This is a genomic window from Exiguobacterium sp. s48, assembly GCF_018617395.1.
Taxonomy (GTDB): Bacteria; Bacillota; Bacilli; order Exiguobacteriales; family Exiguobacteriaceae; genus Exiguobacterium.
In genome coordinates this window covers 1-43,864 of the sequence record NZ_JACSKC010000007.1, presented here as the reverse complement: position 1 = coordinate 43,864, position 43,864 = coordinate 1, and the positions used below count along the sequence as shown (strand labels likewise).

Genomic DNA, 43,864 nt, shown 5'->3' with positions numbered 1-43,864 from the left:
CGCCAGCGTTCGTCCTGAGCCAGGATCAAACTCTCCAAAGAATTTGATATAGCTCTTAAATTGACGAAGCTTGCGCTTCATTCAAAAATGATAAAACTTATTTTTGCCTCATCGTTCAGTTTTCAAAGTTCGTCTGTCGCTCTTTGCGACTCTTAAAATAATACAAGTCATCGACACAGTTGTCAACCACTTTTTTTATTTCTTTTCCGCTGCCATCAGCGGCAACGTTTATTACTTTACCCCACACCTCTCATTAACGCAAGGGTTTTTCTTAAAGTTTTTTCAAAAAAGTTTTCCCCCTAGATGATTTCTCCTATTCAATGGCTTACCTACGCGTTTCTTAACTAAATAATAAAAAAAGCCGAATCACACTCTCGTATGATTCGGCCTCTACAATCCATTATTGTTGATGACGCATTGTTGGGAAAAGAAGAACGTCGCGGATTGAAGGTGCGTTCGTCAATAGCATGACGAGACGGTCAATCCCGATTCCGAGTCCTCCTGTCGGCGGCATACCATATTCAAGCGCCTCAAGGAAATCGTTATCGAGTTCGTGCGCTTCATCGTTCCCTGCTTCTTTTTCAAGCAACTGCGCTTCAAAACGCTCACGTTGATCGATCGGGTCGTTTAACTCCGTGAAGGCATTCGCATGTTCACGACGAACGATGAACAATTCAAAGCGATCCGTGAAGCGTGGGTCTGTTTCGTTCTTCTTCGCCAATGGCGACACTTCAACAGGGTGTCCTGTGACAAATGTCGGTTGAAGCAATGTCTCTTCCACTTTCTGCTCGAAGAATTCATTCACGATATGACCAAACGTCATATGATCTTGCACTTCTACACCATGCTCTTTAGCGAGGGCGCGTGCTTCTTCATCGGACATTTGTTGCCAGAAGTCTACACCTGTCTCTTCTTTAACAAGGTCGACCATGTGTGCACGTTTCCAACCGATGCCAAGGTGGATCGTATCTTCACCATATTGTACATCTGTGGTGCCGAGCACTTCTTTCGCCACGTGCGCAACCAATTCTTCCGTCAAATCCATGATGTCATTGTAATCTGCATACGCCTCATACAATTCGATCATCGTGAATTCAGGGTTGTGACGTGTTGAAATCCCTTCGTTACGGAAGACACGTCCGATTTCATAAACGCGCTCGAGTCCACCAACGATCAAGCGTTTCAAGTGAAGTTCGATTGCAATACGCATGTATAGTTCCATATCCAATGCATTATGGTGCGTTAAGAACGGACGCGCTGCTGCTCCACCGGCAATCGTGTGTAACATCGGTGTTTCTACTTCTAAATATCCTTTTTGGTTTAAGAAGTTACGAATCTCCGAAATGATGCGGCTACGTAAAATAAATGTCTGACGCGAATCTTGGTTTGTGATCAAGTCAAGATAGCGTTGGCGATAGCGTTGCTCCACATCTTTCAATCCATGATATTTATCAGGAAGCGGGCGAAGGGCCTTCGTCAATAATTCAAACTCTTCTACGTGAATCGAGAGCTCACCGACGTTGGTTTTAAAGAGCTTCCCTTTCACACCGACGATGTCACCAAGGTCTGAAGATTTGAACAAGTCAAATGGCTCATCACCGACATCATTTTTGCGAACATAAATTTGAATTTGACCCGTCACATCTTGAATGTGGGCAAAGAATACTTTCCCTTTCCCACGTTTCGTCATGATACGACCTGCCAATGTCACTTCGACATCTTGTTCAGCCAAAGCCTCTTTTTCAATTGATTCATACTGCTCATGTAGTTCACCTGCGTGCGCAGAACGATCAAAGCGATGACCGAACGGGTCTAGACCACGTTCGCGCATGTCGGTCATCTTCTCAAAACGAACCTGCATTTGATCATTCATTTCCAACTCGTTGCTCACTATTCCATTCACTCCTCTATCCATATTGGTTTATCCCTAACAAAAAACTGTCGACCCGATGGTCAACAGCACAGCCGAAGCCGTTCATTCGTTGTGGTGCACTTTTTCGCCAAACAAGCTTACCATAAATTAGTTCATTTCTCTAGTTCACACTTCTGACAGTTGTCGCTCAAGTTGATCGACAAACCCATAAAGAACCGCCGCAAACGCTTCGCGTGATTCCGTTTCGTTGATTTGCTTACGAATTGGACCGCTCCCCTTCAACCCCTTCAAGTACCAGGCTGCATGTTGACGCATTTCGCGAACGGCCGTCAGTTCACCTTTGATTGCACTCAACCGATCGAGATGGAGCATACAAATATCGATTTTCTCCCGAGCCTCTGGTTCCGGCGGAAGTTCACCTGTTTCAAGGTACTGAACCGTTTGATAAAGCATCCACGGGTTCCCGAGTGCAGCGCGACCGATCATGACGGCATCCACACCGTATTGGTCGATGACACGCTTCGCATCTTGAGGAGTCGCGATATCACCATTCCCGATAATCGGTACGGTGGCTACTTTCTTCGCCTCGCCAATCCAATCCCAATTTGCAGTTCCTTCATATTGTTGTGCCCGTGTGCGTCCGTGAATGGCAACCGCTGCCGCTCCACCCGTCTGAGCCGCTTTGACGTTATCCAAAATAAAGATATGTTCATCATCCCAGCCGAGGCGCATTTTCACCGTGACCGGTTTTTCGACGACATTGGTGACGGCATTGACCATTTCGTACACTTTATCCGGGTCGAGTAACCACTTCGCCCCAGCATCACACTTCGTCACTTTTGGAACGGGACACCCCATGTTGATATCAATAATATCTGCATTCGTGTTTTGGTCGACGTACTGTGCCGCTTTGACGAGTGTATCTTTCGAACCGCCAAAGATTTGTAAACTGAGCGGTTTCTCCCGTTCATCGACATATAGCATACGCATCGTCCGAGCGTTCTCGAGCAAGATGCCTTTATCGCTCACCATCTCGGCACAAACGAGCCCTGCTCCGAACTCTTTTGCGATCAAGCGGAAAGCGGGGTTCGTCACGCCGGCCATCGGCGCGAGGACCGCACGGTTTTTAATCTCTATGTTTCCAATCTTAAAGCCTGTCAAGACAACACATCCTTCATTTCACCAAATTCGTAAGCAACGATAACTGAACGACATCTTCGCGGTCTATCCTCGGTAACTCGTCAAGCCAAGAAGTGACTGTTCGTCCTTTTACAATTAGTTCCGGTGCAATCTCCGCTAACGGGGCGAGCACAAATGCCCGTTCCTGCATACGCGGATGCGGAACCGTTAAGTGTTCTGATTGTATATCTTCCCCATTATAAAAGAGGATGTCAAGGTCGATGGTACGCGGACCATTCTTAAATAGACGTTCCCGTCCTAATCGTTGTTCGATTTGTTGGAGCGTTTGGAGCAGTTCCTCCGCGGATTGGCGACTCTTCACTTCAACGACCATGTTATAAAACGAAGGTTGCTCTGTATATCCGACAGGGGCCGTCTCATAAACCGACGACTGCTTCGTGACGTGGAGACCTACCCGCTCCATCTCATCGATCGCGGCAGACAATTGTCCAGCCCGATCTCCGATGTTTGCTCCTAATGCAACATAAATCATGACATCCGTCCCCTTGTCATTTCGATTGCCACCGAGTCATAGTGTCCCGGGATGGGTGGATCCGGTTTAATCACTTTAACCGTCACACGTTGAATCAAATCATGATGCGCCAACACGGCTGTCGTGATGCGTTCTCCAAGTGTTTCGAGTAAATTGACCGGTTCACCCGTCACAATGTCTTCCGTCAATTGATACAAGCCGGCATAGCTGACCCCGTTATTCAAATCATCCGAACGTCCCGCAGGCGCGAGGTCCAGTTCACACATTAAATCCACGTGAAACCGTTGCCCGAGACGATTCTCTTCTTCAAATACTCCGTGGTACCCATAAAAGCGCATCCCGTTCACAAAAATTTTATCCACGTCTACTTCCTCCGATCATCGCATCCATCATCTTTGCCGCACGGGCGTTCTCTTTGACATCGTGAACACGCACCCAGTCGCATCCTTTCATGATTCCGAGACACGTCGTCGCGATCGTCCCTTCGAGCCGCTCCTCTGTCGGTAAATCGAGCGTCTGCCCGATAAACGATTTGCGCGACGTACCGAGTAGCACAGGATACCCGAGACGTGTAATCACATCGAGATGGTCCATGAGCTCAAGGTTTTGCGTCACGTCTTTCGCAAACCCAATGCCCGGGTCTAACCAAATGTGCTCATCTTTTACGCCTGCCGCATGCGCGATGTCGATCGATTCTTGCAAGTCGCGGACGACGTCTTCAACGAAATGATGATAATCCCGGTCTTCCCGGTTGTGCATGAGAATGATGGGAACCCCATATTCGAAAGCAACCCGTGCCATCGAGCGGTCTCCCCATTTCGAACCCCACACGTCATTGATGATCGTTGCACCGGCCTCTAATGCCGCTTTCGCAACCGTCGGCTTATACGTATCAATCGAAATCGGAACATCGACTTCTTTTCTCAGTCGTTGAATAATCGGGACGACCCGCTCAATCTCTTCTTCAGCAGAAACAAGGATTGCACCCGGACGCGTCGATTCCCCCCCGACATCAATCGCATCGGCGCCATCTTGAACGAGTTGTTTCGCATGTCGCACGGCCTCCTCGATTGCCGTATATCGTCCCCCATCCGAAAACGAGTCCGGGGTCACGTTTAAAATACCCATGATTTTCGTCATGTTTCCGCCTCCTAACCAATAGAGCGAATCAGTTTCGCCCACACTTCTTTAAATCGACTCCCGTCTTTTCCGGGATAATGATGATTCTGATAATGCGTCACCGGAGCGATTTGTTGGATTGAATTCGTCATCCATATCTCTTTCGCTACAGCTAATTCTGCAAATGTGATTGGTTGCTCGACCACAGGAAAATGTTTCATCACCCAGTTCCGCGTCACACCTGCGAGCGCTCCACTCGAAAGGGGCGTCGTGCATAACACATCATCCGAACCGACCCAAAAGATGTTCGACACGAGCCCTTCCACTACATATCCGTGTTCATCCGCAAACAGCCCTTCAGCACTCTGGTCTTGTAAGGTCCGTTTCCCAAGGATATTGTTCATGTAATGATGCGATTTTAATCGAAATGCTGCTTCTGGACGGCTTCTTGGGAACGGGATCGATTCGACCTGTTTCTCCTGTGGCTCGACTGCTTCCGGCAGTGGTTTGACGATCATCGTGACGTTCGGCGCCTCATAACGCCCGGCATGAAGACCAAGTGGCGCAACCCCTGCCGATACGTTCAAACGGATATAGAGGTTGGGTGCATCGTTTTGCCGGCACAGTTGCTGAATCGCCGCCTCGATGTCTGCTTTCGTATACGGAAAGTGAATCCACAACTCATCGAGACTCTTCATCAAACGCTCCCAATGGGCATCGAACAGAAAAGGGACGGAATTGTATGTGCGAAACGTCTCGAACAATCCCATTCCATACAAGAAACCATGATCCTCAACCGGGATCCATACTTTTTCTCGTTCGATTACCTCCCCGTTATGCCAATACCACATGACGATACTCCTCAATAAAGTTTTGAATCATGTCTTTTCCATGCTCGGTCAAAATCGCTTCAGGGTGATATTGCACCCCTTCAATCGGAAGTGTTCGATGACGGAGCGCCATGATTTCCCCAGTCTCCGTCTCTGCAGTGACTGCGAGACATTCCGGTAGAGACGAACGTTCCACGGCTAACGAATGATAGCGGGTCACAATGGTTTGTTGAGGAATACCTTTGAAAATCGACTTTCCGTCATGTTGAATCTTCGATGTTTTTCCATGCATGAGCCGCTCCGCATGAATAACTTCTCCGCCGAACGCTTGCGCAATCGCTTGATGACCGAGGCAAACCCCTAAAATCGGAATACGGCCTGCGAACGTTTGGATTGCTTCGATACTGATTCCCGCTTCGTTCGGTGTACAAGGACCTGGAGAAATGACAAGATAGCTCGGGGCAAGTGCCTCAATCTCTTGAATCGTGATTTCATCGTTTCGATACACGACCAGTTCTTCACCGAGTTCCCCAAAATACTGCACTAAGTTATATGTGAATGAGTCATAGTTGTCGATTAGTACAATCATGTCGTCTCCTCCGTTAGTTGTTTCGCTGCCCATAGCGCCTTCGCTTTGGACAGTGATTCTTCGTACTCAGAAACCGGGTCCGAGTCGATGACGATTCCTGCTCCGGCCTGAACGTATGCCATCCCTTCTTTCACGACCATCGTTCGAATGGTGATGTTAAAGACGAGGTCGTCGTCCCAACTTAACCATCCATATGACCCGGTGTATAATCCCCGGCGAACTGGTTCGAGTTCTTCGATAATTTCCATCGTCCGGATTTTCGGAGCTCCGGTGATCGTGCCACCTGGGAACATCGCTGCCAGTGCTTCGGCTCCTGATATGTCTTCGCGAATCGTGCCACGTACGTTCGAGACGATATGCTGTACGTGTGAATACTTCTCAATCACCATCAATTCATCGACGTGTACACTGCCATATGCCGCTACCTTGCCAAGGTCGTTCCGTTCGAGATCGACGAGCATGACGTGTTCCGCCCGCTCTTTCTCGTTTTCAAGAAGTGTATTGGCCAATTCCAAATCTTCCGCATCATCTTTCCCACGTGGACGGGTACCCGCAATCGGGCGCGTCGAGATGTCAGATCCGTGCTTTTCGATCAACAGTTCCGGTGAAGCGGAGACCATTGTCAAGGCATCATCCACAAAGTATCCCATGTACGGAGATGGATTCATTTGACGAAGCGTATCGTATACACGACGCGGATCGGCGAGAAGTGGTTCAGATTGACGAACGCTCAAGTTCACTTGGAACACGTCCCCTTCCACAATATATGACTGAATCCGCTTGACTGCCTCCACAAATTCGTCCTGAGACATGGAACGCGAACGCTCGACAGGCAATTGTTCAGTCGGCTTGAATGCAAAATGGGATTCGACGTTCCACATGGCTGCCAATCGATCCGCTTTACGTTCAGCATCACCCTCTGCCGTGACCATCAAGTAAAGGATCGAACTCTCCTCGTCGAACACAGCTACTTCGTCAAACAAAAGAAACGAGACGTCCGGCGTCGATAAATCATCCTCTGCCTGATCAGGGAGTCGTTCAATCGTTCGAGCCACGTCATAGCTGACATACCCAATCATGCCACCGAAGAAGGGGGGTGCCCCTTCCGGTCGTTCAGCCTCAAAACGTTGTCGAACTTCACTGACCAACTCGAGCGGTTTCCCATACATCGTTTCAGTTGTTTCCCCTACATGCAAAAGACCGACACCATCTTTTACATGGAAGCGACCGAACGGTTCGATGCCCGCAATCGTATATCGTCCCGCCCTTCCACTTTCTAGCCATGCATGGTACGGCTGGTCTGCCGTCAACGTCATATATGCCTCATACATCTTTTCTTTCGTCATCCGCTTCGTTCTGAACGCTGTCGATCTCACTGGTCATTCCTCCGTCTATTCATTCATGCCTTTTATTGTACACAAGAAAAGGCAGCAACCGAAAGAGAATGTCTCTCGATTACTGCCTGAATTGTTATACGCGACTTTCGTTTGATTCTTCATCGAATTGATAAAGCGGTGTGCTCAAGTAACGTTCCCCGTTTGACGGGATAATCGCCAATACATTTTTCCCTTTACCGAGGCGTTTCGCCGTATCAAGTGCCGCTGCAATGGCGGCCCCTGAAGAAATCCCACCGAGGACACCATTCGTGCGTGCCGCTTGGCGAGCGTACTCAAACGCTTGCTCTGTCGTGATTTGAAGAACACCTTCATAAATCTCTGTATCGAGGATTGATGGAACGAATCCAGCCCCAATTCCTTGAATCTTATGAGGTCCCGGCTTCCCGCCCGATAAGACAGGTGAATCGACCGGTTCAACGGCGAGAATTTTGACGTCTGGGTACTTCGCTTTCACGACTTTACCTGCACCGGTAATGGTACCGCCTGTCCCGACACCCGCAATGAGCGCGTCCACAGAAAGTCCTGATTCTTCAAACGCCTCCACAATCTCAGGTCCCGTCGTCATTTCGTGGACGTTCGGGTTGGCTGCGTTGTTGAATTGTTGCGGGAGGAAGTAGCCATGTTTCTCTGCTTCTTCCGTGGCGCGACGAATCGCACCACCCATCCCTTCAGGTCCTGGGGTTAAAATGAGTTCGGCTCCATATCCGCGAAGGAGGTTCCGGCGTTCCATGCTCATCGTCTCAGGCATGACGAGAATGGCCGTATATCCTTTTGCGGCACTAACCATGGCGAGACCGATACCTGTGTTCCCGCTTGTCGGCTCGATGATGGTATCACCCGGCTTCAAGATACCATTTTTTTCAGCCGCTTCGATCATAGCAAGGGCAATCCGATCTTTGACGCTTGATCCTGGATTCATATATTCGAGCTTCAGATACACGTTGGCATCCTCTGGTCCAGTCATCCCATTCAATTTCACAATTGGGGTCTTTCCAATCAAGTCTGTTACTGAGTTTACGATTCGCATTCCATTTCCTCCTTCATAATTCCGACTATTCCGATATTGTTATCATACCCTATCGAATTGAAAATATGCAATTTGGAACGTTGCTTACGATTGCGCCTGTCCTTTCATCGTCTCTAACTGTTCAGCTGAGAAATGATACTTTTCACCACAGAAATGGCAAACTGCCTCGGCTCCGCCATCTTCTTCAATCATCTGACGAATCTCTTCTTTTCCGAGACCGATAATGGCGCTTTCCATTCGTTCACGACTGCATGTGCAGTTGAACTGAATCGGGTTCGTGTCGAGGACATCGAGGCTGTCACCAAGGAGTAATTGAAGCATTTCTTCTGGTGTTTTTTCTTCCCCGATTAGGACAGATACGGGTGGGAACGTTTGAAGCGCTGTTTCGAGCGCTTGAACCGTCTCTTCAGATGCATTCGGAAGTAACTGGACGATGATTCCGCCTGCAGCAAGAATGGATTCGTCTTCCGGTAAGACGAGGACACCTGCTCCGACGACTGATGGCACTTGTTCAGATGTTGCGAAGTAGTACGTGAAGTCTTCACTGATTTCGCCCGTTTGAATCTCTGAAGATCCTCCGACATAGTCTTTCAATCCTAAGTCTTTGATGACGGAAATCGTTCCTTTCCCGACAGCTTCACCGACTTTCAACTTCGTCATCCCTTGTTCGTTGACGAATGTTCCGCCATCGACACGCGGGTACGATACGTATCCACGGACATCTCCTGCTGTATCTGCGTCCACGATGATTTTCCCGATTGGACCATCACCTTCTACTTTAAGCGTGACGCGCGCTGCACCTTTTTGCATCGCTCCAATCATCGAGCCGATTGTCATCGTCCGTCCGAGGGCAGCTGAAGCAACCGGTGTCGTCTGGTGACGAAGTTGAGTTTCATACACCGTTTTTGTCGTACGTGCAGCAAAGGCACGGACTTCTCCGTTAAAACCGAGGGCACGAACGAGATAGTCATCTTTCATCTGATCGAGTAATGCTTGTTGTTCTGTATGAATCATATGATTTAACTCCTTTAGTTTACTTTTGATTGCGCTCGTAAATGAGACGAAGGCCTTCGAGTGTCAGGAACGAATCCACATGGTCGATCGTCTCTGCATGTTCACTGATCAATCGTGCCAGTCCGCCCGTCGCAATGACGGTCGCTTCACCGACTTCGCGCTTCATTCGATTCACAATACCATCCACTTGGGCCACATACCCGTAATACGTTCCGGACTGCATCGCTTGAATCGTGTTCTTTCCAATGACTGTCGGTGGGGTCGCCAATTCAATCCGAGGTAGTTTAGCGGCACGCTGATAGAGCGCCTCCACTGAGATCATGATACCCGGTGAGATGATTCCGCCATGGTAACGACGTTTCTCATCGATGTAACAATACGTGGTTGCCGTTCCAAAATCAACAATTATGAGCGGACCGTCATATTTGGCGATCCCTGCTACCGCGTTGACAATTCGGTCGGCCCCGACTTCGCGAGGATTCTCGACGTGAATGTCCAACCCTGTCTTCACACCTGGTCCCACAACGATTGGACGTACATTGAAGTATCGTTGTGACATTTGTTCAAGTGGGAAAATAACAGGAGGTACGACAGAGGATAAGATGACACCTTCGACTTGATCGAACGAGACGTTCGAATGGTCGAATAGCGATTTCACAAGCATGCCGTATTCATCCGTTGTTTTTGTACGATCGGTTGAGATGCGCCAATGGTGTACGAGATGATCTCCATCGTACATCCCGAGAACAATATTTGTATTTCCAACATCAATCACTAAAATCATGATATAGTTCCTCACTTTGTTGTCAATTGCAGTTCGCTCGAATTATAACACGAAAAAAGACGAATGCCTCGTGAAGGGCATTCGTCTCATTCATTAACGTGATTCGTTATTCGGACGTTCTGTCGGTGTCGCTTCTGGCTTATCGCCTTCAGGTACGACATCCGGCTGGCTGTCCTGGACAACTTCAGGTTGATCGACGACTTGACCGTGTTGAACGGCTGCCTCATCTTTCTTCGCTGCGTCGTCCGCATCCACCGATCCATCCACGTCCTCTTCCGGCTCATGCGGGAGATATTCGCGTGTCTTGATCAAATGACGAATCTGTTTCGAGTCGAGCGTTTCGACATCAAGCAACGTCTTCGCAACGAGTTCGAGATCTTCGCGACGTTCTGTCAAAATCTGTTTCGCTTTCGCGTAACAGCGATTGATGATGTCTCGAATCTCCAAATCGATTTCTTGCGCGATCGCATCGGAGTAGTTCTGCTCTGTCTGGAAATCGCGACCAAGGAAGACTTGTCCGCCATGGTTTGAACCGAGTTGGAGCGGTCCGAGTTTATCACTCATCCCGTAATCCATGACCATCTTACGTGCGATACCAGTCGCACGTTGGAAGTCATTGCTCGCCCCGGTCGACACTTCACCAAAGATGACATCTTCAGCGACGCGCCCACCAAGAAGACCGACAATCTTGTCTTCGAGTTCTGGTTTTGTCATGAAGTAACGATCTTCTTTCGGAAGCATGACGACATATCCGCCCGCGTTTCCGCGTGGAACGATCGTCACTTTGTGTACTTCATCCGCATTCTCAAGCTCGAGACCGATGATTGTGTGACCTGCTTCGTGATATGCAACAATGTTGCGCTCTTTTTCCGAGATGATGCGGCTCTTCTTCGAAGGACCGGCGATGACACGGTCAATCGCTTCTTCCACATCAACCACTGAAACGGCTGTACGGTTCGAACGTGCCGCAACGAGCGCTGCTTCGTTCAAGAGGTTTTCTAAGTCTGCCCCAGAGAAACCAGGCGTACGTTGTGCGATCGACTTCAAGTCTACCGTCGAATCGAGTGGCTTGTTGCGTGCATGGACTTTCAATACTTCTTCGCGTCCCTTGACATCCGGACGATCGACCGTGATTTGACGGTCAAAACGACCTGGACGAAGGAGGGCTGGGTCAAGGATATCCGGACGGTTTGTCGCCGCAACCATGATGATCCCTTCGTTATCACTGAATCCATCCATCTCAACAAGGAGTTGGTTCAATGTTTGTTCACGCTCATCGTGTCCACCACCGAGACCGGCACCACGTTGGCGACCGACCGCATCAATTTCATCGATGAAGATGATACATGGTGCATTCTTTTTCGCGTTTTCGAATAAGTCACGAACACGTGATGCCCCGACCCCGACGAACATCTCAACGAAGTCCGAACCTGAGATCGAGAAGAACGGAACACCGGCTTCACCGGCTACCGCACGAGCCAAGAGTGTTTTACCTGTCCCTGGAGGACCAACGAGTAAGACCCCTTTTGGAATACGTGCGCCGAGTTTCGAGAATTTGCGAGGATCTTTCAAGAATTCAACGACTTCAATGAGTTCTTGCTTCTCTTCGTCCGCCCCAGCCACATCTTTGAATGTGACGCGACGTTTTTCTTGGTCGTATAGTTTCGCCTTCGATTTTCCGAAGTTCATCACACGACCACCACCGCCACCACCTTGCGCCTGGTTCAACAAGAAGAAGAACAAGATGAAGATGATAATGAACGGTAAAATCGCGAAGACGATGCTGAACCAACTACTGTTCGATTCAGCCTCCTCGATTTGAATATCCGTATTCGCACGAAGCTGCGTTAATACATCCGCATATTCCGCTTCGTTCGCTGGAATGTTTGTTTCATAACGCTGGTCTTCATCTCCTGTAAGATCGCCTGTAATCGAGATAGCCCCCGGGATTTCTTGTACGGTTGCCGTCTCAATCCGATCATCTTCCACATATTGTAGGAATTTCGAATACGAGAGCGTTTCACTCTGACTATTCGGATTCTGCAAATATTGAAGGAACAAGATCAAGGCTAGGAAAATCACACCAAAAACCAATGTGTTTTTCACTGCACGATTCATTCTCTGCCTCCTATTCCGAGAAACGATGTTCTCGCCCATTCAGTATATGCCTATACTTTGGGGATTTCCTTTATCTTACCACGTCACATTTTCAAAAGAAAAACGTTAGCCCCCGTAAACGCTCGGTTTGAGCACACCGACGTAAGGAAGGTTACGATATTTCTCTTCATAATCGAGACCGTAACCGACAACGAATTCGTGTGGAATCACGAAACCGCTATAGTCTGCTGATAAACCATTTTTACGACCTGTCGGCTTGTCGAGAAGCGTGACAATCTTCACAGACTTCGCTTTACGGTATTTAAGAAGATCGACGAGGTAACCAAGCGTCAATCCACTATCAATAATATCTTCTACAATCAAGATGTCGCGTCCTTCTACAGATGTATTTAAATCTTTCTCGATTTTTACTTCACCTGTTGAAGAAGTTCCTCCGTGATACGTCGACACGTCCATGAAGTCCATCTCTAAATGGATATCCATTTCTTTGACGAGGTCGGACATGAACGGCATCGCACCTTTTAATACACATACGAGAAGCGGAAACTCTTCTTTATAGTCTTCGCTCAGTGTTCCAGCGAGTTCTTTCACCTTTTCTTGAATCTCTTCACGTGAGATTAAAACTTTCTCCATATCGTTCATTAATGACATCTTGAAATCCTCCTCTTTCTGTTTCGACACAATCATCATTTTACCATTAATCGTAGGCAAATCGCATCCGACTTGTCTAGAAATTCTGAAACTCTTACTCCAACAATCGCGAGAATTTGTCCCGAGGCGTCTTCGAGTAGTGGAAGTGTCGGGCGAATCGTCCGCTCAATCTTTTCATCGATTAAAATGCGTGCTACTTTTTTCGATCCCACGTTCAAGCGCATTCGGTCTCCCGGTGCAATCGTGCGAACGGTCAGCGGATAAGAAATTTTATCTAGCGGTATACCTTCTTGCCCTTCTACGACAGATAACGAAACCGTATGCTCCCCAAATTGAATCACCGTCGGCAACGATTCGATTTCAATCGGGGGAAGTTGATTGATGTTAAGGTTCTGTTCAAGTTTAAGTACCCCATTCCGCTTCGTCATGAACCAATCTCCCGTCAAATGATAGATTCCGGTATCTTTTCGGCTCACGGTTAGCTTCTCGATTGCCTCACCGACCTCTACCCCATAACGACGGGATAGCAAGCGACCGACTGTATATCGATCAAGGGAAGATAGATGCGCAACATCCACGAGTTTCACATGAAACGCTTTCATTTCGAATACTACGTATTCATCGATCCAACGCTCACATAATGCATAGCGCGCATACCAATCGGCACGGGCCCGTTTCGCCGTTTCACTGACTTCATGCACCACGTTCGGCCACATCTCTTTCAACCGTGGCACAATTTCATGTCTGATTCGATTTCGTAAATACGTCCGCTCCTGATTGGTCACATCTTCTCGCCACTCAAGTCCAGTCATTCGCGCATAATGGATCAACTGTTCTTTCGTTTCCTTCAATAAAGGACGAATCAATACACCGTTACCGAACGGTCTGCTCTCCGGGATCCCTTTGACCTCCTGCACGTTTCGGTATAGTTGAATGAGCACCGTTTCCAACTCGTCATCCGCGTGGTGGGCCGTCGCCAACGTCTCGTATCCATATTCATTCATGATGTCTTCAAAGAATTGATACCTGGCTTCTCGATAACGAGCCTGTGATCCTCTCTTAAACTCGAGAGATGTTCCATGAAACGGAATCTGATAAGATGCCGCGACGTTCGAGACGAACGTGTACTCCTCATCCGATGCTTCACGTAGACCATGATGGACATGTGCTACCGCTACATCCCATCCCTGTTTGACGAGTCGATCTAACAACACAATGGAGTCAACCCCGCCGGACACGGCGACGAGTACTTTTCTCATGCATTCCCTCCTTGATATAACAAAAGAAGCCATCTCAATTGAGATGGCTTCTTTTCGCTTAGGTTAAGTGACCCGTACGGGATTCGAACCCGTGTTACCGCCGTGAAAGGGCGGTGTCTTAACCGCTTGACCAACGGGCCTAAATAAAATGGTAGCGGCGGAGGGAGTCGAACCCACGACCTCACGGGTATGAACCGTACGCTCTAGCCAGCTGAGCTACACCGCCATGTTATTGTTGTGTCCTAAGCACATTTTCTATAATAACCAGTCACCATCCGAGTGTCAATTCTTTTTTTATATTTTTTTAATAAAAAAATCGTGCATAGTGTCGTCTTCCTCACTATACACGATTTTATACTGTTTTTACATCATGCTTCTGATGCGACTTGGCGATATTTTTTCTTCCATGCGATTCGGAAGTACGCCCATAGTAATGCGAAACATCCAGCAGCCACAAACGCTAAATAGATGGTCGCTGTCTGCAAGTATTGTGCACCGTCCGCTGATAGAATTTCTTTATATCCGGCAACCGTATACGTCATTGGAAGTAACGCATTGAACGGTTGCAATGCTCTTGGAATCAATTCGAGCGGGAACGTTCCGGCAGAAGTCGTCAATTGTAAAATCAATAAGACGATCGCCACGAAACGTCCAGGGTTTCCGAGTGTTGTGACGAGTAGCTGCACGATAAAGAGGAACGTGATGCTCGTCAACCAGCTGAACCCTAGGAATTTCAATGGTTCACTCACTTCAAGGCCTAATAGTTGCACCATGGCCACATCGAGAATCAAAGCTTGTAAGAATCCGACGACGACGAGGACACCAGACTTCGACAATACCCATGATAGACTACGCTTCGGACGTCCTGCTGGATCGTATAGTGGATAAACGATCGAGAGAAGGAGTGCCCCAACGAAAAGTCCGAGTGACATGAAGTACGGCGCGAATCCTGTACCATAGTTCGGCACTTCGTGGATCGAATTATCGACGAGCGATACCGGTCCCGCCATCATCTCGACGTTGTCATCCGTTAAACCAATGTCTGCATCTTTCGCACCTTTTACTAGAGCGTCACGAAGTTCATCACTACCCGATGCAAGATCTTTCATACCGTCCGCGAGTTCTCCGCTACCGTTTGAAAGTTCTTGTCCTCCGTCCGCGAGTTGATTGGCACCATCTGTCAACTTGCTTGTTCCAGCTCCGGCACTCTTCGCGCCATCTGCCAATTCGCGGCTACCAGATTGCAGTTTTTGACCGCCATCCGCCAACTGATTCGCACCACTTGCTAACTCACTTGTACCAGAGCTCGCACTCTTCGCGCCATCCGCAAGTTTTTCGCTTCCTTCGGACAGCTGTCCCGTTGCGGCTACGAGCTTTTCGCTTCCTGTCGCGAGTTCAGTTGTTCCACCTTGTAATTGTGTGGCACCTTGGTTCAGTTTCGAGCTCGCTGACACGAGTTCTTGTGAACGGTCGGCCGCCGTTTGCGTCCCTTGTTCGATTTGACTTGACCCGCTTGCTAGCGCGTTTGCACCTTCAGCCAACTTCGTTTGACCTGTGTTCAAGTCAGAAAGGCCGGCTGATAGTTTCCCAGCACCCGCTTCTGCTTGCTCAAGACCTGAAGCGAGCGATGTTTGTCCATCCTTCACTTGGGTCGCGCCAGCAGCTAATTGATCAAACCCTGCCACCGTCTCTTGCTTCCCTTCGCTTAATTGTGCAGCGATGGCTTGAAGCATTTCAGGTGATGCGGATTGACCCGACTCAGCAAGTGCGGTTAATTGTCCAATCAACTCATCTTGCTTCGTGGTCAATTCAGACTTCATTTGACCAATTCCATTGACGACTTCGGTCTGACCCGCGATCAGTGCCGCATTGCCATCCTTCGCTTTTGTCAATGCACCCGCAAGTTGAGTCGCACCATCATTCAATGCAGATGCGCCTTCTTTCGAGCGATTGATCCCTGCAGCGAGGTCTTGAACGCCTTGATTCAACGTCTTCGCACCCGCGTGAAGTTCATCTAGTTTTGATGCGAACGCACCTGTTCCTTCGACGAGTTGACTTGTTCCGTCTTGCAACGCGGAAGCGCCATCGTTGACACGATGAACACCGTCCGCAAGAGAGGCTGATCCACTGTACACCTGCTGACTACCGTCAGCGAGCGCGGCAGATCCGTCAGCCAATTGAGCCACTCCATCGTTTAGCTGGCTTGCTCCATTAGCGAGCTCACGCTGTTTCGAAGCGAGTAGTTTCGTTCCATCCGCAAGTTCAGATGAGCCGTCGGCTAACTGAGTTATTCCATCATTTAGCTGACTTGCCCCGTCTGCGAGCTCGCGCTGTTTCGAAGCTAATAGTTTTGTTCCATCTGCTAATTTGACAGCACCGTCTTTCGCTGACGTTGAACCGTCCGCAAGTTCCGTTGCACCGTCCGCAGCATCGCCGAGTCCGTCAGCCATATCGTTCAATCCATCTTTCAATGCACTGACGTACTGTTTCGAAACTTCGGTCGAAAGCTCTGCTTTGACTTGTTCCATTGCAGAACCGCCGATTTGAGCGGCTAGGAAGTTATACGATTCGTTCGCAATATACTTGAGCTCCAATCGCTCCGGATGTTCATCTAGAGCGGTCGTCGCTTTCTCCGAAAAATCTTCTGGAATCTCAATGGCCATGTAGTAATCATGGTCTTTCAGTCCAGATTCTGCTTCTTTCTTTGTCGTCTCGACAAACTCGAAGGCCTCTGAATCCAGTAGCTTGTCGATGAGGTCATTCCCGACCTCTAGCGACTCCCCTTCAAACGATGCCCCTTTGTCTTCATTGACGATGGCGACCGGTAAATCTTTCATCTGTCCGTATGGATCCCAAAAGGCCCATAAGAACATACCGGCATACATTAACGGTACGAGCGCGACTGCGAGAATCGGAACCAACACACGTGGGTTCTTAAAGATACTCCGCCACTCCGCCGTCCACAGTTTCCATCCATTCATTTTTCTCTCCACCTTCACTTATAAAACATAACTATTTTTTCATGTTCCTTATTTTGCCCCCTTCTTCGAAAAAAAGCAACCATTTTAGTTCTTTTTCATAATTTTTTTACACAGAAAAAAAGCCATGAACGAAAATGTTCATGGCTCGTCTTATTCAAGACCTATATGGTTACGAGTAGAAGCTAATTGGTATACGAAGGATTACCCGCGCTTGGCTCCGCGTCCACCGCGTTTTGAGTCTGTTTGACGTTTCAACGTCGAAAGACGCTCGTCGCTATCTTTCAAGAACTTGCTCATCAACGTATCAAACGTTTCTGGCTCACGGCGTTGTTCACGACGACCACCACCACGTGGGCCGCCACCGCGTGGACCACCGCCACCGCGTGGACCGCCTTGACCTGGGCCACCTGGACGTGGACCACGAGAGAAACGCTCACCAGCTGGACGTTCAGGACGCTCAGGACGTTCACTTACAGGACGATCGACTGCTTTTTTGATGGACAACCCGATTTTCCCATCATTTTCGACGTTCAACACTTTTACCGTGACTTCCTGACCGACTGTCAACACTTCGTTAATGTCTTTGACGTAAGAGTCTGCCACTTCACTGATGTGTACTAATCCTGTCTTGCCATTTGGGAGCTCGACGAACGCTCCGAAATGCGTAATCCCTGTAACCTTACCTTGTACCTTGCTTCCTACTTCAATTGACATAAAATAATGTACTCCTTTTTTGATTGATTCTTTACAATTATACGAGTCGTTTCCTTAACGGTCAACGAACCAACTTATTCCTCAGGGGAGAAGTAGAAAATAATCTCGCCATCTTTAGAGAAAAGGAGCTCGTTTCGCGCCAAGTTCGCGATATAATCCTCATCCTGTAAACGTTCCGCTTGCTCTTTCAATTCGTCCTGCTCGGCTTGTTGCTCCCGCAATTCCACTTTCGCTTGTGCGTAAGCTTGTTGTTGATCCGATACATATCCCACTTTCGAGAAGTAACTCTGTCCAATCAATACCATGACAAATAGAAAGAGAAGTGAGGCTGCCGCCAAGCGACGTCGAAGATGAACTCGTCGACGATGTGTATCTTTTTCCAGCTGTTCTCTACGCTCATCTAACGCTCGAATGCGCCGTTGTCGATCCATCGGATTACGTCCGTTCATCGCCTCATCCTCCTCCTCTTAATACACTAAGTATACTTTTTTTTACGTGTTGATACTACCGTCCATCTTCTCTTCTTTAAGTAAACGATACATTTCCTTCGCATCTTCTTTACGAGCGTGTTCTGCGATTGAGTCAATGACGACTGTGACTAGTTTATTCCCGAAGCGAATTTGTAATTCATCTCCGACTTTTACTTCTGTACTCGCCTTGGCAACCTGCCCGTTCAACTGAATCCGTCCTTGATCCGCTACTTCTTTTGCCAACGTACGTCGCTTGATTAGACGTGACACTTTTAAAAACTTATCTAGTCTCATAAACCTTTCTCCTTTGCCTCGTTCCAAAGCGCATCCATCTGTTCAAGTGTCATCTGTTGAAGGTCACCCTTCGCTTCCATGTACTCGAATCGACGTTTGAACTTTCGGTTCGTCTGTTCTAATGCTTGCTCGGCATTTAGCCCGACATATCGTGCGATGTTCACGATGGAGAACAATACGTCCCCAAGCTCTGATTCATCGCTTAGTTCTTCATGCCACTCCTTCAACTCTTCTTCAAGTTTTTCGAAGGCACCGGATACATCATCCCACTCAAATCCGACGTGAGCCGCTTTCTTTTGAAGTTGCTCCGCTCGCATCAATGAAGGTTGGTCGATGAGAACACCATCGAGATGCGATTGTTTCTTTTCCCCTTTTTCCGCTTGTTTAATCGTGTTCCAGTTTTTCACAACGTCAGAGGCATTTTCGACGGTGACTTCTCCAAAGACATGCGGATGACGGCGCACCATCTTTTCACTGATTGAACCGATTACGTCACGAATATCGAAATAGCCTTCATCCTCTCCGATTTGGGCATGCAACATGACTTGTAGCAACACATCGCCGAGTTCTTCGATGATGGCGTCGTCATCTTCTGCATTGATCGCTTCAATTAACTCGTACGATTCCTCCAATAGATATTTGCGAAGGGATTCGTGTGTTTGCTTACGGTCCCACGGACAACCATCTGGTCCACGTAGTGTGGCGATGATTTGTTTGAGTGTCGCAAAATCCTTCGCCAAATACGATTCATCAGTGAGCGGCGGAACGTAGAGCGTCGTCAAGTTATTCACTTCCGCTATCCGGTCCATCTCGAATAACGGAATGTGCTCGATTCGTTCCTGTGTCGTGCCTGCAGCTGTCACAAGGGTGACAGGATGTTCATCCGGATATCGTTCCATCAGTTGAACTTTGACATCTCCCGCTACGAATCCATCGTACACTTGTCCGATGAGCACATGTTGAGTCACCTGCAAACGTTCAAGATCGAGTGCAGTCGCATCGAGCAGTTGAAATCCATTGATCGGATCGATTCGAAGCGCCTGGAACATGGCATCGAGGAAACTTTGTCCTCCGAGCACATGAAGGTCGGCTCCGCGTTCTACTAGTAACTCAACCGTGCGTTCTGCGACGAACGGATGACCCGGTACAGCGTACGTAATGGCCATTTCTTCACTTTTATTCAATAATGTATCGACAATTTGATCGTACACCGCCTCAAACGTATCGCTCGATTCATAAATTGAATCAAATGACTCGAATACGAGTCCCTCCGACTCTAACTCTTGAACGACCGGGTGTTCTTTCGTGCGCAACCAAACGAGCGGTTGCTGTTTTAAATGGCGGTACACCCCGAGCGGTAATTGATTCAACTCACCGGACCCGAGTCCGACCACCGTGATTGTATAACCCATATTAGTTCTCCTTTTTTTCAAACATACCGAGTAGACGACTGCCAAACGGAATCAGCTCCCATTCAGAAACTGACAACATTCGTGTGCTCGATAATCTCCATATATAGAGGACAGCTCCGCTACATACCATAACGATTAACCAGCCAAAGGCATCCACTCTTGAATGAACCCATTCCTGACCTAGCCAGTTTAACACGGCAACGAGAATCAGCATGGGGACAAGCGCTTTCCATAGTGACTTATAGTGTTTCGACCGAAACGACCCGAGCGGGATCGAGCGGTCGAGTGCCCGAAAGTTATAAAATGCCATAGCGAAAAATCCAATCGATGTCCCGATTGCCGCGCCTTCAATTCCGTAACTCGGGACGAGCCATGCGTTTACCGCACTCTTCACTAAAATCGCAACGACCATACTACGAGCCGCTACCCATTCCCGGTCAATCGCCTGCAAACAGGTCATACTCGCAATCGCCAAGGAGGCGGCAAACGTGCTCGTCGCTAAGAAGACAAGGGCTCTCGTCCCGGATTCGTCTTCAAACAAGGCCACGTTCAAGAAAAACATGACTCCCATCAATCCGATGGTCGCCGCGCCAGCAATCGCCGTCGTCACACGAATCATCGAACGAAGTCCCTGTGTCGTCTTTTGTAGATGTCCCGCTCGATAATGACGAACGAGCGTTGGTACATTCGCCATCCCAATGGTCGTCGTGAACAGAATGGCAAACTGAACGAGTGGATATCCTCGGTCGAACACACCTTTGCTCACTTTTGCATCATACGTCCCCCCCATCAAATTAACGATGGTGAAGGAATCGACCAGTTGCATCCATAAAATTCCGAGCGAGGCGAATCCGACCGCAAATCCTGTCGTCAGCAAGATGCGAAGTCCACTTTTAAAAGTAGTGCCTCGCACTTTCACAATCCGGACCCCTTGCGTGCGATAAACTAAAAAGGCAATTGCCACAATCCCGCCGATAAGTGTCGCACCATATGCGTATTGACTGAGCACATATGCATCTTTTCCAAGACGAACCCCGACCCATAAAAGCGTCAACATGACCGTCACGCGGACAAAGTTCTCGAGCACTTGTGACCATGCGCTCGGTCGCAAGTCATCTCTCGATTGAAATGCGCCGCGCAACACGGCTGACGCCGGCATGAGTAAATAACTCAAACTAATCACGCGTAGCGCAGGAGCCAACTGCTCATCTCCGAGCCACTTCGCGAGAGTCGGGGCGAACAGCCATACCGTGACGACAAGAAGGGAGGATAATGACAACAGAGCGTAAAAACTTCCCCATAGCACCTCCAACTTTCGGTTCGTCCCTTTCGCACCGACACCAATTTTCGCAATCACGACCGGCATCGCATAAATACCAAGTGACGCCACGATGGCAGCGAATGGATAGACGGTTTGATAGGCATAAAGCCCGAAGTCCCCCGCTAAGTTTTGATACGGGACACGATAGGCGAAACTGATCAGTTTCGATACGTAGCCGGCAAGGGCGAACAGAACGACGCCTTGCGCAAACTTACTTGGCGACCGCATCGCCTACCAACCGCTTCATTAGTTCTTCTAATACAGTATCGGCATCATTCAAGAGCTCTGTTAGCGGCATCCGACCGCTGAGTGATAGTTTCAAGGCACCATCTTCTTGACCGACCCCGAGTTTGCGACCGAGCGGCATCGTCCATTCCATGAAGGAGGATACATCTAGCGCTGTCGTCGACTCCTTCGATAAGACAATCTCGATACGCCCTGGTGTCTGCTTGATTCGACTCACTTTTGCCAGTTCTCCATAAATACGTAAACGTGTCAATTGAATGAGAAGTGCGACCGGTTCCGGAAATTCGCCAAATCGCTCAATCAGTTCATCTTGAAGGGCGAACAACGCGCTCGGCGTATCCACGTATTTGAAACGTTTATACATTTCAATCTTCAATTCACTATCTGACAAGTAGTCATCCGGAATATAGGCATCCGCTTGGAAAGTAATCTCCGGTTTAAAGACAACTTGTTTCGCTTGTCCACGCATTCGATCTTTCCGTTCTTCGATGGCTTCAGAAAGCATTTGCGAGTACAAGTCGAAACCGACCGAATCGATGAATCCGGACTGTTGTGCACCAAGCAAGTTCCCCGCTCCGCGAATCGATAGGTCGCGCATCGCAATCTTAAATCCACTACCGAGCTCCGTGAACTCTTTGATGGCCTGAAGACGACTTTCTGCCACTTCCGTCAAGCGCTTATCCTTCCGATATGTGAAGTACGCATAGGCGATTCGATTCGAACGTCCGACACGACCGCGGAGTTGATAAAGCTGAGACAGCCCCATCTTGTCCGCATCGTGAACGATGAGGGTGTTGACGTTTGGAATGTCGATTCCCGTCTCGATAATTGTCGTTGAGACTAAAATATCCGCCTCACCTTCAAGGAAGCTGATCAACTGGCTCTCGAGCTCACTTTCCGTCATGCGCCCGTGCGCCGTAGCAATTCGTGCATCTGGCAGTAAGGCCCGGATCTCTTCTGCTTTCCGTTCGATTCCTTCGACACGATTATAGAGGAAGAACGCCTGTCCCCCGCGAGCGAGTTCACGCTCGAGCGCTTCACGCAAGACGATGCCGTCATATTCCATAACGTATGTTTGGACAGGATAGCGATTCTCCGGTGGTGTTTCTAAGACGGATAAGTCACGAATTCCAATCATCGACATATGCAGTGTCCGTGGAATCGGTGTTGCCGTCAACGTGAGGACATCGATGTTCGTCTTCAACTGTTTTAGACGTTCTTTATGTTTGACGCCGAACCGTTGTTCTTCATCGATGATGACGAGACCGAGGTTGGCGAATGTCACGTCTTTTGATAACACGCGGTGTGTCCCGACGACGATATCAATGGTACCTTCTTTCAAACCCTTCTTCGTCGCCGTCATCTCACTCTTCGACCGGAAACGACTCATGACCGATACGTTGATTGGAAATTCGCTGAACCGCTCGAGCATCGTTTCATAATGCTGTTGGGCGAGGACGGTTGTCGGGACAAGAAAGGCTACTTGTTTGCCGGCGAGCACCGCTTTAAACGCAGCCCGGATTGCCACTTCCGTCTTCCCGTATCCGACATCTCCACATAAAAGGCGATCCATCGGACGCGAGCGTTCCATATCCGCCTTGATTTCTGCAATCGAACGGACCTGGTCCTCTGTTTCGGCATAAGGGAAGGATGATTCAAACTGATCCATCTCTTCGTCATCTGGTGGAAATGCAAACCCGACCGAAGCCTCTCGTGCCGCGTACAGTTTAATGAGTTCATCCGCAATGTCTTCAACCGATTTGGCAACCTTTGATTTTACTTTCTTCCATTCCGTGCCGCCAAGTTTATAAATCTTTGGTTCTTTCCCTTCGGCGCCGACATATTTTTGGACGAGGTCGATTTGGTCGACCGGCACGTAGAGGGCGTCATCGCCCGCATAGACGAGGTGCAGGTAATCTTGATGAATCCCGCCGACCTCAATCGTTTTAATCCCAAGGTACTTCCCGATTCCGTGGTGAACGTGAACGACATAATCGTTCGGCTTCAGTTCTTGGTAACTCTTGATTCGTTCCGCGTTCGTCAAATTCTTCGTCTGACGTTTTCGTTTCGTCACACGCTTGAACAACTCTTCTTCTGATACGACGACGAGACGGCTCGTCGACAGTTCGAATCCCCCTTCGATTTGACCGATGATGACCGATACACGTCTCGGTTCTAATTCTCCATCGACATTCGTGAATGTCGAGGCAATGCCGTAGTCGGAAAGCAACGCTTCGATCTTATCGGCACGTGATTTATCGCCCGCAAGCACGACAATACGTTGATCATTTTGCTGCCATCGCTCGACTTCCTGCTTCAACAAATGCATCTGACCGTGGAACGCCGGTAGCGGACGACAGCTCAAATGGACGGTGTCACTCTCCGGAATGCCCGATCGACGGGACGGGAGTAACGAGAACGCCACTTGCTTCAAACTACGAAACACCTTATGCATCGGGACGGCGAGCGTGTAATTGCTGACGGCTTCTCCTTTTTCGATGAGTGAAGAGAACCACTCCGCTTCTTCTCTGTCCTGTACATCCGCCGCGTCATCGATTCGCGCCACTTCATCTAGAATCAAAACAGCCTCATCACCTACATAATCAAGGAGTGTCGATTTATAGAGAATCGGCGAATATTTTCCGACTTTATCTGGGAAATCGCCTCGCTCAAGCCGTTCGATGTCCGTCACAACACCTTCTTCAAGAGCTTGTCGAATCACTTCGTTCTCAATCAATTCCACCGTTCGGTCATATTGCTTCCGAAGCGCACTTCCCGCTTGTTTCAGTTGTTCCTCTGTTGCGATAAACTCGGTCGCCGGTGTGATACACACTTCCCCCACTACACCGAGTGAACGTTGTGTTTCCGCATCAAACGTAAAAATCGAGTCGATCTCGGTATCGAATAAGTCGATCCGGTACGGACGTGCTTCCGTGAGTGGATAGACGTCCAAAATACTGCCTCGTACGGAAAATTCGCCAGGCGTCGTCACTGTCGCCGTCCGTTCATACCCCATTCCCGTCAATTGCTTCGAAAAGTGTGCTAAATCAAGATCACTTCCCGGCTTCAACATGACACGACTATCCTGCCACGCATTCGGACTTGGCATATAGCGTCGCAATCCACCGAGTGGAACGACAACAACGCCTCCTGTTTGGTCAAGGAGACGGGTACGCGCATCGATGCGAGCTGCCAACAGCTCAGGACTGGACGTTAGTGACAATTCTCCAGCTAACGTTTCATCGATTGGATATAAGAGCGTTTTGTCCGGGCCAATGAGAGATTCCAGTTGATCGAACATTTTTTGTGCTTGATACATATTGTGTGTCACGACGACGAGACGTCTCGATGACGATTTCACAAGTCCGGCGAGGACGAGAGCTTTCGCGCTAGTCGTCAGTCCCGTCACTAATTGACGTTCCACTTTTTGAAGTCTTTCACGAATGACATTCGTTTCAGGTAGTGACACCATAAATCTTTCTAAAGCATTCATTTGTTTTCCTCCAACTCATACGACAAAAAAGGGTGCAATGACCCTTTAGTTGTATCGATTCATCAGCGCCAGCCAATCTGTGTCTACAAAATCAGTGGCTGCGGTTACGGCGTGGTCGAGTGTTTCGTTCAATTCCGGCAACTCGTCTTTACGATAGTTCATCAACACCCAGTCCACAACTTTGATTGGATGTGGTGGACGTCCGATTCCGAGCTTTAATCGTTTGAATTCAGCCGTTCCTAAATGTTGGATGAGTGATTTGATTCCATTATGACCACCCGCGCTCCCTTTCGGACGGAAACGAAGCTTACCAGGCACCATATCTAAATCGTCATAAATCACTAATAAATCGTCAATCTCAATTTTATAATAATCTAAAATGGGACGGACGGCTTCACCGGATAAATTCATGTACGTCAACGGTTTCACGAGTACAACACGCTCACCATTGATTCTTCCCGTTCCCATAAGGGCATTAAACTTCGCTTCATTCAACGAGATGCCATGCTTTTCGGCGAGACGGTCAATCGCCAAAAATCCAACGTTATGTCTGGTCATCTCAAACTTTTTCCCGGGGTTCCCGAGACCGACGATGCATTTCATATCATTACCTCCTGAACAAAAAAGCCCAAAGGCGAATGCCTCCGGGCCTCGTTTTTTAATCGAATAGAGTACTGACCGATTTGTGCTCGTGGACGCGCATGATCGCTTCCCCAAGTAAATGGGCAACCGACATTTGCTTGATTTTGCTTGAGCATGGACGACCCGTCAAATCGATTGTATTTAACACAACCAATTCTTTGATCGATGAATTGTCGATACGCTCCATCGCTGGACCAGAAAGGACTGGATGCGTACAAGACGCATATACTTCTTTCGCACCTGCTTCGACGATGGCATCCGCCGCAAGTGTGATCGTACCTGCTGTATCGATGATGTCGTCGATTAGAATAGCTGTTTTCCCTTCGACACTGCCGACGATGTTCATGACTTCGGCGACGTTTGCTTTCGGGCGGCGCTTGTCGATGATGGCAATCGGCGCTTTCAAACGTTCTGCCAATTTACGTGCGCGTGTCACGCCACCGTGATCTGGAGAAACGACCACGATATCTTTCGCTTGAAACTCTTCTGTTTCGAAGTAAGTCGAGATGAGCGGCACACCGAGTAATTGGTCAACCGGAATATTGAAGAATCCTTGGATTTGCGCTGCATGCAAGTCCATCGTGATGACACGTGTCGCACCTGCCACCGTCAAAAGATCAGCGACAAGTTTCGCTGTAATCGGCTCACGTGAGCGTGCTTTACGGTCTTGACGTGCGTACCCATAATACGGCATCACGATGTTAATCGTACGGACGGAAGCACGTTTCAGTGCATCGATCATAACGAGTAACTCCATGAGCGTTTCGTTTACAGGTGAGCTCGTTGATTGGATGACATACACATCATCTCCACGAACACTTTCCTCGATGTTGATATAGAGTTCACCGTCGCTGAAACGTTTGACTTGGCAATCGCTGAGCGGGACACCGATTTCTTTCGCGATTTCTTCAGCAAGCGGGCGGTTCGAGTTTAAGCTAAATAGACGAATTTCTCGTTCGTATACAGTAGACATGTTTAGGATTCTCCTCCATCGTTTTCCATAATGATTGGCAGCAAGTTATCGTTTTGTATAGCCTTCTTTATTCGTTTGGCGTTCACGTGCAATCGCAAGCGCCTCTTCTGGTACATCGTTCGTAATCGTCGATCCAGCTGCGACAATCGCGCCTTTTCCGACTTTTACAGGGGCAATCAAGTTGACGTTACAGCCGACGAACGCATCGTCTTCCACGACTGTCTCGAACTTGTTCTTGCCGTCATAGTTCACCGTGATCGATCCACAACCTAAGTTGACACGTTCGCCGATTGACGCATCCCCGATATAGCTCAAGTGGGAAGCTTTCGCACCATCGCCAAACGACGATTTTTTAATCTCAACGAAGTTGCCGATGCGTGTGTTTGCACCAAGTACAGCTTGTTGACGCAAGTGAGCGAACGGTCCGACCTGAGCCGCTTCACCGATCTTGCTATCTGTCACGACAGACTGGCGCACGACGGCATGGTCTTCAATCACACTGTTGCGGATATCTGAGTTCGGTCCGACGACACATTCCGAACCAATGATCGTCTTCCCAAGGATGACCGTGCCCGGATAGATGATCGTATCCGAACCAATCACCACATCTGGAGAAATATATGTCGATGCCGGGTCCATGAATGTGACCCCTTCACGCATGAGACGTTCGTTCGTACGTTTGCGCATGATCGCTTCCGCTTGTGACAAGGCAACGCGGTCATTGACCCCGATTGTCTCATCAAACGTTGGCGCTGTATGCGCTGCGACGACTTCGCCCGCTTCTTTTGCAATCGAGATGACGTCAGGCAAGTAGTATTCGCCTTGCGCGTTATTGTTTCCGACTTGTTTGAGCGCGTCGAACAATAACTCGTTATCGAACACATACGTTCCCGTATTGATTTCATGGATGGCAAGTTCTGTCTCAGAAGCATCTTTATGCTCAACGACTTTCGTCACGTTCCCATCTTCACCACGAACGACACGACCGTATCCTGTCGCGTCGTCTGCAATCGCAGTCAGCACTGTAACTTTCGCTTGTTGTGCTTCATGATGAGCGAGAAGAGCTTCCAACGTTTCTGCCGTTAGTAACGGTGTATCTCCACAGACGACAAGTGTCGCCCCGGCTTTACCCGCAAGCTCTGCTTCTGCCATTTGAACAGCATGCCCTGTTCCAAGTTGTTCTTCTTGGACTGCATATTCCACTCGTGTGCCGAGTGTATCTTGTACCGCTTCCGCCCCATGGCCAACGATTACGATTTGACGACTGACACCGATTTGGTCTAACTGATCGACAACGTGCTCGACCATTGGTTTTCCGAGAACCGGATGAAGTACTTTATAAAGCTTTGACTTCATTCGCGTTCCTTTTCCTGCTGCCAAAATGACTGCAAAACGCTCCATTCTTGATTCGCTCCTATCTCACAACAGCTGTGATTGGTCTGTATAGTTACAACTAAATCCTATTTACACCGTTTCTACTATATCGAAACCATGCCCTTGTTTCAATAGCTGTACCGTTCCTTAACCATTGAAACGCAAAAAAACAGCGGGAGGCACCCTACCCGCTGTTCTTGTCACTCATTTGTGCCATACGACACATGTTGTGGGTCAAGGACATCCGCGCTCATATTGGAATATGTTTCCAATACAGCTGCTTCGACCTTCTGTCGCATCTCCCCGTTGATCGGATGCGCGATATCCCGAAAAATACCTTCTGGTGTCCGTTTGCTCGGCATGGCGACAAATAGACCGCTACTTCCTTCGATGATTCGAAGGTCATGTACAACGAATTCATGGTCAAGTGTGATTGAGGCCAACGCTTTCATTCTGCCTTCCGTCGCGACTTTGCGAATTTTTACGTCTGTGATCTGCATGTTTCGCATCCCCTTTTCATCGTTGTCTACGCCATGGTGTGGTCTTCTGTAAGGTTCAGATGGTTTCAAACGAACGTCATGATTACATATTGGTAACTGTATACCCTCTAATCATAAAACGAAATCAAAATTTTGCCAATCATTTTAGGAATTGTTCCACATTCCCCCGCGAAATAGTGACAAGCCCTTCGTCCGGGTCAACGTTTGTCAATTTCATCAAGCTGACGTACTCACTCACCATCTTCTTCTCAGCGCCTTCCGCTTCCATCAAGACACCGACACCCGCAAGATTCGCCTCAAATTCATTCAAGAGACTCATCATTCCACGGATTGTTCCTCCGGCCTTCATGAAGTCATCGATTAAGAGCACGTTTGCACCGCGTGGCAAACTGCGACGTGCGAGCGCCATCGTACGGATCGCTTTCGATGAACCTGATACGTAGTTGATACTGACGGTCGATCCTTCTGTGACACGGCTATCCGAACGAACGATTACAAATGGAACCCCTAATTGCTCAGCCACAGCGTAGGCGATTGGAATCCCTTTTGTCGCAATGGTCATGACCACATCGACTTTTCGGTCGGCGAAAACAGATGCGAAGACCTGCCCCATCGGTTTCACTTGACTCGGGTTACCCAATACGTCGGTTAGATACAGATACCCCCCTGGTAGGAGGCGCTCTGGTTTTGATAGTTGATCGCAAAGCGTATCAATCATCTCAAGTGATTTCTCTTTACTCCAACCTGGAATAAACATCACCCCACCTGCCGCACCCGGCACAGTCACGAGTTTTCCGATGCCATCATGGGACAACATTTCACTGACGATGACTAAATCTTCACTAATCGATGATTTTGCAGCTTTATAGCGACTTGAAAACATCGACAACGAGACAAGCTGATGCGGATGATCAAGTAAATAACGGGTCATATCGACGAGACGACCACTTCTACGAATTTTCATACGGATTCTCCTTCACATCTTCAATAATAAACGAATGTTCTATTGAGAATATATCACTTTCATTCGTTTTTGTTCAATGTCTTTTGCCGAGAATCCGAACGACGAACACTTCCGGGCAAAATCCTTTTAGACCATTATAAATGCGATGCGCTTTTTGCTCATGCTCAATGAGCGCAAATACAGTGGGTCCGCTTCCGCTCATAAGAACACCTTCTGCCCCGCAATGACGCATCGTTTCTTTGATTTGTTTTACTTCAGGATGTAGTTTAAGCGTTACACTCTCAAGTGAGTTCCCAAGGTTTTCGCAAATTCCTTGGAAATCCTTTTGACGGATGGCTTCAACCATAGCGCCTGTATTCGGATGATGTACCTCGTCCATACGCACTGCACGATACACATCCGCAGTCGACACCCCAATTTTCGGTTTACCGAGTACGACATAACATGGTGGCGGTGCCGGGATCATTTCTAACTGTTCCCCGCGCCCTCGAGCAATGGCAGTCCCACCGATGACACAAAACGAAACGTCTGAGCCGATTTCCGCACCGAGCTCTGCCAACTCTTCTAACGACAAATTCAATGAAAATAATTCATTCATCCCACGAAGGGTTGCCGCTGCATCACTCGACCCTCCAGCAAGGCCCGCTGCCACTGGGATTTGTTTATCGAGTACAATCTCAACTCCCTGTTGAATATGAAAACGATCGCGCAACAACTCGGCTGCCCGATACGCCAAATTTCGATGGTCATTCGGTACATACGCGTGCTCTGATTGAATCCGGATCTCATCCGAATCTAAAACCGTCAACTCTAGGCGGTCTGCTAAATCGACTGTCGTCATTACCATTTCTACTTCATGATAGCCGTCCTGACGCTTCCCGATGACATCGAGCGTCAAATTAATTTTTGCCGGCGCTTTCACACTGATCGTGCGCATCACGTTCACCCTTCCCATTTGTCTCCTGTTCGACATTGTACCGTAAACGGGCGCACAAAAAAAGAAGCAGCTGCCAATGCATCCGCCCCTCATTTATAAATCAATTGCCGAATTCAATTTTAACTGTATCCGTTAGGACATCAGCGTAGCTATACGAGACACGTTCAACATTGTGCAGGTCTTCATCTAATTTCACAACGAACACCGCAGGATATGTCTCAACGAGCGTTCCAAACCGAGTAACGACTTTCTTACGACCGCCGTTTGCTTTCAACGTCAATCGTTCACCAACATGCGATTCGAGTTTCTGTCTGATTTCTTGTAACGTCTTTGGCATACGCTTCACCTCACTGTTACAAGTATAGCATAATTGAATATGAAAATAAAGATTAATATTATAACGACTCGTTTTCAGGTCGTCAACTATTTTTAAGTGGTAAAATTGTGTCAGACAAACGTGCGAATTCTTCTAGACTTAACGTCTCTCCGCGACGTTTTGGGTCGATTCCCGCCTCGTGGAGCATCCGTTCAAGTTCGACTTTGTGCTCTTTTCCAATATAATTTGTCAAGTTGTTTAAGATGGTTTTACGGCGTTGTGCGAAGCTTGCGCGTGCAACGTCAAAGAAAAATGCCTCGTCTTTCACTTGTACGGCCGGCTCTTTGCGCATTCGTAGCGTAATCACAGCAGAATCAACGTTCGGTGCTGGGATGAACACGCTTTTCGGCACGACAAAGCTCACTTCTGCCTCCGCATAATATTGAATCGCAATCGAAAGGGAACCATATGCTTTTGTACCAGGTTTTGCCCCAATCCGCTCTGCCACTTCTTTTTGAATCATCATGACGAGCGAACGGAATGGCACACCACTCTCTAGTAAACGCATGATGATCGGTGTGGTGACATAGTAAGGTAAGTTGGCGACAACCGAGATATCTTCAATGCCCTCATTTAAGAATTCCTGTTCGACAATTTCGCGTAAGTTTAATTCCAACGCATCCCCATGGATGACTTTCACATGCGGATAGGGCGACATCGTATCGTCTAAAATTGGCAAAAGGCGCTGGTCAATTTCAAGCGCAACGACTTTTTTTGCACGCTTGGCCGATTGTTCGGTCAATGAGCCGATCCCGGGACCAATTTCAAGGACACCGCTCGCCTCACTCAGTTCTGCCGCCCCGACAATCTTACTTAAAATATTCAAATCGATTAAAAAGTTTTGCCCGAGCGATTTTTTGAATGAAAAACCATGTCGCTCTAAAATCGCTTTCGTTCGTTGGATTGTTGCAATATCTTTCAACCCTGTTCCTCCTCTAATTGAGCAAGTGCCTGCTCCCACTCTTCGATCGTGACGCCGAGCGCCTCGACCCGTTTTACAAATTGTTTAGCGTTCGGCTCACCAATACGAAGCAACACCCCAAGTCGTTTCCGACGCGTTGCGGCCGCTGATCCACCGATTAAATCCGCATCCAATACCATTTTCCGCGTGACAATCGGTCGGTCCGTTTCGACACGCGGTTCAAACACTGCACCTAAGACACGACGAAGTGACTCTGGACTCGCATGTTCCACACCAATTTTTCCACGCTTGTCCTTTGCTTCGGCACGAGGTAAATGTGCGTGCTTACATCCTTTGACGCGTTCCTCGACTATTGCCCGAATACGGTCTCCTGGATAATCTGGATCGGTCAAAATGATGACTCCACGTTTTTCCTGGGCACGACGGATTCGTTCAATCGTTTGATCGGATACGGCAGAGCCGTTCGTCTCAATCGTATCGACGTCGAATACTTCTTGAAGTCGCGCCGTGTCGTCACGCCCTTCTACGACAATAATTTCCTGTATTTTCTCACGCATTGTCTGATCCTTCTTTCTCTTCTTCCTGCTTCGGAATCACCCAGATGGTGAGCGGTTTGCGACCGAACGTCACGGCCTCTTCCTTTTCATCCATCATGATATCGATTTTTTGCCCTTTGATCGCGCTTCCCGTATCTAAGGCAATCGCCATACCAATTCCCTCGACATATACGCGTGTCCCGAGTGGAATGATGGCAGGATCGACCGCAATGATTCGCATCCCTTCAAAGAGAATCGTGTCTGTCACGTCGTATCCGCTTCTTGTCAGCACTCGACCATTATACGTTACGGTATCTTCGGGATTATTCGTATAGGCCGTCGCCTCTACAAGCAATTGCTTCGCAGATGAGAAATCCAGTACGTCATCTGTTTTCGGCGGTTCAGCAATCTCGATTTCAGCTTCAGGAATGAATGGGCTCGATTCATTTGCGGTTGTCGACTCAGGCTCCGTTACCGGTTCCGTCACTTTCTTTGTCCCCACCTTAATGATTTGGGGCATTGTTTTCCGCAATGTTTCGACTTCCGTTTTCGTACGATTTGTAATTGTACCATTTTCCACAGTAAGTGCATACCTTGTCCGTTCAAGTCCAGGAATCCCGACTTGCACCGTTTGTTTCACACCTTCTTCAAGCGTATCGTCCTCTTCCTCGACCACATCGAACGGAATCAATCGACTCTCATATTGAACGACATCACGATTCGTATTGACCGTAATCGTCAACCCCTCCCGAATCGGTGTCGATGTTGCCGGCATGACCGTATCACTTTCCGACACATCAATTTTCTCTTCTGCTAGTAATTGTCCGACATCTGTCGCCATCGTATAAATAGTCAACGCCTCTTGCCCGACAATCAAGTTCACCGCGACAACTGGCTGATAACGTATCGTCATCCCGTTCGTCACCGGTGTCCGTACAGCCGGATAGACCGTGTCTCCGTCCCGTACGGTGACCCCGTAACGCAACAGCACGTCCTCAACGGTCCGCTCACGTGTTTGAACCGTTTCGGTTTGTCCATAGCCGATCTGAAGCGAAACTTCGTGCGAACGCTCGATTCGAATCAAATGGTCATCCGGTACATCTTCGCTAAGCGCAGGTGTGACATAGTCTGCCTCGTCCAATGTGATGTTCAATTCATCAAGTACCTCGAGAACCGAGTCGGCTCGTGTCTCATGCTCGATGACGACGCCGTCATCGATGACCTTGATGGTTTCAGGTTGCAACATCACATACGCTACAGAGGTCGTTGCAATCACGCCGATACTCGCTATTACACGTTTGATCATGGGAGTCGGAACAACGTCTTCGCGTTGGTTGTCGTCGCCTCTGCTAATTCCTCATACGGTATGTCACGGAGGGAAGCGATCTCTTCAGCTACATATTTGACGTATGCCGGCTCATTACGCTTTCCACGGAACGGTGTCGGGGTCAAATATGGGCAGTCAGTCTCGACAAGTAGGCGATCAAGTGGTACCTCTTGCGCCACCGCCTTCGGAACCTTCGCATTTTTGAAAGTGACCGGTCCTCCTAACGAAATATAAAAGTTCAAGTCTAAGCAACGAGGCAATAGTTCCACAGACATGCTGTAACTATGGAACACGCCACCGACTTCCTCGGCATGCTCTTCTTCTAAAATATCAAGGACATCTGCCGTTGCTTCTCGGTTATGAATGACGATTGGCATATTCGTCCGTTTGGCGATGGCAATCTGTTGACGGAAGAGGTGCTGTTGCACATCTTTCGGTGATTTGTCCCAATGATAGTCAAGACCGATTTCGCCGAGTGCCATCACTTTCGGATGACTCATGAGATCCTCGATTCGCGCTAAGTCTGCATCCGTACAGTCGATCGCATCGACAGGATGCCATCCGACGATGGCATAGATGTCGTCGTGAGACTCGGCCAATTCGATGGCTCGATCGATTGTTGGTGTATCAAATCCAACGACAAGTAGCGGGGAAACGCCGGCTTCTCTTGCCCGCTCGATTGTCTCTTCTACATCTTCGTTGAATTGTTCCGCATTGATGTGCGTATGTGTATCAATCAACATCTTATTTCCTCCTTAGAAAAAGAGAGGGAGACCATAGTCTCCCCCATTTCATTATTTGACGATGGCACCGTTCGGCATCTGGTCAGAGACCGTCGCGAGTTCTAGCTTTCCGTCACGATCTGCCGCTAAAATCATCCCTTGCGAGAGTTCTCCACGGAGTTTGACCGGTTTCAAGTTTGCGACAACGATGACTTTTTTGCCAACCAAATCTTCAGGGGCATACCATTCCGCGATACCAGACACGATTTGACGTGTCTCTTTCCCAAGGTCGACTTGTAGCTTCAACAGTTTCTTCGCTTTTTTAATCTTATCGGCTTCTATGATTTGACCGACACGGAATTCGACCTGGTCGAAGACATCAATTGTGATTTCAGGACGAACGTCTTCATCGACTTCTTCTACTGATGTCGTCTCCGTTTCCTCAATCCGTGCTTTAGAAGCCTGACGCATCATTTCTTGGATTGCATCCACTTCTTCTTTCACATCACGGCGCGGGAAGATTGGTGTTCCGTCCGTCACGACCGCGTTGTTGAAGTCTGCGAACGTATCCAACGCCTCCCAAGACATGTCTTCTCCCTCAAGTCCGAGTTGACGGAACATCTCTTTCGGGGCACGTGTCATGAACGGTTGAATCATGATGGCGACATGACGAAGCACGCCTGCGAGGTGTGTCATGACAGAAGCTAATTCTTCACGTTTCGACTCCTCTTTCACGAGAACCCATGGCTGCGTCTCGTCGATATATTTATTCGCACGACTGACAAGTTGCCAGATATTTGTGAGGGCGACCGAAAACTCCATGTGTTCCATGGCTTCTTCTGTTTTGCGTGTCGTTTCTTTCACCACGTTCAATAGTTCTGCATCAAACGCCGTGACATTCCCGTTATATGCCGGAATGTTTCCATCAAAGTACTTCTTAATCATCGCAACAGTGCGATTCAATAAGTTCCCAAGGTCGTTCGCTAAATCAAAGTTCAAACGATCGACGAACGCTTCCGGCGTGAATGTGCCATCCGCCCCGAACGGAACTTCACGGAGAAGGTAGTAACGAACTGAGTCGAGTCCGTAACGGTCAATCAATGGAATCGGATCCACGACGTTCCCTTTCGATTTCGACATCTTTCCATCCTTCATAAGTAACCAACCGTGTGCAAACACTTGCTTCGGCAATGGTAGATCGAGCGCCATGAGGAGCGCTGGCCAAATAATCGTATGGAAACGAACAATTTCTTTTCCTACTAAATGGACATCGGCCGGCCAATAGCGATTGAAGAGTTCATCGTTATCTGTCCCGTAACCGAGTGATGAGATATAGTTCGTGAGTGCATCGACCCATACGTATACGACGTGTTTCGGGTTCGATGGGACTTGTACGCCCCAATCAAACGTCGTGCGCGATACAGCCAAGTCTTGAAGACCCGGCTTCAAGAAGTTATTAATCATTTCAGTTTTACGTGATTCCGGCAAGATAAAATCAGGATGTGACTCAAAATATTCAATCAAGCGGTCCGCGTATTTGCTGAGACGGAAGAAATAGCATTCTTCACGAACGAGCTCGACCGGATGTCCGCTGTCAGGACTTTTTCCATCGACGAGTTGCGATTCTGTGTAGTATGTTTCGTCCGGTACAGAATACCATCCTTCGTACTCACCGAGATAAATGTCCCCATTTTTAAGTAATGTTTCAAAAACATACTCGACCACTTTCTTGTGGCGATCCTCTGTCGTACGGATGTAGTCATCGTACGAGATTTCGAGACGGTCCCATAAGACCTTGATCTCTCCCACCACTTCATCAACGAAAGCTTGTGGCGTCACGCCTGCTTCTTTCGCTTTTTCTTGAATTTTTTGACCGTGTTCATCCGTTCCCGTCAAGTAACGAACGTCAAAGCCTTTTAAGCGTTTGTAGCGCGCAACCGCATCACCTGCTACCGTGGTATATGCGTGACCGATATGCAATTTTGCACTCGGATAATAAATTGGGGTTGTAATATAAAAAGTCGGCTTCGCCATGATTTATTCTCCATCCTTTCGACATATGCAATTCTCATTATACACGGTTCGACAAAAGAATTTCCAAACCTAATTGTTTGGAATTTTTTTGCGTATTCTCCGTCATAAATGTTCCAAAAATACCCTTTCTTTGTTTCAAGTTCAAACTATCGGGGAAATTTAGGTATATATCGTTCCTTATTCGACAATTTTCGAAAATTTACTTTTCCAGATAGTAAGCAGTTGACTGCAATTGGAAAGTTTAGTATGCTTTTTGCTGTAGTCACATTGTCGAATTTTGACGATTCATGTCACCACGAGATTTCGACACCATTGGAGGAGGAAACACAAATGAAATCTACAGGTATCGTACGTAAGGTTGATGAGCTTGGTCGTGTCGTTATTCCAATCGAATTGCGCCGTACACTCGGAATTGCAGAGAAAGATGCACTCGAGATCTACGTCGACAACGATCAAATCGTTTTGAAAAAATATAAACCAAACATGACTTGCCAAGTTACAGGCGAAGTATCAGATGATAACTTCAAATTGGCAGATGGCAAACTAATCTTGTCACCAGAAGGTGCACAACGTGTTCTCGTTGAATTGAAGAACATGCTCGAAAACTACTACAGCGAAGAGTAAGCAAGGATTTCCTTGCTTACTCTTTTTTATGTAGTTGATGGTACGCATCATATACATCATTTCGAGACTCGCCACGGTCTTTCGCCGTCTGCTTGATTGCCGCGTTTGGTTTTAATCCCTCTTCAATATAATGAACGACATGTTCATATGCAGAAAGTGCTTCCCACCACGTCGTCGTCGGTGCAGACTCTGTCGCTCCGCTCACCAAGACGACAAACTCACCTCGTACTTCGCCTTCACACCACGTCAACGCCTCATCTACGCTACCTCTCAAAAATTCTTCAAACGTTTTCGTCAGTTCACGACCTAATACGATTTGTCGATTCCCAAGCACTTGTCGAATTGCTGTCAACATCTCTTTCAAACGATGTGGCGCCTCATAGAATATGACGGTACCCGGTTCGTATTGAATCGATTCGAGGACCTCAACGCGATCTTTCTTCTTACGCGGCAAGAAACCGTAATAGAGGAAACGCTCTGTCGCAAGACCCGACGCAACGAGTGCCGTGAGTGCTGCATTCGCACCGGGTAAGACGACGACCGGGATGTTGGCTTGAATCGCCAATCGAACGAGGTCGCTTCCTGGGTCCGAGATCCCTGGCATCCCAGCATCCGATACGACTGCAATCGACTTCCCTGACAACAGGTCTTCAATCAGTCTTGGTCCGCTCACTTCTTTATTATGTTCATGATAGCTAATCAATTTTGTTGGAATGTCAAAGTGGCGACATAATTTCATCGTTTGGCGCGTATCTTCCGCTGCGATTAAATCGACTTCCTGAAGCGTCCGTACCGCGCGATACGTCATATCCTCTAGATTTCCAATCGGTGTCGGTACGACAAACAGTGTCGGTTGTTCAGTTTGGTAGCTCTTTTGTGAATTCATTGGTCGTCCCCTCCATCAACTTCTCTTTTTGTGCACGAGTCAATTGCTTGATGGACCACTCGTATTGCATGGCCTCCCGTTTCGTATCGAACGACTGCACGTACCGAAGTTCTACCGGAAGTCGTGCTTTCGTGTATTTTGCGCCTTTCCCCGCATTATGGGCCAGGAGTCGTTTTTCCACATTCGTTGTATAACCCGTATAGTACGTTCCATCACGACATTCCACGATGTAGGTATAGTGCTTAGGCATCGAGTATGGCTCGCATCGCTTCCGTATACGTATCGTCTTCTTCATAGACAACAAATGGTGGTAAAATTTTAAGACCTGCTTTTCCATCTTTCGATCCCTCGATTAATAAAGTATTCGCCTCACGTCCCGCTTTTGGATAGACGAGTTGCATTCGTTTCGGTTCAATCCGATACGCACGCATCAAGGTTAAGATATCGAGTAAGCGTTCTGGCCGATGCACGAACGCCACCTTTCCTCCTGGTTTGACGAGTTGGCTAGCCGTTTTAATACAATCTTCTAACGTGCATAATACTTCATGTCGGGCAATCGTATGATGCTCATTTTGATTCCGTAGCGAGGTCTCATTCGCCAAAAAGTAAGGTGGGTTACATGTGACCACGTCATATCGCGCATGCCCGAGCTGCGTCGCTGCCGTTTTGACGTCCCCTTCTACTACTCGAATTCTTTCTTCAAGACGATTAACCGCCATGCTTCGATTCGCCATATCGACCAGTTTTGATTGAATTTCGACACCCGTAATCGTTCCTTTTGTACGATACGATAAAAAGAGCGGAATTGCCCCGGTACCGGCACACAAATCAACCAGCTGTCCTTTTTGAATCGGTACCCACACAAATTCTGCAAGCAGTACCGCATCTAATGAAAATGAGAACACATCATCACTTTGAATGATTTTACCTGGACGTCCGAGTAAATCATCAAGGCGTTCTCCATCCTTAACCGTTACCATCGTTTCCTCCTTCTATAAAAGAAAGGCGACGGATAGGGAACCCCTATCTATCGCCCCGTATTAATGTTTATTGAGCATCGACAAACAGAAGAGACAGTCCCCATCTTTTCGTACCTGTCCGTAATGGAGGTTACAAATATGGAATCCTTCTTGATACAGCGCAGCTAAATTGTTCTGCCCTTTTCCAGACAATGCGATTTGTGAATCACCATTTGTCGTATCAACTTCTGCTAATTGTTCGACTTTTTCGCGTAAGTGATGATTCTCTAGATACATATGCTGATTTTCTTCAAGCAAGTACGCAAGCTGTTCTTTCAGCACACCTAAATGCTCCGTTAAAAGTTGCATCTGTTGCTCAATCGCGTCTACACGCATCATCACTTCTTTTTTATCCATTCTTTCCACTGCTCAGCACCCCATCACTGTTTTGACGGTTTTCGTTTAATCGCGCCCACTTCAACGAGTTCATCAATCGTATATGTGACGACGCGCGTCCGATCGTGAAGCTCGACCTGAATGAGCTGGTCTAATATATTCAGACCGATTACCCGACCATCACCTTCTGGAATTTTGATTCGCTTGCCGACGTCTGGTAAATCTCGTTTCAGTTCTTCATATGTGTCATTCTCATATTTTAAACAGCACATCAGACGACCACATACTCCAGAAATCTTGTTCGGATTTAACGAGAGATTCTGATCTTTGGCCATTTTGATGGAGACCGGTTCGAATTCCCCAAGAAATGACGAGCAACAAAGAACTCGACCGCATGGTCCAATCCCGCTAAGAAGCTTCGCTTCGTCACGAACGCCGATTTGTCGGAGCTCGATTCGCGTACGAAACACACTAGCCAAATCCTTTACCAGTTCTCGAAAATCGACGCGACCTTCGGCAGTAAAATAAAAGATCACTTTATTGCGATCAAATGTATACTCAACATCAACTAGTTTCATTTCTAACTGATGTTCTCGAATTTTTTCTTCACAGACGGCATGAGCATCGACGGCTGCCAGTCGATTATCGCGTACGATATCCGCATCCTTTTGATCCGCGACGCGGAGGATTGTTTTCAACGGCATGACGACTTCGTCTTCACCGAGTTGCTTATCGGTTTGAACGACTTCCCCGTATTCAATACCACGTACCGTTTCAACGATGACATGATCCCCACGTTTTAGCGTTGCATCGCCTGGTGAAAAGTAATAGATTTTTCCCGCTTCTTTAAAACGGACTCCAACTACTTCAAGCACGCGCTTCTATCCTTTCTGCAAATCGAACGAAAGTCGTTCGAACGTTAATTGAGGATTGACGTTTGCCTCGAGTCGTCGAATCGCTGCATGCACACTTTCAATCGCATGTGTAAGCTTCGAGACAGATCGATTTTGAATAAATGCATGATACAAGGCAGCCTCATTCGTAAATAGCTTCGGAGTATACGATTCTCGCACTTTTAAATGAAGTGCCTCCTCTAACCAATGTTCGAATAATTCCAGGCCAACTCGTAACTCATTTCGTCCTTTAAAATGCCCTAACCATTTTTCTTGTGCGAATAAGAGCAACTCTTGAGGTCGTTTCGTCAATACTTCAATTAATTGTACCACTAGCCCGTATGCCTGTACAAACCACTCCTGTTCGAGTGCTTCTTTCGCATCGTCCCATTTCGGATAAACCGTTAGGGCGAGGTATGCCAAATCATACGTACAAGACAACTCTTCAGACATCGCTTGCGCCAACTGCCCACGATCGATTGGACGAAACGCAAGTTGTTGAGCACGCGACCGAATTGTCGGAAGCAGTAACTGAGGTTGAGTCGTCACTAAAATAGCAAGCTTGCCTACTCCCGGTTCTTCAAAGAACTTCAATAAGCTATTCGCCGCTTGTGTCGTCATCTTGTGCGCTTGATGAATGACATACACTTGGCGATCGCCTTCAGCGCCTCGTAGTGATAAATCACTGAGCAATTGCTGAATCTGTTCTTTTTTAATACTCGCACCGTCCGGCTCCACTTCAATGTAGTCGACGATGTTCTTGGAATCCATCCGTCGACAGTTTCGACATACGCCACAAGGTTCTGCCCCCTGTGGCGACTCACAAAACAAAGCTTTTGCAAACAGTGTGGCCGTTTCAATTAAATAGGGTTCATAATCTCCGGAAAAGATATACGCGTGACCTACTTTATTTGAAACGATTGAATTTTGAATGATGCGAGAAACGACAGTTTGCGACTCGCTCAATTCTTGAAAACGCATATGTCCAACTCCCATTAAAACTGATGGAATCCTTCAATCGGTAAGACGAATACCGTCGCCCCTCCGACCTGTACTTCCACTGGATAAGGGATATAAGAATCGGCATGTCCACCCATTGGTGAGATCGGCGTAATCATTTGGTCACGGCTCGAGCAGTTCGATTGAATCACATCCATCAAATCATCAAGACGTTCTTGCGGAATCCCCATCATAAACGTCGTATTGCCCTCTTTCAAAAACCCACCCGTTGTGGCTAATTTTGTTGCACGAAAATCTTGTTCGACAAGTGCGTCAGACAAACGTGCGCTATCCTTATCATGTACGATTGCAATTACCATTTTCATCATGATTGTGTGCCTCCTTGTTCTAATCTTTCTACTGTATAGTCGAGTACCTCGTCATGGATCGTTTCAATCGGTTGGTCAGCATCGATTCGAACGATCCGTTCTGGATACTGTTTGAGTAATGCTTGGAATCCTGCATAAACACGCTCGTGGAATGCTTGATCACGACTTTCAATTCGATCTAGCTGTCCCCGGTCTTTCATGCGTTGGCTCGCTCGCTCCGGACTCAAATCAAATAAGAATGTTAAATCGGGCGTCAAACCATTGGTTGCCCATTCATTTAGTGACCGGATCTGATCAAGGTCATATTGTAATCCGTATCCCTGGTAGGCGATAGAGGCATCGATAAATCGATCACAAAGGACAATCGCCCCTCGTTCTAATGCGGGACGAATCACTTGTTCCACATTTTGTGCCCGTGAAGCGGCATAAAGCATCATCTCGACTCGCGGCGTCATCTCATGATGATCAGGAGACAACAGAACTTCACGAATCTGATTCCCAACCGTTGTTCCTCCCGGTTCACGGGTTACGACAATGTCATACCCTTTTTCCTTCAGACTCTCTATTAATAATTGAAGTTGTGTGGATTTTCCTGAACCATCGGGTCCTTCAACTGTAATAAACATTCCGCTCACGTTTTAAAACTCCTCTACAATAACATCAATTTGCTCTATCATAACATGCTTACTCGCTTGAAGCTTCCTCCCTAAAGAAATCCAATCGGAGAGTACACGAACTTTCTCTTCTGTGATTTGTTCTCCTTTTAAAATCCAAGGAATCCCGGGTGGATATGGAATCACCGTTTCTGCCGCAATCAATCCAATCGCCTGCTCAAAAGATACCCGCTGAATTCGTGCATACTCTTTCACCGGATGTAGTTCAGATACACATTGTGATTGAGGGAATGGAAAGATGGTCTCATCGTCATCGATGATGGGTACATGAGTAGCGGCTTTCTTAATCAATTTCAGCCAATGCTCAATTTCCTGTTTCTTTATTTCCCTTAATGGTAAACAGAATAACACATGATCAACTGCCGCTAATTCAATATCTATTCCAATCGAGGCGAGATGTTGACTAAAAATCAATCCATTCTTCGGATAAGTCATGATGGTCACTTTCGTAAAGTCATCTCCTACTTTTACGACAAAACCGGAACGTTTCAATTCAAGAACAAACTGCGCATGACTTTTTTGTATGGAGGACCATGCCTCATCAGTCAATGTCTCTAAATAAGAACGTGCATAATCCAATGAAGCCATAATAAGATAAGAAGGACTTGACGTTTGAAAGGATGACAGTGCATGTTTTAAACGATTTTCGTCGATATCTTCTTTATAATGAACCCAAGCTCCCATCGTGAAGGCAGGTAACGTTTTATGTGCAGATTGCACAACCGCGCTTGCGCCTTCAAAGATGGCAGAACGACGTGGTAACTTTGGATGAATTAAATGCGCACCATGCGCCTCATCGACAAGTAAGGGAATATCTTTCGGCGATAAATAATCAGAAATCGCTCGAATATCTGCCATATCTCCATAATATGTAGGAGACGTCAACATGACGGCGCGTCCTCCGGGAAATTCTAGTATGGCCTGTTTGATTGTATCTAAGGTTACAGTCGTTGGAATACCGGTACCTCGTTCAATGGTGGGCATTAATAATATCGGTTCTAGTCCTAGCCATTCGATCGCATTCCATACCGATTTATGTGAGTTTCGTTGTACATATACTCGTTCACCGCGCTGTACTGTTGCAGCAAGCATACTCCAGTTCCCGACTGTAGATCCATTGACTAGCCATTTGCTTTTACTTTCGTACAACATACCCAAAGCGGTTTCAGCCTGTTTGATGATTCCTGAGGCATCATGCAAATCATCTAAGTGTGCCAACTCAGTCAGATCATATGGCATAACTTTCGCGAACGCACTTGGTAATGTGTCATCTATCACAGTCCCATTATGATGACCCGGTACGTGAAAAGAAACGCGGTGTTCACGCACATGTTGTTCTAACATTTCCAGAAACGTAAAAGGGTTTTCTCGAGAAGGAGCCATCGATTATTCCTCCTAAACTATTAAATATGAAAAAAACGATCAAGCGTATGCTTGATCGTTTTCTGCGTTGTTGCCTGGCAACGTCCTATCCTCACAGGGGGAGATCCCCCAACTACTTTCGGCGCTGAGACGCTTAACTTCCGTGTTCGG

The 43,864-nt window shown here is 47.7% G+C and carries 43 protein-coding genes, 2 tRNA genes and 1 rRNA gene; 1 reads left to right on the top strand and 45 read right to left on the bottom strand.

Going from position 1 to position 43,864, the window contains the following annotated elements; all coding sequences use genetic code 11:
• Window positions 1-400: 400 nt before the first annotated feature.
• The 35 genes from lysS to metG form a co-directional block, all read right to left on the bottom strand.
• Window positions 401-1,891: a lysine--tRNA ligase gene (lysS, locus tag KNO66_RS14610; protein ID WP_214743121.1), complete on the bottom strand. Its 1,491-nt coding sequence runs from the start codon at window positions 1,889-1,891 to the stop codon at window positions 401-403.
• A gap of 147 nt (window positions 1,892-2,038) precedes the next feature.
• The gene (gene dusB, locus KNO66_RS14605; protein WP_483299198.1) at window positions 2,039-2,977 is read right to left on the bottom strand and encodes a tRNA dihydrouridine synthase DusB; all 939 of its coding nucleotides are present in this window, start codon (window positions 2,975-2,977) and stop codon (window positions 2,039-2,041) included.
• 70 nt (window positions 2,978-3,047) lie between these two features.
• Window positions 3,048-3,545 carry a 2-amino-4-hydroxy-6-hydroxymethyldihydropteridine diphosphokinase gene (folK, locus tag KNO66_RS14600; RefSeq protein WP_214743119.1) on the bottom strand — a complete coding sequence of 166 codons (498 nt, stop codon included), beginning with the start codon at window positions 3,543-3,545 and terminating at the stop codon, window positions 3,048-3,050.
• A complete protein-coding gene (gene folB / locus KNO66_RS14595; RefSeq protein WP_214743118.1) occupies window positions 3,542-3,907 on the bottom strand; it encodes a dihydroneopterin aldolase in 366 nt (121 codons plus the stop codon). The genes folK and folB overlap by 4 nt, the downstream gene beginning before the upstream one ends.
• Window positions 3,900-4,685 (bottom strand): dihydropteroate synthase, encoded by a 786-nt coding sequence (folP, locus tag KNO66_RS14590; RefSeq protein ID WP_214743117.1) that lies wholly within the window; start codon window positions 4,683-4,685, stop codon window positions 3,900-3,902. The genes folB and folP overlap by 8 nt, the downstream gene beginning before the upstream one ends.
• A gap of 11 nt (window positions 4,686-4,696) precedes the next feature.
• Window positions 4,697-5,515 carry an aminotransferase class IV gene (locus KNO66_RS14585; RefSeq protein ID WP_214743116.1) on the bottom strand — a complete coding sequence of 273 codons (819 nt, stop codon included), beginning with the start codon at window positions 5,513-5,515 and terminating at the stop codon, window positions 4,697-4,699.
• Window positions 5,499-6,083, bottom strand: coding sequence for an aminodeoxychorismate/anthranilate synthase component II (gene pabA, locus KNO66_RS14580; RefSeq protein ID WP_214743115.1), 585 nt, complete (start codon window positions 6,081-6,083; stop codon window positions 5,499-5,501). The genes KNO66_RS14585 and pabA overlap by 17 nt, the downstream gene beginning before the upstream one ends.
• Window positions 6,080-7,459, bottom strand: a complete 1,380-nt coding sequence (locus KNO66_RS14575; protein ID WP_353048577.1) for an anthranilate synthase component I family protein — start codon at window positions 7,457-7,459, stop codon at window positions 6,080-6,082. Before KNO66_RS14575 ends, pabA begins: the two co-directional genes overlap by 4 nt.
• 94 nt (window positions 7,460-7,553) lie before the next feature.
• Window positions 7,554-8,507 carry a cysteine synthase A gene (gene cysK, locus KNO66_RS14570; RefSeq protein ID WP_214743114.1) on the bottom strand — a complete coding sequence of 318 codons (954 nt, stop codon included), beginning with the start codon at window positions 8,505-8,507 and terminating at the stop codon, window positions 7,554-7,556.
• Between the two features lie 84 nt (window positions 8,508-8,591).
• Window positions 8,592-9,521 (bottom strand): Hsp33 family molecular chaperone HslO, encoded by a 930-nt coding sequence (gene hslO / locus KNO66_RS14565; RefSeq protein ID WP_285800765.1) that lies wholly within the window; start codon window positions 9,519-9,521, stop codon window positions 8,592-8,594.
• 19 nt (window positions 9,522-9,540) lie between these two features.
• A complete protein-coding gene (locus KNO66_RS14560; RefSeq protein WP_074035307.1) occupies window positions 9,541-10,305 on the bottom strand; it encodes a type III pantothenate kinase in 765 nt (254 codons plus the stop codon).
• Window positions 10,306-10,398: 93 nt separating this feature from the next.
• Window positions 10,399-12,423, bottom strand: coding sequence for an ATP-dependent zinc metalloprotease FtsH (gene ftsH / locus KNO66_RS14555; protein WP_214743113.1), 2,025 nt, complete (start codon window positions 12,421-12,423; stop codon window positions 10,399-10,401).
• A 105-nt stretch (window positions 12,424-12,528) separates the two neighbouring features.
• The gene (gene hpt, locus KNO66_RS14550; RefSeq protein WP_214743112.1) at window positions 12,529-13,074 is read right to left on the bottom strand and encodes a hypoxanthine phosphoribosyltransferase; all 546 of its coding nucleotides are present in this window, start codon (window positions 13,072-13,074) and stop codon (window positions 12,529-12,531) included.
• Between the two features lie 35 nt (window positions 13,075-13,109).
• A complete protein-coding gene (tilS, locus tag KNO66_RS14545) occupies window positions 13,110-14,333 on the bottom strand; it encodes a tRNA lysidine(34) synthetase TilS (protein ID WP_214743111.1) in 1,224 nt (407 codons plus the stop codon).
• Window positions 14,334-14,401: 68 nt separating this feature from the next.
• Window positions 14,402-14,473 (bottom strand) — tRNA-Glu (locus KNO66_RS14540).
• Between the two features lie 9 nt (window positions 14,474-14,482).
• Window positions 14,483-14,559, bottom strand: a tRNA-Met gene (locus tag KNO66_RS14535).
• A gap of 142 nt (window positions 14,560-14,701) precedes the next feature.
• Window positions 14,702-17,314 (bottom strand): YhgE/Pip domain-containing protein, encoded by a 2,613-nt coding sequence (locus KNO66_RS14530; protein WP_214743110.1) that lies wholly within the window; start codon window positions 17,312-17,314, stop codon window positions 14,702-14,704.
• A 201-nt stretch (window positions 17,315-17,515) separates the two neighbouring features.
• Complete coding sequence (locus tag KNO66_RS14525) at window positions 17,516-18,028, bottom strand: S1 domain-containing RNA-binding protein (protein WP_012727724.1); 513 nt, start codon at window positions 18,026-18,028, stop codon at window positions 17,516-17,518.
• 74 nt (window positions 18,029-18,102) lie between these two features.
• Window positions 18,103-18,477 (bottom strand): FtsB family cell division protein, encoded by a 375-nt coding sequence (locus KNO66_RS14520; protein WP_214743109.1) that lies wholly within the window; start codon window positions 18,475-18,477, stop codon window positions 18,103-18,105.
• Between the two features lie 42 nt (window positions 18,478-18,519).
• Complete coding sequence (locus KNO66_RS14515; RefSeq protein ID WP_214743108.1) at window positions 18,520-18,792, bottom strand: RNA-binding S4 domain-containing protein; 273 nt, start codon at window positions 18,790-18,792, stop codon at window positions 18,520-18,522.
• Window positions 18,789-20,204: a bifunctional methyltransferase/pyrophosphohydrolase YabN gene (gene yabN, locus KNO66_RS14510; protein WP_214743107.1), complete on the bottom strand. Its 1,416-nt coding sequence runs from the start codon at window positions 20,202-20,204 to the stop codon at window positions 18,789-18,791. Before yabN ends, KNO66_RS14515 begins: the two co-directional genes overlap by 4 nt.
• Before the next feature lies 1 nt (window position 20,205).
• Window positions 20,206-21,753 carry a polysaccharide biosynthesis protein gene (locus KNO66_RS14505; RefSeq protein WP_214743106.1) on the bottom strand — a complete coding sequence of 516 codons (1,548 nt, stop codon included), beginning with the start codon at window positions 21,751-21,753 and terminating at the stop codon, window positions 20,206-20,208.
• Window positions 21,737-25,264, bottom strand: a complete 3,528-nt coding sequence (gene mfd / locus KNO66_RS14500; RefSeq protein WP_214743105.1) for a transcription-repair coupling factor — start codon at window positions 25,262-25,264, stop codon at window positions 21,737-21,739. The genes KNO66_RS14505 and mfd overlap by 17 nt, the downstream gene beginning before the upstream one ends.
• Before the next feature lie 45 nt (window positions 25,265-25,309).
• Complete coding sequence (gene pth, locus KNO66_RS14495) at window positions 25,310-25,867, bottom strand: aminoacyl-tRNA hydrolase (protein ID WP_214743104.1); 558 nt, start codon at window positions 25,865-25,867, stop codon at window positions 25,310-25,312.
• A 55-nt stretch (window positions 25,868-25,922) separates the two neighbouring features.
• Window positions 25,923-26,879, bottom strand: coding sequence for a ribose-phosphate diphosphokinase (locus KNO66_RS14490; protein ID WP_012727731.1), 957 nt, complete (start codon window positions 26,877-26,879; stop codon window positions 25,923-25,925).
• A gap of 45 nt (window positions 26,880-26,924) precedes the next feature.
• Window positions 26,925-28,280, bottom strand: coding sequence for a bifunctional UDP-N-acetylglucosamine diphosphorylase/glucosamine-1-phosphate N-acetyltransferase GlmU (gene glmU / locus KNO66_RS14485; RefSeq protein WP_214743103.1), 1,356 nt, complete (start codon window positions 28,278-28,280; stop codon window positions 26,925-26,927).
• A gap of 173 nt (window positions 28,281-28,453) precedes the next feature.
• The gene (spoVG, locus tag KNO66_RS14480; RefSeq protein WP_214743102.1) at window positions 28,454-28,753 is read right to left on the bottom strand and encodes a septation regulator SpoVG; all 300 of its coding nucleotides are present in this window, start codon (window positions 28,751-28,753) and stop codon (window positions 28,454-28,456) included.
• Window positions 28,754-28,892: 139 nt separating this feature from the next.
• Window positions 28,893-29,717, bottom strand: a complete 825-nt coding sequence (purR, locus tag KNO66_RS14475) for a pur operon repressor (RefSeq protein WP_214743101.1) — start codon at window positions 29,715-29,717, stop codon at window positions 28,893-28,895.
• A 73-nt stretch (window positions 29,718-29,790) separates the two neighbouring features.
• On the bottom strand, window positions 29,791-30,654 hold the full coding sequence (gene ispE, locus KNO66_RS14470; RefSeq protein WP_214743100.1) for a 4-(cytidine 5'-diphospho)-2-C-methyl-D-erythritol kinase: 864 nt from the start codon (window positions 30,652-30,654) through the stop codon (window positions 29,791-29,793).
• Window positions 30,655-30,754: 100 nt separating this feature from the next.
• Window positions 30,755-30,991: a Veg family protein gene (locus tag KNO66_RS14465; RefSeq protein ID WP_012727736.1), complete on the bottom strand. Its 237-nt coding sequence runs from the start codon at window positions 30,989-30,991 to the stop codon at window positions 30,755-30,757.
• 82 nt (window positions 30,992-31,073) lie between these two features.
• Window positions 31,074-31,952: a 16S rRNA (adenine(1518)-N(6)/adenine(1519)-N(6))-dimethyltransferase RsmA gene (rsmA, locus tag KNO66_RS14460; protein ID WP_214743099.1), complete on the bottom strand. Its 879-nt coding sequence runs from the start codon at window positions 31,950-31,952 to the stop codon at window positions 31,074-31,076.
• Window positions 31,949-32,509, bottom strand: a complete 561-nt coding sequence (gene rnmV / locus KNO66_RS14455) for a ribonuclease M5 (RefSeq protein WP_214743098.1) — start codon at window positions 32,507-32,509, stop codon at window positions 31,949-31,951. The genes rsmA and rnmV overlap by 4 nt, the downstream gene beginning before the upstream one ends.
• Window positions 32,502-33,794 (bottom strand): 3D domain-containing protein, encoded by a 1,293-nt coding sequence (locus KNO66_RS14450; protein ID WP_214743097.1) that lies wholly within the window; start codon window positions 33,792-33,794, stop codon window positions 32,502-32,504. The genes rnmV and KNO66_RS14450 overlap by 8 nt, the downstream gene beginning before the upstream one ends.
• Window positions 33,791-34,558, bottom strand: a complete 768-nt coding sequence (locus KNO66_RS14445) for a TatD family hydrolase (protein WP_214743096.1) — start codon at window positions 34,556-34,558, stop codon at window positions 33,791-33,793. Before KNO66_RS14445 ends, KNO66_RS14450 begins: the two co-directional genes overlap by 4 nt.
• 51 nt (window positions 34,559-34,609) lie before the next feature.
• Window positions 34,610-36,571: a methionine--tRNA ligase gene (metG, locus tag KNO66_RS14440; protein WP_214743095.1), complete on the bottom strand. Its 1,962-nt coding sequence runs from the start codon at window positions 36,569-36,571 to the stop codon at window positions 34,610-34,612.
• Window positions 36,572-36,901: 330 nt separating this feature from the next.
• On the opposite strand from metG, the gene KNO66_RS14435 reads away from it, so the two are divergent.
• On the top strand, window positions 36,902-37,195 hold the full coding sequence (locus tag KNO66_RS14435; RefSeq protein WP_012727742.1) for a transition state genes transcriptional regulator AbrB: 294 nt from the start codon (window positions 36,902-36,904) through the stop codon (window positions 37,193-37,195).
• A gap of 16 nt (window positions 37,196-37,211) precedes the next feature.
• On the opposite strand, the gene rsmI is transcribed toward KNO66_RS14435, so the two are convergent.
• The 10 genes from rsmI to rrf all read right to left on the bottom strand — a co-directional run.
• Window positions 37,212-38,081 carry a 16S rRNA (cytidine(1402)-2'-O)-methyltransferase gene (rsmI, locus tag KNO66_RS14430; RefSeq protein ID WP_214743094.1) on the bottom strand — a complete coding sequence of 290 codons (870 nt, stop codon included), beginning with the start codon at window positions 38,079-38,081 and terminating at the stop codon, window positions 37,212-37,214.
• Window positions 38,053-38,331 (bottom strand): GIY-YIG nuclease family protein, encoded by a 279-nt coding sequence (locus KNO66_RS14425; protein WP_214743093.1) that lies wholly within the window; start codon window positions 38,329-38,331, stop codon window positions 38,053-38,055. Before KNO66_RS14425 ends, rsmI begins: the two co-directional genes overlap by 29 nt.
• A complete protein-coding gene (locus KNO66_RS14420; RefSeq protein WP_078145936.1) occupies window positions 38,324-39,061 on the bottom strand; it encodes a tRNA1(Val) (adenine(37)-N6)-methyltransferase in 738 nt (245 codons plus the stop codon). The genes KNO66_RS14425 and KNO66_RS14420 overlap by 8 nt, the downstream gene beginning before the upstream one ends.
• A 60-nt stretch (window positions 39,062-39,121) precedes the next feature.
• On the bottom strand, window positions 39,122-39,457 hold the full coding sequence (yabA, locus tag KNO66_RS14415; protein ID WP_012727746.1) for a DNA replication initiation control protein YabA: 336 nt from the start codon (window positions 39,455-39,457) through the stop codon (window positions 39,122-39,124).
• Between the two features lie 23 nt (window positions 39,458-39,480).
• Window positions 39,481-40,311 carry a PSP1 domain-containing protein gene (locus tag KNO66_RS14410; protein ID WP_214743092.1) on the bottom strand — a complete coding sequence of 277 codons (831 nt, stop codon included), beginning with the start codon at window positions 40,309-40,311 and terminating at the stop codon, window positions 39,481-39,483.
• A gap of 6 nt (window positions 40,312-40,317) precedes the next feature.
• Window positions 40,318-41,310 carry a DNA polymerase III subunit delta' gene (locus KNO66_RS14405; RefSeq protein WP_214743091.1) on the bottom strand — a complete coding sequence of 331 codons (993 nt, stop codon included), beginning with the start codon at window positions 41,308-41,310 and terminating at the stop codon, window positions 40,318-40,320.
• 14 nt (window positions 41,311-41,324) lie between these two features.
• Complete coding sequence (locus KNO66_RS14400) at window positions 41,325-41,654, bottom strand: cyclic-di-AMP receptor (protein WP_031421800.1); 330 nt, start codon at window positions 41,652-41,654, stop codon at window positions 41,325-41,327.
• Window positions 41,654-42,292: a dTMP kinase gene (gene tmk, locus KNO66_RS14395; protein WP_214743090.1), complete on the bottom strand. Its 639-nt coding sequence runs from the start codon at window positions 42,290-42,292 to the stop codon at window positions 41,654-41,656. The genes KNO66_RS14400 and tmk overlap by 1 nt, the downstream gene beginning before the upstream one ends.
• Window positions 42,293-42,295: 3 nt before the next feature.
• Window positions 42,296-43,714, bottom strand: a complete 1,419-nt coding sequence (locus tag KNO66_RS14390) for an aminotransferase class I/II-fold pyridoxal phosphate-dependent enzyme (RefSeq protein ID WP_214743089.1) — start codon at window positions 43,712-43,714, stop codon at window positions 42,296-42,298.
• Between the two features lie 72 nt (window positions 43,715-43,786).
• Window positions 43,787-43,864, bottom strand: a 5S ribosomal RNA gene (gene rrf / locus KNO66_RS15040); the annotation flags it as partial.

Coding starts and splice junctions, on each gene's coding strand:
- KNO66_RS14585 (WP_214743116.1), bottom strand. CDS start 5,515: ATGTGGTATTGGCATAACGGGGAGGTAATCGAACGAGAAAAAGTATGG.
- KNO66_RS14445 (WP_214743096.1), bottom strand. CDS start 34,558: ATGTTGATTGATACACATACGCACATCAATGCGGAACAATTCAACGAA.
- KNO66_RS14420 (WP_078145936.1), bottom strand. CDS start 39,061: ATGGTAACGGTTAAGGATGGAGAACGCCTTGATGATTTACTCGGACGT.
- KNO66_RS14435 (WP_012727742.1), top strand. CDS start 36,902: ATGAAATCTACAGGTATCGTACGTAAGGTTGATGAGCTTGGTCGTGTC.
- KNO66_RS14520 (WP_214743109.1), bottom strand. CDS start 18,477: ATGAACGGACGTAATCCGATGGATCGACAACGGCGCATTCGAGCGTTA.
- folP (WP_214743117.1), bottom strand. CDS start 4,685: ATGACGAAAATCATGGGTATTTTAAACGTGACCCCGGACTCGTTTTCG.
- KNO66_RS14525 (WP_012727724.1), bottom strand. CDS start 18,028: ATGTCAATTGAAGTAGGAAGCAAGGTACAAGGTAAGGTTACAGGGATT.
- KNO66_RS14530 (WP_214743110.1), bottom strand. CDS start 17,314: ATGAATGGATGGAAACTGTGGACGGCGGAGTGGCGGAGTATCTTTAAG.
- yabA (WP_012727746.1), bottom strand. CDS start 39,457: ATGGATAAAAAAGAAGTGATGATGCGTGTAGACGCGATTGAGCAACAG.
- KNO66_RS14515 (WP_214743108.1), bottom strand. CDS start 18,792: ATGAGACTAGATAAGTTTTTAAAAGTGTCACGTCTAATCAAGCGACGT.
- KNO66_RS14490 (WP_012727731.1), bottom strand. CDS start 26,879: ATGTCTACTGTATACGAACGAGAAATTCGTCTATTTAGCTTAAACTCG.
- rsmI (WP_214743094.1), bottom strand. CDS start 38,081: ATGAATTCACAAAAGAGCTACCAAACTGAACAACCGACACTGTTTGTC.
- glmU (WP_214743103.1), bottom strand. CDS start 28,280: ATGGAGCGTTTTGCAGTCATTTTGGCAGCAGGAAAAGGAACGCGAATG.
- purR (WP_214743101.1), bottom strand. CDS start 29,717: ATGAAAATTCGTAGAAGTGGTCGTCTCGTCGATATGACCCGTTATTTA.
- metG (WP_214743095.1), bottom strand. CDS start 36,571: ATGGCGAAGCCGACTTTTTATATTACAACCCCAATTTATTATCCGAGT.
- KNO66_RS14390 (WP_214743089.1), bottom strand. CDS start 43,714: ATGGCTCCTTCTCGAGAAAACCCTTTTACGTTTCTGGAAATGTTAGAA.
- KNO66_RS14505 (WP_214743106.1), bottom strand. CDS start 21,753: ATGCGGTCGCCAAGTAAGTTTGCGCAAGGCGTCGTTCTGTTCGCCCTT.
- hpt (WP_214743112.1), bottom strand. CDS start 13,074: ATGTCATTAATGAACGATATGGAGAAAGTTTTAATCTCACGTGAAGAG.
- KNO66_RS14425 (WP_214743093.1), bottom strand. CDS start 38,331: ATGCCTAAGCACTATACCTACATCGTGGAATGTCGTGATGGAACGTAC.
- rnmV (WP_214743098.1), bottom strand. CDS start 32,509: ATGCGTGAGAAAATACAGGAAATTATTGTCGTAGAAGGGCGTGACGAC.
- tilS (WP_214743111.1), bottom strand. CDS start 14,333: ATGAGAAAAGTACTCGTCGCCGTGTCCGGCGGGGTTGACTCCATTGTG.
- dusB (WP_483299198.1), bottom strand. CDS start 2,977: ATGGCCGGCGTGACGAACCCCGCTTTCCGCTTGATCGCAAAAGAGTTC.
- ftsH (WP_214743113.1), bottom strand. CDS start 12,423: ATGAATCGTGCAGTGAAAAACACATTGGTTTTTGGTGTGATTTTCCTA.
- KNO66_RS14560 (WP_074035307.1), bottom strand. CDS start 10,305: ATGATTTTAGTGATTGATGTTGGAAATACAAATATTGTTCTCGGGATG.
- pabA (WP_214743115.1), bottom strand. CDS start 6,083: ATGATTGTACTAATCGACAACTATGACTCATTCACATATAACTTAGTG.
- pth (WP_214743104.1), bottom strand. CDS start 25,867: ATGAAATGCATCGTCGGTCTCGGGAACCCCGGGAAAAAGTTTGAGATG.
- hslO (WP_285800765.1), bottom strand. CDS start 9,521: ATGATTCATACAGAACAACAAGCATTACTCGATCAGATGAAAGATGAC.
- mfd (WP_214743105.1), bottom strand. CDS start 25,264: ATGAATGCTTTAGAAAGATTTATGGTGTCACTACCTGAAACGAATGTC.
- cysK (WP_214743114.1), bottom strand. CDS start 8,507: ATGCGAATCGTAAACTCAGTAACAGACTTGATTGGAAAGACCCCAATT.
- KNO66_RS14400 (WP_031421800.1), bottom strand. CDS start 41,654: ATGAAAATGGTAATTGCAATCGTACATGATAAGGATAGCGCACGTTTG.
- folK (WP_214743119.1), bottom strand. CDS start 3,545: ATGATTTATGTTGCATTAGGAGCAAACATCGGAGATCGGGCTGGACAA.
- spoVG (WP_214743102.1), bottom strand. CDS start 28,753: ATGCAGATCACAGACGTAAAAATTCGCAAAGTCGCGACGGAAGGCAGA.
- KNO66_RS14465 (WP_012727736.1), bottom strand. CDS start 30,991: ATGCCAAAGACGTTACAAGAAATCAGACAGAAACTCGAATCGCATGTT.
- KNO66_RS14450 (WP_214743097.1), bottom strand. CDS start 33,794: ATGATCAAACGTGTAATAGCGAGTATCGGCGTGATTGCAACGACCTCT.
- ispE (WP_214743100.1), bottom strand. CDS start 30,654: ATGCGCACGATCAGTGTGAAAGCGCCGGCAAAAATTAATTTGACGCTC.
- KNO66_RS14405 (WP_214743091.1), bottom strand. CDS start 41,310: ATGCGTTTTCAAGAATTGAGCGAGTCGCAAACTGTCGTTTCTCGCATC.
- yabN (WP_214743107.1), bottom strand. CDS start 20,204: ATGGGTTATACAATCACGGTGGTCGGACTCGGGTCCGGTGAGTTGAAT.